This window comes from Devosia subaequoris (assembly GCF_014197055.1).
GTDB lineage: Bacteria > Pseudomonadota > Alphaproteobacteria > Rhizobiales > Devosiaceae > Devosia > Devosia subaequoris.
Genome location: NZ_JACIEW010000001.1, coordinates 685,086 through 740,920, shown reverse-complemented (window position 1 = coordinate 740,920; position 55,835 = coordinate 685,086). Strand labels below are relative to the sequence as shown.

At 62.2% G+C, this 55,835-nt stretch carries 61 protein-coding genes (2 of these 61 cut by a window edge); 51 read left to right on the top strand and 10 right to left on the bottom strand.

What is annotated here, in order from left to right:
* The 8 genes from GGR20_RS03525 to GGR20_RS03490 form a co-directional block, all read left to right on the top strand.
* A protein-coding gene (locus GGR20_RS03525; RefSeq protein ID WP_116589696.1) for a Na+/H+ antiporter subunit C crosses the window boundary here: on the top strand, nt 1-324 show its 3' portion. The gene continues 54 nt to the left of window position 1, outside the view; only the last 324 of its 378 coding nucleotides appear in the window; the start codon falls outside the window, past its left edge; the stop codon is at nt 322-324.
* A 4-nt stretch (nt 325-328) separates the two neighbouring features.
* A complete protein-coding gene (locus GGR20_RS03520; protein ID WP_183309814.1) occupies nt 329-1,936 on the top strand; it encodes a proton-conducting transporter transmembrane domain-containing protein in 1,608 nt (535 codons plus the stop codon).
* On the top strand, nt 1,933-2,412 hold the full coding sequence (locus GGR20_RS03515; RefSeq protein WP_183309813.1) for a Na+/H+ antiporter subunit E: 480 nt from the start codon (nt 1,933-1,935) through the stop codon (nt 2,410-2,412). The genes GGR20_RS03520 and GGR20_RS03515 overlap by 4 nt, the downstream gene beginning before the upstream one ends.
* A complete protein-coding gene (locus tag GGR20_RS03510) occupies nt 2,409-2,717 on the top strand; it encodes an MrpF/PhaF family protein (protein ID WP_183309812.1) in 309 nt (102 codons plus the stop codon). The genes GGR20_RS03515 and GGR20_RS03510 overlap by 4 nt, the downstream gene beginning before the upstream one ends.
* The gene (gene mnhG / locus GGR20_RS03505) at nt 2,717-3,055 is read left to right on the top strand and encodes a monovalent cation/H(+) antiporter subunit G (protein ID WP_183309811.1); all 339 of its coding nucleotides are present in this window, start codon (nt 2,717-2,719) and stop codon (nt 3,053-3,055) included. Before GGR20_RS03510 ends, mnhG begins: the two co-directional genes overlap by 1 nt.
* A 144-nt stretch (nt 3,056-3,199) precedes the next feature.
* Nucleotides 3,200-3,622 carry a Ros/MucR family transcriptional regulator gene (locus GGR20_RS03500; RefSeq protein WP_116589701.1) on the top strand — a complete coding sequence of 141 codons (423 nt, stop codon included), beginning with the start codon at nt 3,200-3,202 and terminating at the stop codon, nt 3,620-3,622.
* A 161-nt stretch (nt 3,623-3,783) separates the two neighbouring features.
* Entirely contained in the window at nt 3,784-4,143 is a 360-nt protein-coding gene (locus tag GGR20_RS03495; protein ID WP_183309810.1) for a helix-turn-helix domain-containing protein, read from the top strand.
* The gene (locus GGR20_RS03490) at nt 4,136-4,621 is read left to right on the top strand and encodes a DUF6456 domain-containing protein (RefSeq protein ID WP_183309809.1); all 486 of its coding nucleotides are present in this window, start codon (nt 4,136-4,138) and stop codon (nt 4,619-4,621) included. The genes GGR20_RS03495 and GGR20_RS03490 overlap by 8 nt, the downstream gene beginning before the upstream one ends.
* A gap of 79 nt (nt 4,622-4,700) precedes the next feature.
* Here the strand turns inward: GGR20_RS03490 and GGR20_RS03485 are convergent, their stop codons facing one another.
* Together GGR20_RS03485 and GGR20_RS03480 are read right to left on the bottom strand one after the other, a co-directional pair.
* Entirely contained in the window at nt 4,701-5,129 is a 429-nt protein-coding gene (locus tag GGR20_RS03485) for a SufE family protein (protein WP_183309808.1), read from the bottom strand.
* A gap of 174 nt (nt 5,130-5,303) precedes the next feature.
* On the bottom strand, nt 5,304-5,597 hold the full coding sequence (locus GGR20_RS03480) for a hypothetical protein (RefSeq protein WP_183309807.1): 294 nt from the start codon (nt 5,595-5,597) through the stop codon (nt 5,304-5,306).
* A gap of 339 nt (nt 5,598-5,936) precedes the next feature.
* On the opposite strand from GGR20_RS03480, the gene GGR20_RS03475 reads away from it, so the two are divergent.
* From GGR20_RS03475 to GGR20_RS03465, 3 genes are read left to right on the top strand one after another with little or no spacing between them, the layout of a single operon-like run.
* Complete coding sequence (locus GGR20_RS03475) at nt 5,937-7,748, top strand: PAS domain-containing sensor histidine kinase (protein WP_183309806.1); 1,812 nt, start codon at nt 5,937-5,939, stop codon at nt 7,746-7,748.
* On the top strand, nt 7,745-8,962 hold the full coding sequence (locus tag GGR20_RS03470; RefSeq protein ID WP_183309805.1) for a peptidoglycan-binding domain-containing protein: 1,218 nt from the start codon (nt 7,745-7,747) through the stop codon (nt 8,960-8,962). The genes GGR20_RS03475 and GGR20_RS03470 overlap by 4 nt, the downstream gene beginning before the upstream one ends.
* A gap of 1 nt (nt 8,963) precedes the next feature.
* Nucleotides 8,964-9,311, top strand: a complete 348-nt coding sequence (locus GGR20_RS03465; protein WP_183309804.1) for a DUF1491 family protein — start codon at nt 8,964-8,966, stop codon at nt 9,309-9,311.
* Nucleotides 9,312-9,416: 105 nt separating this feature from the next.
* On the opposite strand, the gene GGR20_RS03460 is transcribed toward GGR20_RS03465, so the two are convergent.
* On the bottom strand, nt 9,417-10,559 hold the full coding sequence (locus GGR20_RS03460; protein WP_183309803.1) for a DUF2336 domain-containing protein: 1,143 nt from the start codon (nt 10,557-10,559) through the stop codon (nt 9,417-9,419).
* Nucleotides 10,560-10,912: 353 nt separating this feature from the next.
* Between GGR20_RS03460 and GGR20_RS03455 the strand changes: the two genes are divergently transcribed.
* Entirely contained in the window at nt 10,913-11,740 is an 828-nt protein-coding gene (locus GGR20_RS03455; RefSeq protein WP_183309802.1) for a hypothetical protein, read from the top strand.
* 23 nt (nt 11,741-11,763) lie between these two features.
* Nucleotides 11,764-13,122 (top strand): chromate efflux transporter, encoded by a 1,359-nt coding sequence (gene chrA, locus GGR20_RS03450; RefSeq protein WP_183309801.1) that lies wholly within the window; start codon nt 11,764-11,766, stop codon nt 13,120-13,122.
* A gap of 33 nt (nt 13,123-13,155) precedes the next feature.
* On the opposite strand, the gene GGR20_RS03445 is transcribed toward chrA, so the two are convergent.
* The 4 genes from GGR20_RS03445 to GGR20_RS03430 all read right to left on the bottom strand — a co-directional run bounded on the left by GGR20_RS03445 (nt 13,156) and on the right by GGR20_RS03430 (nt 17,109).
* The gene (locus GGR20_RS03445; RefSeq protein ID WP_183309800.1) at nt 13,156-13,731 is read right to left on the bottom strand and encodes an NUDIX hydrolase; all 576 of its coding nucleotides are present in this window, start codon (nt 13,729-13,731) and stop codon (nt 13,156-13,158) included.
* Complete coding sequence (locus GGR20_RS03440; protein ID WP_183309799.1) at nt 13,728-14,273, bottom strand: DUF1254 domain-containing protein; 546 nt, start codon at nt 14,271-14,273, stop codon at nt 13,728-13,730. The genes GGR20_RS03445 and GGR20_RS03440 overlap by 4 nt, the downstream gene beginning before the upstream one ends.
* Nucleotides 14,270-14,845: a DUF1214 domain-containing protein gene (locus tag GGR20_RS19065; protein WP_183309798.1), complete on the bottom strand. Its 576-nt coding sequence runs from the start codon at nt 14,843-14,845 to the stop codon at nt 14,270-14,272. Before GGR20_RS19065 ends, GGR20_RS03440 begins: the two co-directional genes overlap by 4 nt.
* A 104-nt stretch (nt 14,846-14,949) precedes the next feature.
* Entirely contained in the window at nt 14,950-17,109 is a 2,160-nt protein-coding gene (locus tag GGR20_RS03430; RefSeq protein WP_183309797.1) for a PBP1A family penicillin-binding protein, read from the bottom strand.
* 134 nt (nt 17,110-17,243) lie between these two features.
* Between GGR20_RS03430 and GGR20_RS03425 the strand changes: the two genes are divergently transcribed.
* The 30 genes from GGR20_RS03425 to GGR20_RS03285 all read left to right on the top strand — a co-directional run bounded on the left by GGR20_RS03425 (nt 17,244) and on the right by GGR20_RS03285 (nt 41,119).
* Nucleotides 17,244-17,699: a YcgN family cysteine cluster protein gene (locus tag GGR20_RS03425; protein WP_183309796.1), complete on the top strand. Its 456-nt coding sequence runs from the start codon at nt 17,244-17,246 to the stop codon at nt 17,697-17,699.
* Between the two features lie 76 nt (nt 17,700-17,775).
* A complete protein-coding gene (locus GGR20_RS03420; RefSeq protein WP_183309795.1) occupies nt 17,776-18,414 on the top strand; it encodes a diguanylate cyclase domain-containing protein in 639 nt (212 codons plus the stop codon).
* Between the two features lie 92 nt (nt 18,415-18,506).
* Entirely contained in the window at nt 18,507-19,766 is a 1,260-nt protein-coding gene (locus tag GGR20_RS03415) for an Hsp70 family protein (RefSeq protein ID WP_183309794.1), read from the top strand.
* Between the two features lie 69 nt (nt 19,767-19,835).
* The gene (locus GGR20_RS03410; RefSeq protein WP_183309793.1) at nt 19,836-21,056 is read left to right on the top strand and encodes a DUF2254 domain-containing protein; all 1,221 of its coding nucleotides are present in this window, start codon (nt 19,836-19,838) and stop codon (nt 21,054-21,056) included.
* Nucleotides 21,057-21,188: 132 nt separating this feature from the next.
* Entirely contained in the window at nt 21,189-21,611 is a 423-nt protein-coding gene (locus tag GGR20_RS03405; protein WP_183309792.1) for a hypothetical protein, read from the top strand.
* Nucleotides 21,589-22,848 (top strand): DNA-packaging protein, encoded by a 1,260-nt coding sequence (locus GGR20_RS03400; protein WP_246349372.1) that lies wholly within the window; start codon nt 21,589-21,591, stop codon nt 22,846-22,848. The genes GGR20_RS03405 and GGR20_RS03400 overlap by 23 nt, the downstream gene beginning before the upstream one ends.
* Before the next feature lie 222 nt (nt 22,849-23,070).
* Nucleotides 23,071-24,237: a phage portal protein gene (locus tag GGR20_RS03395; RefSeq protein WP_183309791.1), complete on the top strand. Its 1,167-nt coding sequence runs from the start codon at nt 23,071-23,073 to the stop codon at nt 24,235-24,237.
* Nucleotides 24,238-24,261: 24 nt separating this feature from the next.
* Nucleotides 24,262-24,648 (top strand): hypothetical protein, encoded by a 387-nt coding sequence (locus tag GGR20_RS03390; RefSeq protein ID WP_183309790.1) that lies wholly within the window; start codon nt 24,262-24,264, stop codon nt 24,646-24,648.
* A complete protein-coding gene (locus GGR20_RS03385) occupies nt 24,645-25,295 on the top strand; it encodes a hypothetical protein (protein ID WP_183309789.1) in 651 nt (216 codons plus the stop codon). Before GGR20_RS03390 ends, GGR20_RS03385 begins: the two co-directional genes overlap by 4 nt.
* Nucleotides 25,296-25,377: 82 nt before the next feature.
* Nucleotides 25,378-25,566 carry a hypothetical protein gene (locus tag GGR20_RS03380; protein WP_104894706.1) on the top strand — a complete coding sequence of 63 codons (189 nt, stop codon included), beginning with the start codon at nt 25,378-25,380 and terminating at the stop codon, nt 25,564-25,566.
* 4 nt (nt 25,567-25,570) lie between these two features.
* Nucleotides 25,571-25,702: a hypothetical protein gene (locus GGR20_RS18925; RefSeq protein ID WP_276511863.1), complete on the top strand. Its 132-nt coding sequence runs from the start codon at nt 25,571-25,573 to the stop codon at nt 25,700-25,702.
* Nucleotides 25,699-26,172: an HK97 family phage prohead protease gene (locus GGR20_RS03375; protein WP_183309788.1), complete on the top strand. Its 474-nt coding sequence runs from the start codon at nt 25,699-25,701 to the stop codon at nt 26,170-26,172. Before GGR20_RS18925 ends, GGR20_RS03375 begins: the two co-directional genes overlap by 4 nt.
* A gap of 12 nt (nt 26,173-26,184) precedes the next feature.
* On the top strand, nt 26,185-27,408 hold the full coding sequence (locus GGR20_RS03370; protein ID WP_183309787.1) for a phage major capsid protein: 1,224 nt from the start codon (nt 26,185-26,187) through the stop codon (nt 27,406-27,408).
* Between the two features lie 141 nt (nt 27,409-27,549).
* Complete coding sequence (locus GGR20_RS03365) at nt 27,550-28,116, top strand: head-tail connector protein (protein ID WP_183309786.1); 567 nt, start codon at nt 27,550-27,552, stop codon at nt 28,114-28,116.
* Nucleotides 28,113-28,457, top strand: coding sequence for a phage head closure protein (locus tag GGR20_RS03360; protein ID WP_183309785.1), 345 nt, complete (start codon nt 28,113-28,115; stop codon nt 28,455-28,457). The genes GGR20_RS03365 and GGR20_RS03360 overlap by 4 nt, the downstream gene beginning before the upstream one ends.
* Before the next feature lie 4 nt (nt 28,458-28,461).
* Complete coding sequence (locus GGR20_RS03355; protein WP_183309784.1) at nt 28,462-28,857, top strand: DUF3168 domain-containing protein; 396 nt, start codon at nt 28,462-28,464, stop codon at nt 28,855-28,857.
* 11 nt (nt 28,858-28,868) lie between these two features.
* A complete protein-coding gene (locus tag GGR20_RS03350) occupies nt 28,869-29,282 on the top strand; it encodes a phage major tail protein, TP901-1 family (RefSeq protein WP_183309783.1) in 414 nt (137 codons plus the stop codon).
* Nucleotides 29,283-29,291: 9 nt separating this feature from the next.
* Nucleotides 29,292-29,606 (top strand): gene transfer agent family protein, encoded by a 315-nt coding sequence (locus GGR20_RS03345; protein ID WP_183309782.1) that lies wholly within the window; start codon nt 29,292-29,294, stop codon nt 29,604-29,606.
* A complete protein-coding gene (locus tag GGR20_RS03340) occupies nt 29,603-29,794 on the top strand; it encodes a rcc01693 family protein (protein WP_183309781.1) in 192 nt (63 codons plus the stop codon). The genes GGR20_RS03345 and GGR20_RS03340 overlap by 4 nt, the downstream gene beginning before the upstream one ends.
* Entirely contained in the window at nt 29,784-30,323 is a 540-nt protein-coding gene (locus tag GGR20_RS03335; RefSeq protein ID WP_183309780.1) for a phage tail tape measure protein, read from the top strand. The genes GGR20_RS03340 and GGR20_RS03335 overlap by 11 nt, the downstream gene beginning before the upstream one ends.
* A 20-nt stretch (nt 30,324-30,343) precedes the next feature.
* A complete protein-coding gene (locus GGR20_RS03330; protein WP_183309779.1) occupies nt 30,344-30,964 on the top strand; it encodes a DUF2460 domain-containing protein in 621 nt (206 codons plus the stop codon).
* Entirely contained in the window at nt 30,961-31,851 is an 891-nt protein-coding gene (locus GGR20_RS03325; protein ID WP_183309778.1) for a phage/gene transfer agent baseplate hub protein, read from the top strand. The genes GGR20_RS03330 and GGR20_RS03325 overlap by 4 nt, the downstream gene beginning before the upstream one ends.
* Nucleotides 31,848-32,273 (top strand): NlpC/P60 family protein, encoded by a 426-nt coding sequence (locus GGR20_RS03320; RefSeq protein WP_183309777.1) that lies wholly within the window; start codon nt 31,848-31,850, stop codon nt 32,271-32,273. The genes GGR20_RS03325 and GGR20_RS03320 overlap by 4 nt, the downstream gene beginning before the upstream one ends.
* 48 nt (nt 32,274-32,321) lie before the next feature.
* Complete coding sequence (locus tag GGR20_RS03315; RefSeq protein ID WP_183309776.1) at nt 32,322-36,062, top strand: baseplate multidomain protein megatron; 3,741 nt, start codon at nt 32,322-32,324, stop codon at nt 36,060-36,062.
* Nucleotides 36,055-36,795, top strand: a complete 741-nt coding sequence (locus GGR20_RS03310; protein ID WP_183309775.1) for a glycoside hydrolase family 108 protein — start codon at nt 36,055-36,057, stop codon at nt 36,793-36,795. The genes GGR20_RS03315 and GGR20_RS03310 overlap by 8 nt, the downstream gene beginning before the upstream one ends.
* Nucleotides 36,796-36,870: 75 nt before the next feature.
* Entirely contained in the window at nt 36,871-37,170 is a 300-nt protein-coding gene (locus GGR20_RS03305; protein ID WP_183309774.1) for a PepSY domain-containing protein, read from the top strand.
* Nucleotides 37,171-37,198: 28 nt separating this feature from the next.
* Entirely contained in the window at nt 37,199-37,858 is a 660-nt protein-coding gene (locus GGR20_RS03300; protein WP_104891532.1) for a response regulator transcription factor, read from the top strand.
* A 43-nt stretch (nt 37,859-37,901) separates the two neighbouring features.
* On the top strand, nt 37,902-39,281 hold the full coding sequence (locus tag GGR20_RS03295; protein WP_183309773.1) for a sensor histidine kinase: 1,380 nt from the start codon (nt 37,902-37,904) through the stop codon (nt 39,279-39,281).
* Between the two features lie 61 nt (nt 39,282-39,342).
* Entirely contained in the window at nt 39,343-39,819 is a 477-nt protein-coding gene (locus GGR20_RS03290) for an RT0821/Lpp0805 family surface protein (RefSeq protein WP_183309772.1), read from the top strand.
* Between the two features lie 82 nt (nt 39,820-39,901).
* Nucleotides 39,902-41,119, top strand: a complete 1,218-nt coding sequence (locus tag GGR20_RS03285) for a hypothetical protein (protein ID WP_183309771.1) — start codon at nt 39,902-39,904, stop codon at nt 41,117-41,119.
* Nucleotides 41,120-41,123: 4 nt separating this feature from the next.
* Here GGR20_RS03285 and GGR20_RS03280 read toward each other — a convergent pair whose 3' ends face one another.
* Together GGR20_RS03280 and GGR20_RS03275 are read right to left on the bottom strand one after the other, a co-directional pair.
* Nucleotides 41,124-43,103, bottom strand: a complete 1,980-nt coding sequence (locus GGR20_RS03280; protein ID WP_183309770.1) for an FAD-dependent oxidoreductase — start codon at nt 43,101-43,103, stop codon at nt 41,124-41,126.
* Nucleotides 43,100-44,176 carry a hypothetical protein gene (locus GGR20_RS03275; RefSeq protein ID WP_183309769.1) on the bottom strand — a complete coding sequence of 359 codons (1,077 nt, stop codon included), beginning with the start codon at nt 44,174-44,176 and terminating at the stop codon, nt 43,100-43,102. Before GGR20_RS03275 ends, GGR20_RS03280 begins: the two co-directional genes overlap by 4 nt.
* Before the next feature lie 105 nt (nt 44,177-44,281).
* Here GGR20_RS03275 and ccmI point away from each other — a divergent pair, with 105 nt between their 5' ends.
* The 8 genes from ccmI to GGR20_RS03235 all read left to right on the top strand — a co-directional run bounded on the left by ccmI (nt 44,282) and on the right by GGR20_RS03235 (nt 55,039).
* Nucleotides 44,282-45,394: a c-type cytochrome biogenesis protein CcmI gene (gene ccmI / locus GGR20_RS03270; protein WP_183309768.1), complete on the top strand. Its 1,113-nt coding sequence runs from the start codon at nt 44,282-44,284 to the stop codon at nt 45,392-45,394.
* Nucleotides 45,391-45,864, top strand: coding sequence for a cytochrome c maturation protein CcmE (ccmE, locus tag GGR20_RS03265; protein ID WP_246349371.1), 474 nt, complete (start codon nt 45,391-45,393; stop codon nt 45,862-45,864). Before ccmI ends, ccmE begins: the two co-directional genes overlap by 4 nt.
* Entirely contained in the window at nt 45,861-47,834 is a 1,974-nt protein-coding gene (locus GGR20_RS03260; protein ID WP_183309767.1) for a heme lyase CcmF/NrfE family subunit, read from the top strand. The genes ccmE and GGR20_RS03260 overlap by 4 nt, the downstream gene beginning before the upstream one ends.
* The gene (locus GGR20_RS03255; RefSeq protein ID WP_183309766.1) at nt 47,834-48,301 is read left to right on the top strand and encodes a cytochrome c-type biogenesis protein; all 468 of its coding nucleotides are present in this window, start codon (nt 47,834-47,836) and stop codon (nt 48,299-48,301) included. The genes GGR20_RS03260 and GGR20_RS03255 overlap by 1 nt, the downstream gene beginning before the upstream one ends.
* A gap of 118 nt (nt 48,302-48,419) precedes the next feature.
* The gene (locus GGR20_RS03250) at nt 48,420-49,961 is read left to right on the top strand and encodes a Do family serine endopeptidase (protein ID WP_183309765.1); all 1,542 of its coding nucleotides are present in this window, start codon (nt 48,420-48,422) and stop codon (nt 49,959-49,961) included.
* A gap of 63 nt (nt 49,962-50,024) precedes the next feature.
* The gene (locus GGR20_RS03245) at nt 50,025-50,696 is read left to right on the top strand and encodes a winged helix-turn-helix domain-containing protein (RefSeq protein ID WP_183309764.1); all 672 of its coding nucleotides are present in this window, start codon (nt 50,025-50,027) and stop codon (nt 50,694-50,696) included.
* A 3-nt stretch (nt 50,697-50,699) separates the two neighbouring features.
* On the top strand, nt 50,700-52,115 hold the full coding sequence (locus GGR20_RS19060) for an ATP-binding protein (protein ID WP_183309763.1): 1,416 nt from the start codon (nt 50,700-50,702) through the stop codon (nt 52,113-52,115).
* Between the two features lie 44 nt (nt 52,116-52,159).
* Nucleotides 52,160-55,039, top strand: a complete 2,880-nt coding sequence (locus GGR20_RS03235) for a bifunctional [glutamine synthetase] adenylyltransferase/[glutamine synthetase]-adenylyl-L-tyrosine phosphorylase (protein WP_183309762.1) — start codon at nt 52,160-52,162, stop codon at nt 55,037-55,039.
* Here the strand turns inward: GGR20_RS03235 and GGR20_RS03230 are convergent.
* A protein-coding gene (locus GGR20_RS03230; protein WP_183309761.1) for a sensor histidine kinase crosses the window boundary here: on the bottom strand, nt 55,036-55,835 show its end. Its footprint extends 826 nt past the window's final position; only the last 800 of its 1,626 coding nucleotides appear in the window; its start codon lies off the right edge, out of view; it ends in the stop codon at nt 55,036-55,038. The two genes, GGR20_RS03235 and GGR20_RS03230, sit on opposite strands and share 4 nt — an antisense overlap.

Below are 55,835 nucleotides of genomic sequence, written 5' to 3'. Positions count from 1 at the left end.
CTGCTGCTTTCGCGCTCGGTGATCCGCATGCTGATCGGCCTGACCATCTTCAGCAACGGGGTGCTGCTGCTGATTTTTACAGCGGGACGTCTGACCCAGGAAGTGGCCCCGATCGTGCCCCAGGGGCTTGATGTGCCCGAAGGCGCCATCGCCAATCCGCTGCCGCAGGCGCTGATTTTGACCGCCATCGTGATCGGCTTTTCGATGTTTGCCTTCCTGCTCGTCCTCGCGTTCCGCGCCTATCAGAGCCTGGATGCCGACAATACCGACACCATGCGCCTGGCCGAGCCCGACAATGCGCCCAACCCGCCGCTGAGCTACTGACCCCATGGCCACTCCCACTCCGACAACAAATCTGCCCCAGGCCATGATCGAGACGGTGGTCCCGGCCTCCGACTGGGTCATTGTCCTGCCTATCGCGCTTGCCCTGATGGGGGCCGCCGGGCTGATGATGTTCCGCCGCAGCAATGGCGCTCCGTTAATCGGTGCCGTGATTGTCGTTCTCGCCATTATTGCCTGCGAGATCGCGCTATTGCTCGAAGTGCTGGCCAATGGGCCGGTCAGTATGACCATGGGTCGCTGGCTGCCACCCTTCGGCATTAGCCTGACCGCTGACCTTTTCGGCGCGAGCTTTGCCCTGGCTGCCGCTGTGGTGACGCTGATTGTACTGTTCTATGCAGAATTGGACCGGGCCGATGCGGACGGCCGCGATGCCTTCCATCCCATGGTCCTGCTGCTGCTGGCCGGCGTCACCGGCGCGTTCCTCACCGGGGATCTGTTCAATCTCTATGTCTGGTTCGAGGTCATGCTGATCGCCTCCTTCGGGCTGATTGTGCAGGGCAACCGGCCACTGCAGCTCGATGGCGCAGTCAAATACGGGTTTCTCAATTTCCTGGCGACGACATTCTTCCTGATGTCCTTGGGCCTGCTCTACGGCCTGCTCGGCACACTGAATATGTCGGACATCATGCGTGTGTCGAACACGGCAGATCCCGCCGCCATGGCTGGTGTAGCGGCGCTGTTCCTGCTGGCCTTTGGCATGAAGGCGGCGGCATTCCCGGTCAATGCCTGGCTTCCGGCCTCCTATCACACCCCGCCCGCAGCCATATCGGCGCTGTTTGCGGGCCTGCTGACCAAGGTTGGCGCCTATGCCATGCTCCGCGCGCTTGTGGTGGTGCTGCCCGCCAGCCGTGACATGCTCGAACCGGTGCTGGCGTGCATCGCCATCGGGACACTTTTGATTGCGCCACTGGGCGCCATCGCCGAAACCAATCTGCGCCGCGCCATTGGATTTGTGGTGATCGGCGGTATCGGGGCGGTGATCGCTGGTCTGTCCATGCCCAGCCTGAATGGCGTTGCCGGGTCGGGACTCTATATCTTCCATGCCATCCTGACCATGACAGCGCTCTATATGGTCGCTGGTCTGGTTGAAAAGACCACCGGGCAAACCGATACGAGGCAGATGGGTGGTCTCTATGCCGCAAGTGCGCCGCTCTCCATTCTGTTCATCTTGCTGGTCCTGGCCTCTGCCGGCGTGCCGCCCTTCCTTGGCTTCTGGCCCAAGCTGTTGCTGCTCGAAGCCGGCCTCGACCAAGGCGTCACGGGCACCGCACCCGGTTGGGTGGGTACGACTATGGTCCTGGCATTATTGATAAATGCCGTCCTCACCCTCATCGCCGGCACTCGCCTTTGGGCCCACGTCTTCTGGCGTTCCGGTCCGGAAGGGCAGGGGTCCGAAAATGGTTCGGTGGCCCTCAAACCCTTCGATAAACGCGGCCAATTGGCCCTCGGCGCAACAACTTTCCTTGTGGTTGGCATCATGGTCGCCGGGCTCTGGCCGGGACCGTTGATGGAGGGCGTTAGCGCCGGCGCTGCCGATATCCTCGATCCGGCGCGCTATGTCGAGGCCACTGGTCTGGCAGGAGACGAGCTATGAGTACGGTCTTTCTGGTTGTCGTTCTCGCACTGGTCTGGGCCGGCATTTCGGGAAGCTTTTCCGGCGTCAATCTTCTTTTGGGCGGGTTGGTCGGCGGCGTGGCTGTTCTGGTGCTGCGCGAGGCTTTCTCCAGCCCCAAAGCCTTGCGGCGCATCCGACGTGTCATCTCACTGGCCGCGCTGTTCCTCTACGAACTGGTCGTCAGTGCGGTCCGTGTGGCCATCGTGGTGCTGCGTCCTGACTTGTCCAATGCGGTGCGCCCGGCCATCATTGCTGTGCCGCTTACAGTAAAATCCGACGCCGAAATCACACTTCTGGCGAACATGATCACGTTGACCCCTGGCACGCTCAGTGTCGACGTCGCGGCCGACAAGTCCGTGCTCTATGTGCACGCCCTGAGTATGACCACCAAGGACGCCATGATCGCCGACATTGCCAATGGCTTTGAGAAAAAGATCCACGAGGTGTTCGAATGACCGCCACACAGTTTATCGAGTGGGCGACATTGATTTCGCTCGTTCTGCTGGCCGTTGCGCTGCTGGTCTCGCTGGTGCGTATCGTTATTGGGCCGTCCTTGTCCGATCGTGTGCTGGCGCTTGACCTGCTGGCTGTTGTGGCCATGGGTTTCGTCGGAGCCATCGCCGTTAGAACCGGGCTTTGGCTTTACCTCGATATTGCGATCGCGCTGGCGCTGCTGGGTTTTCTCGCCACAGTGGCCCTCGCCCGCTACATCCTGCTGCGCGGTGTCCGGCAAAATCCGGCGCAGGGGGAGGGTCGCTAATGCTTGAGGGAGTTGAACTCTATCTCGGTGGTACGCTGCTGGTGCTGGGTGCAGCATTCACCCTGCTTGCCGCAATAGGGGTCGTGCGCCTGCCGGACCTTTATACTCGTATGCACGCGGCGTCGAAGGCCGGTGCGGTCGGTGGTGGCCTGATTCTTCTTGCAGTGGCGGTGTTGAGCCAAGATGCAGCGGTCTCGGTACGTGCCATTATTGGTGTCATGTTTGTCTTGCTGACTACACCTGTTGCGGCCCATCTATTGGCTCGTGCGAGTTATCTTACTGGTTATCGTCCATGTAATGATACTGTTATCGATGACATAGCCCAAAGCAACGAATAATATTCGTTGCCATAATTCCATTCCATATTACATGTTAAGCGTGCTTCTCGGGGCTTGCGCTTGCTAGTAAACGCTCATATTAAATCAGTAAGGCTAGTAACTGCCCTTGTTACGGCCCAATAAAAAAATATGGAAGGTTGAAAAATGAACGACGATACCGGCGCGTTCGCTGCAGTAGAGTCCGACCTGATCGAACTCAGTACAGAAATTGTTTCGGCATATGTCAGCCACAACGCGGTCAGCCCCGGCGACCTGCCCAAGTTGATTGCCGAGGTTCATGGTGCCCTGCGCGCACTGCAGGCCAATGAGAATCCGGCACCGGTTGAAGAACTCAAGCCCGCTGTGCCGATCCGCAAGTCCGTGGCCAATGACTTCATCATCTGTCTCGAGGATGGCAAGAAGTTCAAGTCGCTCAAGCGCCATTTGCGCACGCACTACAACCTGTCTCCGGAAGAATACCGCGAGAAGTGGGGCCTGCCGGCTGACTATCCGATGGTCGCGCCCAGCTACTCGGCGACGCGCTCCAAATTGGCCAAGGACAATGGCCTGGGCCGAAAGGCCGATTGATCAAGTCCACCACAGATCGACGCTGAATTGCTATGGCCGCCCCCCGGGGCGGCCATTTGCTTTTGGGCCCCCATCGACATTAGCGACTAACTTATCCCCGGGACGGGTGACTTTGGCTAAGAGATAGGAATATGATCCTATCTCGACCGGAGTCCCTTCCTATGGAACTAGTGAACCACAACGTTGCGCCGGCTTGTCTCGCGGTTCGTATTGACCAAACCGCGGTACGACAAGCGGCATTGTTGGTTGCTCAACATGCCGAGATTGACGTCGCAATGCTTTTTCACCGGCAACGCTGCCGCACGGATACCGCTCGCGCGCGCCAGTTGGCCATGTATCTCGCTCATGTCGTTCTTGGCGAAAGTCTAACCGATATAGGACTGGTCTTTGGTCGGGACAGGACAACCGTCTCCTATGCATGCAGTCTGATCGAAGACATGCGTGACGATTTGGATTTTGACCGCAAAGTCACCGATCTTGAACTGCGCCTGCAGACATTGGCGGGCCTCGATCATGTTTGAATTGCCCGACGCTGTTGCGCGCTTGTCGGGGGCGGGTGGTGATGACGGATTTCTGCACCAATACCACGTTGAGGCTGCGCGGCTGATCGCCAGGACCTTCGAGCGATCCATGCTGCGCCAACGGGTGACCATGGCTTATGATCCAACCCGTATTGGCAGTAAGGGAAGCGCGCATGGGCAATCCTGCCTCTCCGAAACGGTCGAAGATGCTCGGCAAAATTTGTCGCGGCTGGCGCAGCGCGTTCCTTCGGACTGCTGGGGCGTGCTTGCCGACGTCTTCGTTTATGACAAGGGCCTGCAACAGATCGAGCTGGAACGCCGCTGGCCGCGGCGGAGCGCCAAGCTGGTCTTGCGTATTGGGCTTGAGCAATTGGCGCATCTGATGGGGTTGAATGCTACGGCCAACGGTCGGGAGAGATCCAGAACGCAATCCTGGCTGCCCGAACGTCCCCCCATGTTTCCGGACCCGGAGAACTGACGATGCATGGGGCGGCGTCTGGCCGGTCTGGGAGCGCGACCCGCCAGGGCTACCGAGAAAGGCGGCTCCTACGCTTTGACTAAGCCAGGGCCGCCCGGGCTTCGCCGCGTATACGATTGACCATGGCCACTAGTCCATTGGAGCGTTGCGCGGTCAAATGTTCGCGCAGACCCAGTTCATCGAACAGGGCAATAGCGTCGGTTTCGGCAATTTCGCTCGCCGCCCGGTCGGAATAGAGTGCCAGCAGCACGGCGACCAGGCCCTGCACGATCATGGCGTCACTCTCGCCGCGAAAGCGCAAATGCGGCGCGCCATCGACACTGTCAGGCTCGGCAACCAACCAGACCTGCGAGACGCAGCCATTGACCCTGTTGTCCGCATTGCGCTCGGCCTCTTCGAGCTTGGGCAAGGCTTGTCCCAGTTCGATGAGGTAGCGGTAGCGATCTTCCCAATCATCAAGGAAGGAAAGGTTGTCGGCGATATCCTGAAAAGGCTGAGGCTGTGTCATGCGCCCTATCTAGGTGATGGATCGCCCCAATGCCAGAGCCATGCGCCGGTCAAGGAAAAAGCCGCAGATGCGGGGCAGCGCATCTGCGGCAGGAGCCGGGGGTCAATGGAGTAGCGTCGCTTGGGGAAGTGACACGACCCCCGGAGTAGATTCCAGCGCCGGGGCAGGCGCCTGTTATCCAGCGCGATCCGGCCGAGGTCGGGGCATCGGAACCGCGTTGAGTGCCGGCGTTGCATGCATGGGGGCGCCGGCAAGCTGGGTCGACCGAAGTGCCGCGGCGGCGACGGCCTTGCCGCCCAGACACTGAATTTCACTGCATTCTATGGCGTCGATCTGCGCAGCCACGAACTGGCTGCCGCGCGCCATTGCCTCACCGGAGAAATTTGTGGCGGCCTCACCCACATCCGCTCCAGGCCGGATGACCAGAAAGGCAAGGGTTAGCCAGAAGACTGAGCGAAGCAGAAACATGTTTTCCAAGTCCATCGAGGCCGGAGACCGGCCGGCTGATAGGACAAGGCTAGGGGCCGCAAATTAAGCGTGACTGGGGCAAGTCGATAAAATTTGAATCAAATGCCAACCGCTCCGGCAATCGGGCAAGACCTTGTTTACGCTAACTGGTGAAACACCCGCGCCACGAGCGTGAATCAGATCGATCGGGGGCAGGGCTTAAGCCTGTCTTAGCGGTTGCTGGCCGAGGCTCAAGTCAACAACGACCCGGCTTCAGTCGGGCGCAAATGGCTCGGGGAAGGGCCAGCGAACGGCCCCTGGGCGCAGGATTACAGGCGTCGGTTAGTGAGTTTTTTGTTGATGCGTAGCTTCATCCACTTCGGAGCCAGCAAACGAAGCGTCAGCGCTTCGTCTGGTACTGGTAACTGGCCCGAGCTGCTGCGCCGCGCAACCATTGCGAACAATGCAAAATTGCTTGCAGCTGCGGCGCTGCTGGGTATGGTCCCGGCAGTCTATGCCCTCGTTTTAGGTATTTCGGTCCCCTTCCTGTTGGCCTCGCTTGTGCTGGCTGGCGGGTTGATTAGCCTGGCGCTGCACCAGCGCGGCCAGCATGAAATCGCGGCCGCAGCGCAGGTGGCCACGCTGATGGCCACAGGCATGGTTTTGACGTTGGCTGACCCGCGATTGGGCGACGCTGGCATGGCCATGGCGGTTATGGGACCTGTGCTCGCAGGTTTGATCGCGCGCAGCCCGTTGCGCCGGCTGAGCTGGCTCGGTCTGGTGCCGGTAACGGCGCTAGGCATCGCTGCGGCCAGCCTGGGCTTGCCGGCGGTGCCCCTTACCGGCGCGGTCCTGACCTACTGCTCGGTTGCTGGATTTGCAGTGGCCTTCGCCGTCGTTGCCTTCAGCGCCCATAGGATCAACATGGCGTTCGAGGTAAATGATAAGGCCCAGGTCAGCGCCTATCGTCACCTGATCGAACATGTGCAGGACACCGTGCTGCGCCTGTCGACTGACGGCAACATTCTGGTGGCATCGCGGTCCTCGGAAACCCTGTTCGGCTGCCCGCGCTATCAGGTGGCTGGCTCCAGGCTTGCCGAGCGCCTGCACATCATGGATCGTCCCGCTTTCCTTACAGCTCTGGCCGATGCTGCGCAGGATGGTCGCAATCGCTTGATCGAGCTACGCCTGCGTCAGGACGATCCGCATGCGCGCAGCAATATTCCCTGCTTCCTGTGGGTCGAAATGCAGCTTTCACCGATCATCGATGATTCGACTGGCGACAATCATCGCGATGTCATTGCACTGTTGCGCGACATTACGGCCCGCAAGGACGCCGAAGCGGCCATGGCCGAAGCGCGCCGTGTCGCCGAAGACGCGTCGCAGGCCAAGTCGCGCTTCCTGGCGACCATCGGGCATGAGCTGCGCACGCCGCTCAATGCGGTGGTCGGCTTTTCGGAGATGATGTCGAGCGGTATCGGCGGGGATCTCTCGCCGACGCACAAGGAATATGCCGGCCTGATCCAGCAAAGCGGAAAGCATCTGCTTGAGGTGGTCAGCATGCTGCTCGACATGTCGCGCATTGAGGCTGGAAAGTTCGACATCCAAGCCGATTCCATGGATGCCGGCGCTATTATTCCGGCCTGTTTCGCCATGGTTGAAACGCTGGCCCAGGAGCGCAATGTCAGGCTGGTATCGGAGATCGAAGCGGGTCTGCCGCTGATCTCGGCGGATGAACGGGTCTGCAGGCAGATTGTGATCAATCTGCTCTCCAACGCCGTCAAGTTCAGCCATGAAGGAGGGCTGGTGACCGTTGCGGTCAAGCGGCAGGGGCAGTCGATCAACTTCTCTGTGAAAGATCGCGGCATCGGCATGGCTCCTGCAGACATGGCGCGAATCGGTGAACCCTTCTTCCAGGCTCAGGATGGCCTGAGCCGCAAATACGAGGGTACTGGCCTCGGACTGTCCATTGTCAAAGGCCTGGTTGAGCTGCATGGGGGCACATTGCGCGCCATGTCGGAGATCGGGGCAGGGACAACCATCACTGTTTTGCTCCCTATAAACGGTCCAGCAACCAAACCGGGCGAAACTGCCGACATTCTGCAACTTCATCGTGAGCCCGTGGCTGCGGCCCCCACTTCATGGCCAAACGAAAAAAGAAAAGCACAATGACGGCTTCGACCCTGACCCACCTGCCGCTTATGGCTGGCAGCGCCCTGCTTGGCACCGTAGGCCGCGCGGGGCTCTGGACCATTTCGCGCTATATGCGCGCGCCTCTGGCATCCACCGGCCTGCTGGCAATGGTGACCATGACCGCACTGGCGGGCAGCAATGCCCTGTTCTTCCAGACGGCACAGCATCCCTCGCCATTCTTTGCACCGTCGCGCCATGTTGTTGCGCCGCTGCCGACACCGATCGTTGAGCGTCCCGTTGCGCCGCAGGCCAGTTCAGTCGAGCCGGCCCCGCTGCTCCCCGAGCTGCCGCAAGCAAGCCCAGAGACTACCGGCAGCGTTGCGGCGCCGGTGCAGCGGATCGTGCCGGATGCGCCGGTGGGCAATGCGCAGATGTTCGCGGTGCAGAAAAAGCTCCTGGAGTTGCAGCTCTTCACCGGGGAAGTAGACGGCTATTACGGGCCCAAGACCGCCGAGGCCATTCGGGCGTTCGAACAGCGCAACGGCATGACCCCGACCGGCGCCAATGACCCGGTTGTTATCGAGGCCATCCTCGATGCGGACTCCACCGGGCGCGTGAGTGCCCCCGTCGCTACCCAGCCACAGGCTCTAAGCGCGCCGGCGCCGGTCGCCGCGCAACCGGTACCAGTGCAGCAGGTCGCGGTGGTGAGCGCTCCGGCTTCGACCGCAGCTCCAGTCGTACAGAAAGACCAGGATCGGGTGGTCGCCCGTTTGCAGACGTTGTCTCCGGCCGAGCAAGTGTTCGACGAGGTGGCCCAGTCGGCGGCCAGTACCATTGATTCGATCATCGCCGCTGTCGATGGATCGCGTGGTGGCGCCGGGACTGCCGGCAATCCGCCCATTCCAAGTGCGTCGCTACCGTCCCTGCGTCCGGATGCCCAGCCCGTTCAGCCGGTAGCTGCAGTCCAGACCCCACAGCCCGCCGCCCCGCAGGGCCAGGCCATCCAGCTTGCCAGCGCCGCTCCTGCTGCTGCTCCCGCAGCCATACCGCCCGCGACCGACGTCTCACTCGTCACCCAGATCCAGACCGGCCTGGCCAGCCTCGGCTTCTTCCGTGGGCCGATCGACGGCAAGCCGGGGCCGGAAACGGCACGCGCCATCCGCGAGTTCGAAAACTTCCACCGATACAGAATGACCGGGCAGGTGCAGCCAGACCTGGTAGAGCTCCTGCTTAAGGCAGGCGCGACGATCTGACGTGTCCAGCTTTCGCAGCGATTTGTGGTGCATGGCCTTCGTCCGGCGTCACAATGACATGGGCAATATGTGTGTCGTGGCGCGGCGCGGTGATCCCATAGCCGGACAGATCTTCATCGAGGTCGATCACCTTGATGGCACCTGCTCGCTGTTTACTCCGGCACCTACGATCTCTCGAGGCGACAGTGCGGGGCAGATGTTTCAACGTCGGTTCGCGCGGGTGGAGCCAGCCAAGGTGCGCGAACGCATCGACCAGGAAATCTCCTTCGATCCGGACCTCTGGGTGCTCAGCATCGATCTGCGCGGCGATGACCCGGGGATCGACATGGTCCGTGAGCCCAAGGCCTAGCCAGCATCCTTCGTCACCGGCATCGACTGAGGCGGCATAAAAGTTATTGCCGGGACAAGCCCGGCACTAACGATGCGATACGATGGTCAGTTTGTCGTTGCGAGCCTAGCTCGCACGGCGTACGCCGATCTTGGCCAGAGCCTCGATGGCCTGATCGATGACCGGGTTGTGAGCCGGGGTAACCGATGCCGTGCGCCGGCTGGCCTGGGTGAACGGCTGGTACTGCGGCTTGGATAGTTCGAGCAGGTTCACTTCGCCACGCCATGCACTCATCAGATAGGCCATGGATTCGGGCGAAACCGCGCCGAACAGCGTGGCAAAGTCCGCCAGGGCTCGTGAGCGTTCGCTGTCATGGCTGGTTGCGTGGATGAGCACTTTTAGCCCGTCATAGGCCGTGGAGCCGAAGGCCCGCAGGATGACGAACAGCGAGGCGCCGGTTACATCATGCGCAATCTGGCCGCAGCGCACTTCATCCAGCCCGGTGATCTGGGCCAAGAGGCGCGTGACCTCAGGACGGCGGTTTTCCGAGAACAGCTTCATCAGCGCCTTGGTCAGTTCACCGGTGGCCACCGAGAGTTGTTCGATAGTGCGGGAAATCGGAGCTGTCGGCGTCGTGCGGTTGGCAAAGGCCTGAATGACCTTGACGCGATGTTCGTCCGAGAGATCGAAAAAGGCGGGGGCTAACAGGGCTGCGTCGAAGTCGTCGCGTTTGCCCAGTGCTTCTGCAACCAGATGATCCATCTGTGCAGAGCGGGCGAGGGCGCTGAGATAGGCGCCGCGCGGCACGATATGGGTGTTGCCGGCGAGGGCACGATAGACCTTGCGCGAATTCATCTGGAACAGCTTGGCCAGGACCACATTGCTGAGGTTCGCGCGGGTCGCCAGCGTGGCGCAGGCGGGCACGTCATACCGGCTGATGGTGTCCAGCATGGTCTGGTCGGAAAGTTCGACCGCCCCTTCAAGGAACGGAATGAGGTCTTCGCCGATATTTTCCACAACCAGACGTTCGAGGGTCGGTGAAAGCATTTCGGCCCGTCCCAGGATTGCAGCTCCCTTGGCGCGGGCCTGTGGACCGGCGATGGGGAACAACCGCCCGGCCAGCGCCTCGAACTGTTCCATTTCGGGAGCAGTGGGCTTTCCGCGCCGCGCATAGGCGTCGCAGGCCGCGATCAGCAGCGTGTTGGTGCGATCGACACCACCGGTTTCGATCAGCAACTGAAAGGTCTCGTAGGGCTGAAATCCAAGCATATCCGGCGGAACCATCGACTCACTTCGCATCCGATTTGATGCAGGTCAGACTCTTGCCGCCAATTCGTTAGCAGACTGTTAACCTTGACGATCTCTTAATGCAGATCAGCGCGAGGGGCGTCGCGCTGGGACGAGACTACTCAACTCACTGCCCCCATTAGGGACGGGGGAGCGGCGTAGCATGGAGGCTAGCTTGGCTAAGCTGATTAAGTTCGAGAGGCGGAGAGCATCCGTCGGCGCTGAGAAACAAATTCCCGGCGACGCCCAGATCCTCATTTTCACCGGGGTGCGTTATGAACGCGGGACGCCGTCGCCACCAACCAATCACAGCGACAACAGGCGCAAGCGAAAGCGTGTCTGAACGCCGTCGCGGGTGGTTTTTCCGCACTTTCGCATTGATCGCCATGGCTGCTCTGGCGGCGGGCTGTGTGGCCCGGCCGGTCGGTGATTTCGGCCGCGCGCAACCCAGCGTGCTGCACGACCAGGTCATGCCCAATGCCGGCCAGCTGATTGCGACCAATCGCAAGGAGCCGGTTTCCAATTTCAACCAGACCGACCAGGAACGCGAGATGCACGATCGCACCTGGCGCTTCCTGATTGCAGCGCATAGTCGCGACTGGATGTTTGACGCCTCGGTGGAACTGCAGCGCACCCGGATCGGGCCGGCGCGCGATTACAGCTACGGGGTTGAGCGCTACTACACTTGGCTGCGCACGACGCAATACCGCTCCTCGCCGACGCGCTACAACACGGTCGGCCGGCACATTCTGGCCGATATCGATACGCTGCCCACGACGTTTCTGTCGATTTGCGCCGTCGAGGAGGTGGATCGGCAGCGGCGCGTGGCACTTGCAGAACTGAGTGGGATTGAAGACAGCGTTGCCGGCAATGTCGCGGCCCGGCACGCCGAAAACCAGTGGCATATCGAGTGGTTCGTGCGCGCGCTCAACTACCGCTATCAAAGCTATTCCTACGCGCTCGACCACCTGCTGGTGGAAACGCCCCATGAACAGTCGATGAGCGTGGACGAGAATCTGCGCCGCATGCGCCCCTGGGTCGACCGGGCCAATCGCGGCGATTTCTGTTCGTCCAATTCGGGAAGTGGCAGCGGCCATGGTGTCACCATACCGTCGCGCTTCCAGACCATGGTTTATGACAAAGAGGTTGTGGTACCCAAGTAGCGCTTCCTGTCTGAGCGGGTTCCATGAACGACATTTCCCCTCCAGCCCATCCCAGTTTCGCCCAGGCCCTGCATGTCTGGGCGAAAATTGGCTTGTTGTCATTCGGCGGGCCGGCTGGCCAGATTGCCCTGATGCACATGGAGTTGGTGGAGGACCGCCGCTGGATCTCGGAGGCGCGGTTCCTCCATGCGCTCAACTATTGCATGCTTTTGCCCGGACCGGAGGCCCAACAATTGGCAACCTATGTCGGCTGGTTGCTGCACGGATGGCGCGGCGGGGTGGCTGCCGGCGTGCTGTTCGTATTGCCGGGATTTGCGGTCATCCTGGCATTGGCGACTGGCTATGCGCTGTTTCAGCAACTCGACTGGGTCGCCAGCATCTTTTTCGGGCTCAAGGCTGCGGTTCTGGCCGTGGTGGTCGAAGCGCTGTTGCGCGTGGCGCGCCGGGCCCTCAAAAATGCCTTGTCCTATGGCCTGGCGGTGGGCGCCTTTGTCGCCTTGTTCTTCTTTGCCGTGCCGTTTCCAGCGGTGGTTTTCGTTGCAGGGCTCATTGGTTATGGCGTCGCGAAGAGGCGGCCGGACCTGCTCTCGGGCGGGGGGCATAAGCCTTCCGGCGCAGCCCTGGACGCCAGTGCGGTGATCGATGACACAACGATCCACGTTTCGCCGAGCTGGGGCAGGGCGTTTGCAGTAATCGGCATCTGGGGCGGTCTTTGGATCGCACCATTATCGGTGGTTGGCATCATCTGGGGGTGGGGCAACACGTTTTCCGACATTTTTCTGTTCTTTTCACAAATGGCGGTCGTGACGTTCGGCGGGGCCTACGCCGTGCTGGCCTATGTCGCGAGCGAGGCCGTTGGCACTTTCGGTTGGTTGCAGGCCGGTGAGATGCTCGATGGTCTGGCTCTGGCCGAAACGACCCCGGGCCCCCTGGTGCTTGTGCTCAGCTTCGTCGGCTACATTGCCGGATTTCGGCAATCGCTCGGCCTTGATCCACTTTGGGGCGGGGTGCTGGGAGCAAGCCTGGCCACCTGGGTGACCTTCGTGCCGTGCTTTCTCTGGATCTTCCTCGGGGCACCCTATATCGAGCGGCTTCGCTCAAATGTCGCGCTCGCCGGGGCGCTGGCGGCAATCACCGCGGCCGTGGTCGGCGTGATTTTCAACCTGGCCTTGTGGTTCGCACTGCATGTGATTTTCGACGAGGTAGGCCGGATCGAGGCGAGCATCATCTCCATGGCATGGCCCGTATGGGGCACGCTGAACTGGAGCGCACTGGTGCTGACCGTTCTGGCGGCGGTCTCGCTATTCGTTCTGCACTGGGGTGTACTGCGCACTTTGGCGCTTTCGGCGTGCGCCGGTTTGTTGCTGCAGTTGATTGTCTGATTGCCGGCTTGATGACTCGTCGTCCGACGGGCCCTAATCCAGGGCGGCCACCGTGCTGAGCCGATCGACCGCCTTGGGGGCGAACTCGGCCAGTCTGCTGGCGTCGCACCATTGGGCGGCGTTGACCTCTTCGAGCTGGGCGACCAGCGGCAGCGCCGGATCTGCAAGGAAGAGATATTGCAGATCGTGGTGGATATGCGGTGGCTCGTTGCGCGAAGCTTTGCCTGGCACATCATGGCTGTCGATGACGAAGGGCAAGTCACTTTCTTGATGCCAGGGGTGCAGGGTCAGGCGGGTGACGCCGGTCTCCTCCTCGGCCTCGCGCATGGCAGAGCGGTGAAAGGCCGGCGCCTGCTCGTAGTGTCCGCCCGGCTGTAGCCAGCGGCCGATCGTGATGTGGTCGATCAGCAATGTCTGGCGATGGTCGGGCGAGAGGATAATGGCGCTGGTCGTGACGTGGCCGGGATAGGTTGTGCGCAAATCAAGCCGGTGGCCCTGTTCGATCTGCCAGCGGAGCAGGGAAAGATGTTCGCCGGGCCCGGCCACTTCCGACAGATAGCGGCCAACCGTGTCGGCGAGGGTTTCGACAAATTCAGCGGCTGTTTTCATGCCCTGGGTCCACAGGTGATTTCGGACAATTCCTGCTCGAAGCGAGCGCGCATGGCCTCGTGTGGCGGCGATAGCCGTACCAGAACGAAGAGTTTGTTGGCCGGTGCTTCGACGATAAGCAGGCCTTCGGCGATCTCGATCTGTTGCTGGGCCAGCAGGCGCGTCTGCGCGGCGTTGAAAATGCCCATGTCGACAGTCTGGCCGATGCCGTCGCGATTGGTGGTGGAATAGATGACGACGCCATTCTGGTCATAGACGGCCACCGACCAGAAGGCGTCGGGCAGCACACCATTGAGATAGGCCGGGCCTTCGCCCAGATCGATCTGGCACAGCCCGTAGCTCAGTTCAGGATCCAGATGCAGTGGATTGGGATCGCCCTGTGCCACTCGGTCGAGCACCAGCATGCGATTGTTCGCGTCTAGGGCACTGACGCGGGACCAGGTGGTTTCTTCGGCCAGAAGCGGCAGGGTCAGAATGACGGTGATGTGGATGATGCCACCCAAAATCAGGCCGCCGACCAGCCAGAGCAGGGTCCGTATCACTGGCAATCCTCCAAGGTAATGGAGGGCATGGTGGTGTCGGACGAGGAAATGCTGGACAGGGCGCGGGTATCGTAGAGCGTCAGCACGAGTTGGAACGTGCCGTTGCCGGTCAGTTCAAGCCAATTGCCCGGTCGCAACCGCGTGCCGACATGAAGCTGCATGTCGCCATCCGGCTGGCGCACGATTTCACTGGAGCGCAGGGTTGCGTCCGTGCCGGCTGCTGCAAGGTTCACCCATTCGCTATCGACAGCCGAGAGCGTCCAGAAGGTGGAGACCGGTACATGGCCAGCGACCATATAGGAGCAGGCCAGATCGAGCGGCGCGCCATCGCTGTCAGTGGTGGCCAGGAATTCCAGGCCCTCGCTTTGCCCAAGCTGGAGCGCCGCCTCCCGGGTAATGTGGCCGCGCGTATAGGGATTGGGACTAGGGGATCCGACATCGGGCCAGGCCGTCCACGGCCCGAGGGACACCGCCCCGAATAGACGCCCATCGGTCAGGGCGTAATAGCTCAGTCCGAAGCCGACAGCCAGGGCAATACAGATGGCGGTGAGGAGGCGCAGGATGAAACGCACGGGTCAGCTCGTCTGCATTTTGGGCATGATTGGCTGGGCCGCTGCGTTGAGGATCGGCAAGGCTTGTAACAACGCAACGGCCGGCGCGGAAGGCGTTTGTAACGTCAAAGGCCAGTCGGTCCCGATCCGGAGGCTTGCGCCGTGTCGCGAACCGGCGCGACGGCAGCACTGGCGGCCTCCAGGCGATCGGCCAGGTCGAGCAGTTTGCGCGCGGCAGCCGGTTTGAGGCTGGGCGGCCGTTCGATGACATCTTCAACCTGTTCGAGGTCTGCGTCGGCCACGATTGGCTGCGGCGGTTCGAAATCGACGCCGAAGACCGGGAGGACTTCGATATTGGTGTGCGCAAACGCCATGAATTTTTGCCAAGCCGTGGCGGGCAGGGACCCGCCCGTGAGATTATTGGTCGGCCGATAGTCGTCATTGCCGAACCAGACGGCGGCCACGTAATTGCCAGTGAAGCCGCAGAACCAGGCGTCGCGATAGGACGTGGTGGTGCCCGTCTTGCCCAGTGCGGGAACGCCTTCGACCGCGGCGCGGCGGCCTGTGCCACCGGTGACCACGGTATGCATCATCTGGTTCATATAGGATACGGTCTGCTCCGAGAGCACGCGTTCGCGCGGCGCGTCGTTGTTGCGTTCCCAGACGAGCTGCTCACCCAGCGTTGTCATGCGGGTCAGGCCATAGGCCTGCGTCTTGTAGCCGCGATTGGCAAAGACGGCGTAGGAACTGGTCATGTCCAGCACCGAAACCGAAGCCACGCCGAGCGCCAGAGAGCGTGTGACGGGGTATTCCTGCCGCAAACCCATGCGATAGCTGAGCTGGGCGATGGCATCGCGTCCGGTCTTGATCGATAGCGTGACGGGCACGGTATTGATTGAAGATGCAAAGGCACTGAGCAGGGTCGTTTGGCCACGATAGGAGCGGCCATAATTCTGCGGGCACCAGTCGCCGATGCAGACCGGGCGATCTGAAATGGTGTCGCTGGGTGTCAGGCCGAGCTGCTCGAAGGCTTCCGCATAAACGAAAGGCTTGTAGGAGGAACCGGGCTGACGGGTGGAGACGATGGCGCGATTGAACTGGCTCTTGGCATAGTCCGTGCCGCCCACCATGGCACGGATGGCGCCCTGGGTATCAGTGACCACCATGGCGCCTTGTTCGACCCGATACTGCTCGCCCTGCTCGCGGATGACCGAGTTGATTGCCTCCTCGGCATAGGATTGCAAGGTGGTGTCGATCGTGGTGCGAACAATGAAATTATTGCCCGGCGCGTTGGTGGTCTCGATGATGGCCTTGGCTTCCTCGAACGCCCAATCGAGGAAGTAGTTCGGAGAGTTGATGTCGTCGCTGCGATCAATGGCGGCGGCGGGATTTCGGCGCGCTGCTGTCACCTGACCCTCGGTGAGGAAGCCCGAAGCCACCAGATTGGTCAGCACCAGATTGGCACGGCCGCGCGCGGCAGCCAGATCGACATGGGGCGCATAATTGCCAGGGGCCTTGAACATGCCGGCCAGCATGGCGGCCTCTGCCAGGCTGATATCCTGCACGCGCTTGTCGAAATAGAACTCTGCGGCGGCGGTCACGCCATAATTGCCGCCACCCATATAGGCGCGATCGAAATAGAGCTTGAGGATCTGGTCCTTGGAATAGTTCCATTCGAGCCAGATCGAGAGGAAGGCTTCGACGATCTTGCGCTCGAGCGTCCGCTCGGAGGAGAGAAACAGATTCTTGGCGAGCTGTTGGGTGATCGAGGAGCCACCCTGGGTGCCGCGATCGCCCTGCGCATTGCTCATCAGCGCGCGTAACGTGCCCACCACGTCGATGCCGAAATGCTCGTAAAAGCGCCGATCCTCGGTGGCCAGGGTAGCCTTGAGCAGATAGTCGGGCATCTGATCGAGGGCGACACTATCATCCGAGCGGATGCCGCGCCGGCCGATCTCATTGCCGTACCGGTCCATGAACACGACCGAATAATCTTCGGCCTTGTTGAAGGCACCGCGATCGATGATGTCGAAAGCCGGCAGAGCAAGGGCGGTCATCAAAACGGCGCCAATGGCACCGAAACTGAAGGCGTCAGACAGAATTTCGACGAAAAAGCGCTTTATGCCCGAGACATGAAAGCGGGACATGAAGTCCTGGTATCGCGTGTAGCCGCGGCCCAGGGTCTGCCAGAACTCATAGAGCGAGGAATCAAGCCAGGCGTCAGCGGCCATCATGCCGGCTTTCGGCTTGCGCTTCTTTTCCTTGGTGTAGAATGGATCCTGCACTTCGCACCCCAACGCCCCGCTATGGGGAGGTTTGCCCGCAATACGCGGACAAGGCAACGCAATCGCTGGAATATGATTGCATTGGCCCGCCCGCAAGCGCAAACCGGCAACAGCATGAATAGCAAACGGTAAATATGGCCTTCTGGGAAGAAAAGTCGCTCGAGCAGATGTCACCAACCGAATGGGAAGCCCTGTGCGATGGTTGCGGGCGGTGCTGCCTGATCAAGCTTGAGGACGAGGATAGCGGCACGCTCATCACCTCGGACGTGCGTTGCAAGCTGCTCGATGGAGACACTTGTGCCTGCACGAACTATCCCCGGCGCCAGGAAATCGTGCCAGACTGCATCAAGCTGACGCCAGAAAATGTCCGGGATATCCCCTGGATCCCCACGACCTGCGCATACCGTCGTCTGGCCGAGGGAAAGGGCCTGGCCTGGTGGCATCCACTGGTTTCGGGTGATCCCCAAACCGTGGTGGACGCAGGCGTTTCGGCCAAAGGGCGCACCTTTCTGGAAACCGAAGTCGATCCGGAGCAATGGGAAGAGCACGCCGTGGACTGGCCCGAATGGGAGCCGCCGGAAAGTCTTTGAGGTGATGTGCTTACCTGCTGTTAACCATAAGTGTGGCCTGATTGTCCCAGTTTGGTAGCGGCCCAGGACAGGCTAGATGAACAGAGTGACCATGAGCGGCAGTGAAGGGCTTTGGGCGCGTATTCGCGCAGCTCTGGCGCGCGGCAGCGACACGCACGAGCCGCCCTATGGCCATCCCGCCATCGCTCGCAATCCCAACAAGAAATCGCGCCTCGTGCAGCGCATCGACGAGGCTTTGCGGCGCGGCTGGAGCCAGTGCGCCGAGCGAAATGTGTCGCTTTGCGTCCTGGCCCTCGAAGTCGATGGCTACGCCGAATATTTCGCCGCCTATGGCCGCGAGGCGGTCGAGGAGAGCCTTGATTCCCTCGAATCGATCATTGCCGCGCAGTTGACTCGCGAAACTGATATCTGCCTGCGCAGCGGACAGGCCGGCTTTATGCTCGTGCTGCCGGACATGCCGGCGCTGATGGCCCGGGAACTGGCTAGCCGGATTGCCGCCGCACTGCGCCGCGAGGGGATCCCCAATCGCGAAAGCCATGCTGGTCAGGTGACGCTGAGCACTGGCGTTGCCGTGGTCAATCCACAGGGGAAACTGGATCGCTCGGTGCTCAATGCCGCCTCCCAGGCGGTCAAGAAGGCCCAGCGGCGCGGCTTGGCGCGGCTGGAAGTCATGGACCTGCGCGGGCGTGACGACAAACGGCGCAAGGCGGCCTGATATGCCAATGGTTGTCAGGGAGACTGGCAACCACTAAGAGACCCGTCCCCGCGCGGTAGGCGCGACCTCTCCATTTTTGCGGACGGCGCGCCATGACCCAATCCTGTGGCCTGGATTTCGGCACATCCAATTCGACGCTGGGGCAGATCGATAAGCACGGCCAGCCCACGCTGGTGCCGCTGGAGGGGGACGAGCGGACGCTGCCCAGTGTCCTGTTTTTCAACTTTGAGGATGACCAGCTCTATCTCGGGCGGGCCGCCCTGGCTGAATATGTCAGCGGCGCCGATGGCCGGTTGATGCGCTCGCTCAAAAGTGTGCTGGGCACGGCGCTTTATGCCGATACGACCCGGGTCAAGAAGCAGCGGCTCGGCTTTGGCGAGATCATTGGCACCTATGTCGGGGAACTCAAACGACGCGCCGAGTCCACGCTTGGGCAGGAACTGACCAGCGTCGTGATGGGGCGCCCCGTGCATTTCGTGGATGACGACCCTGCGGCGGATCGGGAAGCGCAGGGCCAGCTTGAGGCTGCGGTCCGGGCGCAGGGTTTTCAGGAAATCGCGTTTCAGTTCGAGCCCATCGCCGCAGCGCTTGACTATGAGCGACAGGTCAGCGGCGAGCGCATTGCCCTGATCGTTGACCTTGGCGGTGGTACCTCGGACTTTTCGCTGGTGCGCGTGGCGCCGGAACGGGCCGGTCGGTCAGACCGGAGTGACGACATTCTCGCGACCGCCGGCATGCATATCGGCGGTACGGATTTCGACCGGCTGCTGGCCATGAGCCGGGTGATGCCCGAGCTTGGTCTTGGTTCGCGAACGCTGGACGGCAAGCGGCATCTGCCGGTGGCGCCCTATGTCGATCTTTCCACCTGGCACCGGATCAACAGGTTATATGACGCCAAAGCGCAGCGCGATCTGCGCTCAACCATCCGGGAGGCCAGGGAGCCCGAGAAAGTCGAAACCTTCGTGGCGCTGGTGGAAGAACGATTGGGCCACCGCCTGATTGGCGCGGTGGAAGAGGCCAAGATTGCGCTCTCGGATCGCGGGGCCGTGTCCTTTTCCTTTGAAGTGCGGGATCACAGCATCAAGACGGAGATGACGAGCGCGCAATTGGCGGACGCGCTGGCACCTTCCATCGGAAGACTAGAGAGCACAATCGGTGAGACCTTGCGCGCGGCTGATCTTGCGGCGGCGCAGGTCGGCAGCCTGATACTGACGGGCGGCTCGACACTGGTCCCGGCCGTTGCCGGGAGACTGAGTGCATTATTCCCCGAAGCCGAAATTGTCCGCACCGACGTGCTGGGAAGCGTCGGGCTCGGCCTGGCTCTCGAAGCGCGGCGTATTTTCGGTTCCTAGAATCAGTTCCGACCGGGCTGGGCGCAACCAAACCCAGGGGGTAAGACTTACCTTCTGAGGGGAAAATCCATGAGTCAAATCGCGTTCAAGCTCCGGCAGATGGTCCAGAAGATGTGGTTTCTGCCGGCCGCATTCTCATTGGTCGCCATTCTGACCGTAGTGATCGCCTATGCGACGTCCGGCCTGGTTCCCGACAAATTGCCGTTCACCCTGTCATCCGAAGCCGTGGAATCCATCCTGACAGTGCTGGCTTCGAGCCTGCTGACAGTTGCGGTCTTCTCACTCTCCACCATAGTCAGCGCGCTTTCGAGCGCTTCCGCGTCCACCACGCCCAGAGCCGTACCCCTGATTGTGGGTGATCGCAGCGCGCAAACCTCAATCTCGGTGTTCATCGGGGCGTTTCTGTTTTCTATTGTCGGGATCATAGGGTTGTCCGCCAACATTTACAGCGAGGCGGGGCGTCTCCTGCTGTTTGCGGTAACCCTGGCCGTGGTGGTGCTGGTTGTCGCCGCGCTCATCCGCTGGATTGGCCAGATGTCTTCCATCGGCCGCGTCGGTGAAACAGTCAGCAAGGTCGGGTCTGCCACCGAGAAGGCTTTCAGGACGGTGCCGGGAGACGGTTTGCTGGGATGTCGGCGGCTCAGCGGAAAGCCATCAGGCGAGCCTGTCTTTTCCCGCAAGACCGGCTACGTACAACACGTAGACCTGTCGCGCCTGCAGGAGTTGGCTGAACAACACGAACTGCTGATCACCATCACCTCACGTCCGGGTGCCTATGCAGCCCCTGACCGTCCACTCATGCTCGTTGCCGGAACGCTGGAAGACGATATGGCGGACAGATTGGCCGGTGCTTTCACCGTGGGCACTGGTCGCACTTTTGATAGCGATCCGCGCTTCGGGCTGATCGTACTGGCCGAGATCGGAAGCAAGGCCCTGTCACCGGGAATCAACGATCCTGGCACCGCCATCGCTGTGGTGAGCACACTGGTGCGTGTGCTGGCGGAGCGGCCGGTCGAGGACAGTGATCTCAAATACGAGCGGTTGCTGGTGGCGCCGCTGGACCCCGACGACCTTATGGCCGATTCCTTCAGGCCGATCGCCAGGGACGGTGCAGGCAGCATTGAAGTGATGTTGCGGATGGTAGCGGGGCTGAAGACCCTGGCACGCTGCCGGCCTGAAATGGAGAAGGCCGCCAAGGGCATGATCGCCGACGCAGTGGAGCGTGGCCTGACGGCGATGAGCGCAAAGAGCGACAAGGCGGCCCTCAAGGCGGCGGGGACGCTAAAATAAGGTGCCTCTGTTTCTCCGAGGTTGTTGTAGAAGTTATCCCCGCGTGACGCCGGTCTGCTAGTGTTCAGGCATGGTCGACAAATTGGGTCGATGAGGGGGCCGTGAGCCCCGGCAATTTCAGGACATAGTGGCATGGAAAGCCCTGACGATATCGAGCGGCCGGCGCCGCCCGACTGGCAGACTATTCGCGGCGAATATGAAGGGCGGCTGTTTGAACCAAAGACCATCTGCAAGCGGCACGGCATCACCGTGTCGCAGCTGCGCTACCGCCGCCAATGCGAAGGTTGGCTCAGCCAGCGCGAGCGCAGGCCGAAAGAGGCGGTGCTGGTGTCGCGGATGCTCAAAGTGCTCGAACGACAGATAAGGGATTTGGAAATGGCCAGAAATGAACCGGTGGAGAAACGCACGAACACATTGGCCACGCAGGTCAAGACGCTGGACAAGCTGATCGAACTGGGCGCGGCGGAGCGCAATGTGGACCCAGCCGGCCGCAAGGACATGACCGATTTGCGGGCCAAACTCGTTAAGCGCCTTGACCAGTTTAAATCCCGCTAGCTCGCAGGCCGAGGTCGACTCCCTCGGCGACGACGAGGTCGAAGCCCAATACTATAACTGGCAGAAATGGGCCTTCGCCAAGCAATTGCCGCCCGATGGCGACTGGACGACCTGGCTGCTGATGGGGGGACGCGGTTCGGGCAAGACGCGGGCCGGTGCCGAATGGGTGCGGCAACTGGCGCGGCAGCGAATATCGCCGATCGCCCTGGTGGGTGAAACGATGACCGAAGCGCTCGACATCATGGTGCGCGGCGAAAGCGGTCTTATGGCCGTGCATAAGGATGATGAGCGGCCCACCTTGTGGGGCAAGAACCATTTGCGCTGGCCCAATGGAGCCGAGGCAACGATTCTGACGGCATCGGACCCCGAGCGCTTCCGTGGACCGCAATTCGCGGCAGCCTGGTGCGATGAAATCGGCAAATGGCCCCATGCGGAAGCCGCCTGGGACATGCTGCAATTCAGCTTGCGGCTGGGCGACAGACCGCGCCAATTGGCAACGACGACGCCGCGCCCGACGGCATTGATACGCCGTCTGCTCGGGGACGAGCGGACGGCCGTGGTGCATATCGCCACGCACGAGAACCAGGCGCATCTGGCGCCGACCTTTCTGGACGCGGTGGTGGCGCGCTATCGCGGCACCGTGCTTGGCCGCCAGGAACTCGATGGCGAACTGATCGAGGATCGTCCCGACGCGCTCTGGCAGCGGGCCATGTTTGGCCGGGCGACGAGCGCGCCCGACGGCCGGATCGTGGTGGCGGTCGACCCCCCGGTGACCGGACACGCCCGGTCTGATGCGTGCGGGATCATTGTTGCCGCTCGGCAGGGTGATGGCGCCTTGGTGCTCGAGGACGCCACGCTCAAGCAGGCTTCGCCGATCACGTGGGCGCGACGGGCTGTAGCGGCATTCCACGCCCATGCCGCCGATTGCATTGTTGTCGAGGTGAACCAGGGCGGTGATCTGGTGCGCCAGATGATCGCCCAGGTCGACGCCGTTGTGCCGGTGCGAACCGCTTACGCCAGCCGCGGCAAGTGGGTGCGGGCAGAACCCGTGGCAGCGCTCTATGCCCGCGGCCTGGTGCAGCATGTCGAGGGCCTCACCGCGCTGGAAGACGAGCTGTGCGCCTTCGGACCGGACGGCAAGGCGGATGGCCATTCGCCGGACCGCGTCGATGCACTGGTTTGGGCGCTGACGGAATTGGTGCTGAACGAACAAAGGCCGCGGGTGAGGGGCTTGTAGCCGGGCCGAAGGCAAAATCGCTCCAGTGGAACGATTTTAGGCGGCAAGGCCATGAGAGCTGCGCTCGAATGGCGGGGCAACAAGGTCTACCCCCACCTAACCTCCCCCTGAAGCAGGGGGAGGGACCTATCGAGATTGTTGCATTGCCGGTGGGCTACCGCGGCGCCCCTCCCCCTGGCAAGGGGGAGGTTGGGTGGGGGTCGAAAGAACGAGGAACAAGACATGCCCAATATCCTGAACCGCCTCTTTGGCGGTCGCACAAACACGCCTGAAGAAACCAAGTCGTTCGCCGGTCATACCATGCTGACTTTGAGCCAGTTGGGGCCTGCGCAGTGGAGCGGGCGAGGGTATGCGAGCCTGGTCAACCAGGGCTTCACGCGCAATCCCGTGGTTTATCGCTGCGTGCGACTGATCGCCGAGGCGGCCAATCGGGTGCCGCTGACGGTGAAGATTAACGGCCAGGCGGTGAGCGAACATCCGCTGCTCGATCTGCTGACCAGGCCAAATGGGCGCCAGTCCGGTGCGGAAATGCTGGAAGCTGTCTATGCCTATCTGCAAACGGCGGGAAATGCCTATCTTCAGGCGGGGATCGTCGATGGTGCTGTGCGCACGCTCTTCGTCTTGCGGCCGGACCGGATGAGCGTAGTGGCCGGGCGCGACGGCTGGCCCGTGGCCTATGACTATAAGGCCGGCGGCAGGGCCATACGGATTTCGCAGGACAGTGTTCCGGTGCCGGGCGTGCTGCATATGGCGCTGTTTCATCCGCTGGATGACCACTACGGCATGGGACCGCTCGAGGCCGCGCAGACCAGCCTCGATATCCACAATGCCAGCGCCCAATGGAACAAGGCGCTGCTCGACAATGCGGCGCGGCCGAGCGGGGCGCTGGTTTATTCGGCCGGGACGGGGAGCCTGACCGAAGAGCAGTTCAATCGCCTCAAGGAAGAGATGGAGGCCCATTTCGCCGGGTCGGCCAATGCCGGCCGACCCATGGTGCTCGATGGCGGGCTCGACTGGAAAACCATCGCCATGAGTCCGCGTGACATGGACTTCATCGAAGCGCGGCACGCCGCGGCGCGGGACATCGCCTTGGCGTTCGGTGTCCCGCCCATGCTGCTCGGGATACCGGGCGACAATACCTATGCGAACCTGGCCGAAGCCAACAAGGCGCTGTGGCGGCAGACCCTGGTGCCGCTGGTGGTGCGGGTGGCCCAGGAATTGAGCGGGTGGCTGGGGCCGGCCTTCGACGGGGCGGAGGTGGTGCCGGACTTCGAAAGCGTCGAGGCGCTGGCCGAGGACCGAGCGGCGCTTTGGGCTCGGGTCGGGGCGGCGGACTTCCTGAGCGATGCGGAGAAGCGGGAGCTGACCGGGGTCGGTACTGGTGCGTAAGCAATGGTGCGGATTGCGGGACGAGTGCTGAAGGCGCTCGGGTATGAAATCCGGCTGGCGACGCTGACGCTGAAGCTGGATGTGCTCCTTGCCCGGCTTGAGCGGCGCTACCGGCCGGATCTGCCACGTGCGCCGAAAGGGACACCGGAGGGCGGGCAGTGGATTGATGATCGGTCGGTCATCGGGCAGGTTCCGGTTGAGCCAGAGCCCGTTCAGGTTGCAGGGCCGCGCTGTGATTGGTTTTCTGGCGGGTGCAGCATGGGTGGCAGTTTTGGGACGACGGGGATGTACACCATTCAGGGAAAGCGCCTTTGCAGAAGCTGCGCCTTGAAGATTTTGGGAATTGAGGAATTGCCGCACATTGAACAGCAGGAAACCCTGGGCCATTTTGGTCCGAAAGGACAACAATGACGTCGAGGGTTCAGGCGCTCAATGCCGTCGTGACCGGCGATTTGATATACGGCCTGAGAAATGATGGTCGGACGGACTTGCTGTTGGTCTACGATGCGAATGCGTCCAATTTTTGGGCCCGCAATATTCCGAATGAGTCGACCTACAAGTTTGGCCGGGATGGCGAAGGCCGGAGGATAGAAGATGAACGGCAATGCACCATTGTCTCGACTGCCGCTCTGCCGCCCGAGCAGTATCAGGTTGCGATCGCTTTGGATCGCAGGATGGGATCAACGCCTGAATACCCAGACAGCCGGTTAACCGAGGACGAAATTCAATTAATCCTTACGCATGCTCGGTTTTTCGAAGAGCGATTGCTTCCAGGAACGGAGGCGCTGGTAAAGCGAGGTCAAAAACTTCGCGCAGTCGGAAGCATGCTGACACTGGAGTGGGATCCTTTCAATGCGACTGAGAATCCCTCGTCAGTGTTCGAGTACGATGACCATGTCTCGGATTTGCTGGCCTTGTTGGACACTCACGCTTCCAAGAACGAAGTTGCCCGCTTTCTGAGGATGATCGCGGGTTTGAGAAACAGACCACCCCATGTGCTTGAGCGAGCCGATGCTGCAGCGGCCAGCCTGGTGCAATTGCGGGAAAGTTGGTCCTGACCAATGCATGGCCAGAAGTTGCCGCAAATGTCGAACCACCCAAGCCCGCCCCCGGCGGGTTTTTTGTTGCCCGGAGGAACACATGGACGAGCTGACCAAAACCGTCATCGAGCGGGGCGATCTCGCTCATCTGGCGCTGTTCCTGTGGGCGAGCGGGGCGAGTGCGCTGCTGGTGTGGGCTTTGCGCGAGATGGCCAGGGTGAATCAACACTTCAACGACTTCGTGCAGGAGATCGCGCAGTTGAATCGGCTTTTCCGGAAGGAGGACTAAGCCCATGTCAGACAAGCACAATCGTGAGGCCGCACAGCAGACGTTCCGGCAATTTGCCTGGAATTTGGCGGGGACGCTGGCGGACAAGCAGCGCTCGCCACCCAAGCAGCGCGCGCGCGGGGCCAAGCGCGGATGAGCGCCATTCCGATAGATGGGGAAGGTCGGTTTGCCGGCTATGCCAGTGTGTTCAACAGGCTCGATAGCGGCGGCGATATCGTGCTGCCCGGAGCGTTCGCCAAGAGCCTCGTCAAAAGGCGCGGGCGCATTCGACTTCTGTTCCAGCACGATCCCAAGGAGCCGGTGGGCACCTGGGAAAGCATGGCCGAGGACGGTCACGGGCTGTTCGTGACCGGGCGGCTGGTGCCAGGCGTGCCGCGCTCGGATGCGCTGCGTCGGCTGATCGAGAACCAGGCGCTCGATGGACTTTCCATCGGGTTCCGTACCGTCAGGGCCAGTCGCCAGGCGGGCAAGCGCCTGTTGCATGAGATCGACCTTTATGAGGTCTCGATCGTCACCTTTCCGATGATGGAGGAGGCGCGCATCGTTTCCCCCCTCAGCGCCGGCGCGGCCATTGCCGCCGCCACAAAGACTATCCGTAACCGATAAAAGGACACCGAAATGGATCGGATCGACGACGGCCTTGAAACCAAGGCCGGCGCAGGGGGCGATATTGCCGCGCTCTTCGCTGAATTCTCCTCCGCATTCGAGGAATTCAAGGCCACCAATGACCAGCGTCTCCAGGAGATTGAGAAACGTGGTTCGGCCGACGGCCTGCTCGAGGGCAAGCTGGAGCGCTTGAACCGGGTCATCGACGGACACAAGGCGGCGCTGGATCGCGTCAGTGCCGAACGGGCGCGACCGGCGCTGGAAGGCAAGGGTGCAACGGTGCCGGACGGCGAATACAAGGAGGCCTTCTCGGCCTATATGAAGCGCGGCGAAGAAAAGGCGCTCCAGGTGGGCGTCGCTGGTGACGGCGGCTATGTGGTGCCGGGCGAGGTTGAGACCGAGATCACCCGGCTGATGACCCATATTTCGCCCATTCGCGCCATCGCCGGCGTGCGGCAGGTTTCGGGCTCGGTCTATAAGCGCCCGATCACGGTCACCGGGCCGCAGACCGGCTGGGTGGGCGAGACGGCGAGCCGCCCGACCACCGACAGCCAGACGCTGGCAGAACTGAGCTATCCGACGACCGAGCTCTATGCCATGCCGGCGGCGACTACGGCTTTTCTCGAAGACGCGGCAGTGGATGTGGGCCAGTGGATTGCCGATGAGGTCAATGCGGCCTTTGCGGCGCAGGAAACCACGGCTTTCGTGACCGGCGATGGCAATAACAAGCCGAGCGGGTTCCTCAACGGCACCAAGGTGGCGGAGACAAGCTGGAGCTGGGGCAATCTGGGCTATCTGGCAACCGGCGTATCGGGTGCCATGCCGGCGAGCAATGCCAGCGACGTGCTGATCGACCTGGTCTACGCGCTCAAGGCCGGGTATCGGCAGAACGCCAATTGGGTGATGAACCGCAAGACCCAAGGCGCGCTGCGCAAGCTCAAGGATGCCGACGGAAACTATCTCTGGCAGCCAGCGGCGGCGGCCGATGGGCGAGCCAGCTTCATGGGCTTTCCGCTGGTGGAAGCCGAAGACATGCCCAATATCGGTGCGGACAGCTTTTCGATTGCCTTTGGCGACTTCCGCCGCGGTTATCTCATCGTTGACCGCCAGGGCGTCTCGGTGCTGCGCGACCCGTTCAGCTCAAAGCCCTACATCCTGTTCTATACCACCAAGCGGGTCGGCGGCGGGATCGCGGACTATGACGCGATAAAGCTACTTAAATTCGGTGTGAGCTGAGGCCCACCCCCAGCTAGCCTCCCCCTGAATTAGGGGGAGGGACCTATCGAGCACGCCTCGATCTCAGCTGACCACCGGCCAACCCCTCCCCCATCTCCAGGGGGAGGCGGGGTGGGGGTCTCTCCAACAAGGAACAAGAACATGACTGCATATCTCCTGGCGGGGCCCGCCGAGGAGCCGGTTTCGCTCGTCGAGGCCAAGGCATTCCTCAAGGTCGATGACACGGCTGAGGACGGGCTGATCGGCACGTTGATTGGCGCGGCGCGTCTGCATGTTGAAGGCGTGACGGGCAAGGCGTTGCTGGCACAAAGCTGGCGGCTGGTGCTTGATGCCTGGCCCGAGGGGGGCGTGGTGAAACTGCCGGTGTCGCCCCTCTTGTCGGTGACGGGCATCGCGGCCATCGACGAGAATGGTGGCAGCCGCGAAATCGCGATGGCCCAATTTCTCAGCGAGCCGGATCGGCTGATCGTGCCGCCTGTCGTTGTCGGCATGCCGGCATTGCGCACCCGCCAGGGGCTGGAGATCGACTATGTCGCCGGCTATGGCGCCGAACCCGCCGACGTGCCGGCCGATTTGCGCCAGGCGCTGCTGGGCCTGGTGGCGCATTGGTATGAGCACCGCGACGCAGTGATCGTGGCTGGATCAGGTGCCATCGTGCCCTCGGGATTTGATCGTGCCGTGTCGGGCTACAAGCGGGTGCGGTTGTGAGCGGGGAGAAGATTCCGCCTGTCGGAACCCTGACGGACCGGGTCCAGCTCAAGCGCCGCGATAGCCAGGACGACGGTGGCGGTGGCCATGTGAGGATCTACATGCCGGTCGCCCATCTCTGGGCGAGGGTGCGCAGTCTGACCGGGCGGCAGGGGACCAATGCCGATGGGCGCGCCGTGGCGATCTCGCACAGCGTGGTGCTGCGCTTTCGCAATGACATCTCGCCGGGGGACCGGATTGTCTATCGCGGGCGCGATCTCGATGTGGTGAGCGCTGCCGATCTGAATGGACGACGGGCCTATCTGAGCTGCGCCTGCAGCGAAACCAGTTTCACGGGGTGAGAACATGCACCCAATAGCAAGTTTGCAGGCGGCGCTGGTGGAGGCCCTCTCGAGCGATGCGGCGCTGGTGGCGCTGATCGGATCCGATGGCGTGTTCGATGCGCCGCCGCGCGACCGGCCGGCGCCTTACGTGGTGATCGACCGGCACGACGTTCGGCAACGCGATGGTGATGCAACACCAGGCCAGGAGCATCGGGTGTTGCTGCATTGCTGGAGCAGTCAGCCGAGCCGCAAGGCCGCACTGGAAATTGCCGAGCGCGTAGTGGCGGCGGGGAGTTCGGCGCTGGCACCCGCTGGGCTGACAGTGACGCATGCCGAACACATGCGCACTGAAACCAGCATCGATACGGCGACCGGGCAGGCGCGGGCGGCGGTTACGCTGCGATTTTTCAGCGAGTAGCGGAGACAAAAATGGCAGCCCAGAGCGGCAAGGATATGCTTTTGAAACTCGATCAGAACGGGTCGGGCAGTTTCATCACCGTGGCGGGGCTGCGCACGCGCAGTCTCAATTTCAATGCGGCAAGCGTCGACACCACCGATCAGGAAAGCGCCGGGCGGTGGCGGGAGTTGCTGGCCGGCGGCGGCGTCAAGCGGGCCTCGGTATCCGGCAGTGGCGTGTTCAAAGATCAGGCTTCGGACGCAGCGATCCGTAGTCTGTTCTTTGCCGGCACCATCTGCAACTGGCAGCTCATTCTGCCGCACTTTGGCACCGTGGAAGGCCCGTTTCAAATCGTGGCGCTGGAATTTTCCGCCGATCATGCGGGGGAAGTGACGTTCGACCTGGCGCTGGAGAGTGCGGGTGAAGTGAGCTTCGCGGCTGCGTAGGAAACAAGCATGACCAATATTCATCGTGGTGAAATCGCTGCCGAGATCGGTGGCGAAACGAGAACTCTTTGCCTGACGCTGGGGGCGTTGGCGGAACTGGAGGCACGGCTGGGGGCGGGGGATCTGGCCGGACTGGCCGAGCGGTTTGGCGAAGGCCGGGTTTCGGCGCGTGACCTGACCGCCATTCTGGGCGCTGGACTGCGCGGCGGCGGCAATGCCCTCAGCGATGATGACCTGGCCCGTATGAGCGTCGAGGGTGGACTGCGGGGCGCGGCCGAGATCGCCGTGCGGCTTCTGGAAGCAACCTTTGGAGAACGCGGATGAGGCCGTTTCCGTGGACGGATGCGATGAGTTTCGGGCTGGGGGTGCTGCGGCTGCCGCCGCGCGATTTCTGGGCCATGACACCAAGAGAACTGGCGTCGGCCTGGGGGGCGATCATGGGGGATAGGACCGGGCCGCTCGAGCGGCGCGATTTACAGAACTTGATGGAGCGCTTTCCCGATGGCCAGTGATCTGTTTGGCGAGGAGTTTCGCGACGAGCTGAGCGATGTGCAGGTCGAGCTGGGGCGCATCAGCGATCTGGCCGATGGCGTGGCGAGTTCGGTCAGCCGTGCGTTTCGTGGCGCGGTGATGGACGGCAAGTCGTTTCGCTCGGTACTGAGCGATATTGCCGGTGCCTTTGCCGATATCGCACTGAAAGCTGCGTTCAAGCCGCTTGGAACACTGGTCGGCGGGCTGGTGGATAACATCTTCACCGCGACCAACCCGGCATTGACGAAATTTGCCAAGGGCGGGGTGATCGCGAGCCCGAGCTACTTCCCGCTTGGGCAGGGCCTGGGTCTGGCCGGTGAGGCGGGGCCGGAAGCGATCATGCCGTTGCAGCGCGGGCCGGACGGACGGCTTGGTGTCGCCGGGGGCGGCAGCGCGATCAATGTGACTTTCAATGTGACTGCGAGCGACGCGCGCAGCTTTGCGACGAGCGAGGCCGAGGTGAGCGCGATGCTGCTGCGGGCGGTTCGGCGCGGCACGCGGGGAAGCTAAAGGGTGGCAGCGAGGAAAACATGAGCTTTCATCACATACGCTTTCCGCTCGATATCGCGCTGGGGGCGCGGGGCGGGCCGGAGCGCAGGACCGATGTCGTGACCTTGGCGGGCGGCGGCGAGAAGCGGAATGGGCGCTGGGCGCATTCGCGGCGGCGCTACAATGCCGGTTATGGCATTAAATCGCGGGCTGACATGCAGGCGGTGTTGGCGTTTTTTGAAGAGCGACGCGGGCGATTGCACGGGTTTTTGTGGCGCGACGGGCTGGATCACTCTTCCGGTGGTGCGGCGCCGTTGCCGACCGACCAGGATATTGGAAACGGCGACGGGGTGCAGACCCAGTTTCAGCTGACCAAACGCTATGGCGCTGCGTTCGACCCCTATTTGCGGCCCATTGCAAAACCGGTCTCGGGCAGTGTGCGCGTGGCGGTGGATGGGGTGGAGCAAGCGGGTGGCTGGAGCGTGGATGCGACCAGCGGCATCGTGGGCTTTGCCAGTGCGCCGGCAGACGGGGCAAGCGTAACCGCCGGGTTTCTCTTCGATGTGCCGGTGCGGTTCGACACCGACCGGCTCGACATCGAACTCAACAGCTTTGATGCGGCCGAGGCGCCGAGCATTCCACTGCTGGAGATCTTGCCATGAGGGAACTGCCACGCGACCTGGCGACGCATCTGGCGCAGGACGAGACGACGACGGCAAAATGCTGGCGCCTGATCCGCAAGGACGGGGTGACGCTAGGCTTCACCGATCACGACCGGCCTTTGGTGATTGCGGGCACCGATTGCACGCCGACTTTTGGCCTCGATGGCGGCGAAGTGCCGTCGCGGCTGGGCCAGCAGGTGGAAACCGGCGAGGTTCTGGGCGTGCTCGACAACGCCGCCATTGCCGAGGCCGATATTCTGCAGGGCCGCTATGATGGCGCGCGTGTCGAAACCTGGCTGGTGAACTGGTCCGAACCGAGCCAGTGCTTGATGCTCAGGGTCGATACCATCGGCGAGATTGTCCGGGAAGACGGGGTGTTCCGGGCTGAATTGCGGTCGCCCCAGCAGGCACTCAACATAACCAGGGGGCGTATGTTCCAGGGGCTGTGTGACGCCAATGTCGGCGACGAGCGCTGTGGCGTCGATATCGACAATGCCGCCTATCGCGGGGAGGCCGTTGTTGTCGGGGTGATCGACGATTTTCAGCTTCGCGTCAGTGGGTTGGCCGGATTTGACGAGAACTGGTTCGCCTTCGGGGTGGCGCAATGGACCGATGGCGAGCGTCATGGACTGCGCGACCCGATCATGACACATCGCCGTGACGCCGATGGCGACACACTGGGGTTTTCAAGCCGGGTTGGCGAGTGGTGCGCGCTGGGCGATGCGCTGATCGTGACGGTTGGCTGCGACCAGCGATTCACGACCTGTCGGGCGAAGTTTGCCAATACGGCCAATTTCCGTGGCTTTCCGCATATCCCCGGCAGCGACTATGTCCTGCGCCACCCGCGCAGCGGCTACGCCATGGATGGCAGGCCGGTGGTGCCATGAACGCCGAACTGGTGGTGAGGGCCGCGCAGGCCTGGCTCGGCACACCCTATCGGCATCAGGCCTCGGCCCTGGGCGCCGGATGCGACTGCCTGGGATTGCTGCGAGGGGTGTGGCGAACGCTTTACGGCGACGAGCCGGTGTTGGTGCCGCCCTATCGAATGGACCGGCGCGGCCAGGAACGCGATCCTGCACTGCGCTTGGCGGCGGAACGGTTTCTCATCGCGGTTGAGGGGCCGGCACAGGCGGGGCAGGCGGTTCTGTTTCGACTGGGCGGCACTGCTGAGCCGCGCCATTGCGGCATTCTGATTGCACCGGGCCGTTTCATCCATGCCCAGGAGCATCTGGGGGTGATCGAGGCGAACCTGACTTCAGGCTGGGCCAAACGGGTCAGCGGCCGGTACCGGTTTCCGGCCCAGAGCTGAGGCCGACCTGCGTCGACGACGGCAGACTAAACTCCAAGGAACAATAAGATGGCGACACTGGCACTATCAGTTGCCGGGCAGTTTGCCGGTGGGCTGCTGGGCGGTCCTATCGGCGCGACAGTTGGGCGGGCGTTGGGGGCACTGGCCGGCAGTGCGGTAGACGGCTGGCTGTTCGGCGACAACAAGGCCGAAGCCCCGCTATTCGATGTACGGCTGGGGGCGTCGAGCGAGGGGCTGAGTATCCCCCGGCTCTATGGCTGGGGGCGATTGTCGGGCAACATCATCTGGGCGCGAGAACTGGTGCGCCATGTCAGTGATACCGCCGGTTCCAAAGGCATGCCGTCGGCTGCCGAGGAAACTGAAGAGATCCTCGCCAGTTTCGCTGTCGCTTTTTGCGAGGGCCCGGTGGCCAGGCTTGGACGCATCTGGGCCGACGGGCAGTTGCTCGACACGGCTGGTCTCAATCTGCGCTTCTACCACGGCGACGAAGAGCAGACCGCCGACAGCCTGATCGAGGCAACACAGGGGAACGGCAACGCGCCCGCTTATCGGGGCGTCTGCTACCTCGTGGTCGAGAACCTGCCGCTGAGCCGCTTCGGCAATCGCATCCCGCAGCTTTCCGCCGAGTTATGCCGTGTGGTTGGCGATCTGGAGCCAGCCATCCGCGCCATGACGATCATCCCGGGTGCAACGGAATTTGGTTATGACCCTGAACCCCGGATCAGGGTGTTGGGGCCGGGCGCGGGCGTGAGCGAGAATGCGCATCTGCTGTCCGGTACCAGCAACTGGACCGGCTCGCTCGACGAATTACAGGCGCTTTGCCCCAATCTTGAACATGTCGCGCTGGTCGTGAGCTGGTTCGGCGACGATCTGCGCTGCGCGAGTTGCACGGTGGAGCCGCGCGTTGAGGACGCGACGCGCAATATTGAGGGAACCAGCTGGAGTGTCGCGGGTGTGACACGGACAGCGGCGCAGGTTGTCTCAAGTCATGCCGGGGGACCGGCCTATGGCGGCACGCCGTCGGACGCTTCGGTGCTCGCCGCAATCGCCGACCTCAAGGCGCGTGGGCTCAAGGTGACGATCTATCCTTTTGTGCTGATGGATATTCCGCAGGGTAATGGCCTGGTCGATCCCTATGGTGGCAGCGAGCAGGCGGCCTATCCCTGGCGCGGGCGTATCGCTTGCTCGCCGGCCCCAGGATTGCCCGGATCGCCCGAGGGCAGCGCCGCCGCCGCGGCCCAGGTGGCAGCCTTCGTGCCCGGCTATCGCGCCATGATACTGCACTATGCCCAACTTGCCGTGGAGGCAGGTGGGGTGGATGCCATGCTGATCGGCTCGGAAATGGTCGGGCTGACCAGCGTACGCGGGGCGGGCAACAGCTTCCCCTTTGTCGATGCGCTGGTGGCACTGGCCGCCGATGTGCGGGCCATTGTGGGGCCAACTACAAGACTGACTTATGCGGCGGACTGGAGCGAATATTCGGGGTGCCAGAAGGATGGTGCCAAATTCTTTCACCTCGACCCGCTCTGGGCCTCGGCCGATATCGATGCGATTGGGATCGACTGCTACATGCCGCTGGCCGATTGGCGGGACGGAGAAGACCATGCCGATCTGGCGCTGGCGCGGACGGGATATGAGCTCGACTACCTGGCGGGCAATATTGCCGGGGGCGAGGGCTATGACTGGTTCTACGCCAGCGAAGCGGATCGCCGGGCGCAGCTCCGCACGCCGATTACCGACGGGGCGCATGGCGAGCCATGGATCTGGCGCTACAAGGATATCGAAGCGTTCTGGGGGCAGCAGCATTTCGATCGCCCTGGCGGCGTGCGAAATGCGTCACCGACCCCCTGGGTACCCGGCTCGAAGCCAGTCTGGCTGACCGAGATCGGGTGTGGCGCTGTCGACAAGGGCGCCAATCAGCCGAATGTTTTCGGTGATAGCAAGAGTGCCGAGAATGGGCGGCCCTACTTTTCCGCTGGCACTCCCGACGCGCTGATCCAGCGGCAGGTGCTGCGGGCGCATCATCTGCGCTGGAACGACCCAGCCTACAATCCGACCGGCATGGTTGATCCAGAACGGCTCTATTGCTGGACCTGGGATGCACGGCCATTTCCGGTGTTTCCGGCGCTGACGGAAGTGTGGTCCGATGGCACCAATCATGCCACCGGTCACTGGCTGACCGGCCGCCTGGGTGGGCTGGCCAGCGATGAGTTGGCCCATGCCGTGGTTTCAGAGCATGACAGCATCGTCTTGGCCGCTCCCTCGGCCCCGCTGATTGGCGGACTGACTGTGTCAGGTGCCGGAACGGCCCGCGATGTGCTCGAAACCGTGTTTGACCTGACAGGGCAAAAACTTGCAGCGCGTGGCGATGCAATGGTCGGCATTGCCCAGGGCGGGGGACCGGCGCTTGAGCTGGAATACGAGACCCTGGCCAGTACTGACGCGCCGGTGCTGTCGCGTCGGCGCGATGACGGCGCCGAGAAGCCGGCGCGGCTGACGCTCGGACATTTTGACCGGGAGCGGGACTATCTGGCAGCGACATCGGCAGCGATCCGACCGGATCGGGGACCGCTGGTGACCCACAACAAGCCGGTCGTGCTTGATAGCGGCGCTGCCCGGCAAGCGGCCGAACGGCTGCTCGACCAACATGCGGCGGGTGGCGACAGTATCGAGTTCGCTCTGCCGCCTGGCCAGGTTGCGCTTGAGCCGGGCGACCGGGTGACATTGCCTGATCTTGCCGAGGGGCCTTTCGAGATCACCGAAATTCGCGATGGTGCCGTGCGTCAGATCTCGGCTAGCGCAGTGCGCCGAGGTGATGCGCTGGCCACCGGCATAGATCGACCGCGTGGCAACCAGCCGGCCATAATGCCTGTGATGACGCCCTTGGTGGTTGCAGCGCATCTGCCTCCATTGCCATCCGATCCGCTGCGCAGCCGATTGGTTCTCGGCGCCTACGCCGATCCCTGGTCCGGGCCGGTGAAGATTGCCGACGATGCTACGGGCACCGAATTGACGAGGCTGAACCGCCAGTCGGCGATCGGTGAACTGCTCACGCCATTGCACCCGGGGCCTGAAGCGCTGTGGGACTTGAAGAATACCCTCGGCATCCAGTTGAACGCGGGACACCTCGCCGATGTGGAGCCATTGGCCGCACTGGCGGGTGCGAACCGGGTCGCAATCGAGACGGATGCCGGCGACTGGGAGATTATCGGGTTTGCCGCCGCAGAACTGGTGGCACCGGGGCAATATCGGCTGACCGCATTGTTGCGGGGGCTAGAAGGGTCCGTGCAAGCTATCGGCACCGTGTCGGCTGGCCGGCGGGCGATGGTTCTGAACCAGACCCTGATGACTCTTGCGGTGGGGATGGACTGGATTGGCGAAAGCCGCGACCTGCGGGCAACCGTTGCGGGCGGTGGCGCCGGTGAGATCGTGACGGTCGCCCCCCGAGTTCGGCCGGTGCTGCCTCTCTCTCCCGTTCACCTCAAGGGGACCAGGCTGGCGGATGGATCGATCACGCTGGAATGGACCCGCCGCAGCCGGGCCGATGGCGACGGCTGGGGCGTGGCCGAACCACCGCTCGAGTTTTCGCCGGAAAGCTGGCAGGTCGAGATCGTGACCGGCGGCGCGCCGGTGAGAACACTGCATACGGCGCATTCATACGTCCAATATCCGCTGGCCGACCAAATCGCCGATTTGGGCGGGCCAGCCAGTGATTTCACCTTCAAAGTTCGACAAGTCAGCGCAACGCTCGGTGCGGGCCATGGCGCGATTGGAATGTTCCATGACTGATGCACGGTTTGACACCTGCCTCGCCGAGATATTCAGGCATGAGGGCGGATATGTGGATCATCCGTCCGATCCTGGCGGGGCCACAAATATGGGGATCACCCGCAAGACCCTGGCGCGCTGGCGCAATATTTCGCCCTGGTGGGATCTGCCAAAAGCGGAGGTGCAAAACCTGGACCGGGACGAGGCCGCCAAGATCTATCGCGCTGGCTATTGGGATGCCTGCCGGGCAGGGGACATGCCATCGGGCGTCGATCTGGCAGTGTTCGACTTCGCGGTCAATTCCGGCCCAGGCAAGGCAATCCGCTGCCTGCAGCAGGTGCTCGGCGTTGTCGCCGACGGTCTGGTTGGTCCCATCACGCTGGCAGCCGCTCATCAATCCAGCGCCGCAAGAACGGTAGATGCGCTGTGCGACCGAAGGCTCGATTTTCTCAGGGCCCTTTCCACTTTTCCGGTGTTCGGGCGCGGCTGGACCCGTCGCGTCGAGACAATTCGCGCTGCAGCGCTCGCTGTGGCTCCGACCAGAGATTCAACTCAAGGAGATGAGACCATGGATATCCTTTCGGGCTACAAGACCTATATCGTGGCAGCATTCATGCTGCTGGCCGGCCTTGCGCAGATGCTGGGCATCAACCTGCCGGCGCTGGATAGCGGTTCGGCAGGGAGCCTCGTGCTGGAATCGCTGGCCATATTGTTCCTGCGCAAGGGATTGAAGGGAGATACCCGGAAAGCCTGAGGTCAATTGTGTGGAAATCGGGGGAGGCGTGCCGCATTCATGTCCCATTCAGTTTGCAGACGCTATTGATTGGCCATGAAAACGAACGCCCCAAAACCCACCGCCTCCATCGCCCTGGCTCTCGCCCTGGCGCTTGCGCTTGCAAGTACCGGTTCGAGCCAGGCCCAGGCTTGTCTCGACAAGCGCCAGATTCAGGAAGCCGTCTCTTCCGGACAGATCATGTCGCTTGACGCCGTGCTGGCGCAGGCCGGCGTGGATCCAAGCTCGGACATCCTCAATGTGGATGTGTGTGACGAGGACGGCAGGCTGGTGTATGTTATCGGTGTGCTCAGCTCTGACGGTCAGGCGCAAAACCTGACAATGGACGCACAATAGCAGCCTAGTCTTGTGGGGGGGGCGGATCATGCGTATTCTGGTTGTTGAAGACGACACCAATCTCAATCGACAGATCAAGGACGCCTTGACCGAGGCGGGTTATGCAGTCGACGTGGCGTTCGATGGCGAGGAAGGACACTTTCTCGGCGATACCGAACCGTATGACACCATCATCCTTGATATCGGCCTGCCGCAGATGGATGGTCTGTCCGTGCTTGAGGAGTGGCGGCGAGCCGGCAAGACCACGCCGGTATTGCTGCTGACCGCTCGCGACCGCTGGAGTGACAAGGTCCAGGGCATTGACGCCGGGGCGGACGACTACGTCGCCAAGCCGTTCCACATGGAAGAGGTGTTGGCACGTGTGCGTGCCCTGGTACGGCGTGCCGCCGGACATGCCAGCAACGAAATTGTCTGTGGCGCGGTGCGCCTTGACGCGCGCAGCGGCAAGGTGACGGTCGAAGGTCAGTCGGTGAAACTGACAAGCCACGAACTGCGCCTCTTGAGCTATCTCATGCACCACAAGGGCAAGGTGATATCGCGGACGGAGCTGACAGAGCACCTGTACGATCAGGATTTTGACCGCGACAGCAACACGATCGAGGTTTTCGTCGGGCGTCTGCGCAAAAAGCTGCCGGAGGATTGTATTCAGACCGTCCGCGGACTGGGCTATCAGATCCTTGGCGACTGAGCCGGTTCCAAGATCGGCGTGGCCGGCAAGATGAGACGCTGAGATGTTGCGCAAGGGGTCGATCGCGGCAGCATTGTTCTGGCTATCGGCTGGCTGGCTGGTGCTGGCGCTGGTGACAACCGGCGTCCTCCTTACCGATCTCTACTCGCGAACCCTCGATTCCACGCTGACCGATACTCTGGACTTTCACGTCGAGAGCCTCGCCGGCGCGTTGCTCGAGACGGGTGACCCCCAGGACAATGACATCGCACTGGCTGACCCGCGCTTCGAGCGGCCGCGTTCGGGCTGGTACTGGATCATTCGCGGCGAAGAGGGGGGGCTGATCAACCTGTCGACATCCGTGGTCGGGATCGATCTGCCTGGCGTCGGCACGGCAGCCGATGACATGGGACGCAGCACTGAGGTGATCAACGACCCGTTCGGCACGCAATTGCGCATGGTCGAGCGCAGCGTCACCCTGGATGAGACGACCTATCGCATCACCGTTGCGGGCAATCTGACCGAGGTGCTCGAACTGGTCGCCGAATTTCGCGGTCAGACCTTTATCGTGCTGGGTGCCGTCGGCATCATGCTTGCAATCATGAGCGCGATCGTCGCCCGTATTGCCTTGCGCCCAATCGCGCGGCTGAGCAAGGCGGTGGAAGCCGTACGGGAGGGCGAAAGTGCCGAGGTTTCCGGCACCTATCCGACGGAAATTGCGCCGCTGGCCGAAGAGGTCAATGAACTGCTGCGCTCCAACGTGCAGATCATCGAACGCGCGCGCAATCAGGTTGGCAATCTCGCTCATGGGCTCAAGACCCCCATTGCCGTGCTGCGCAACGAAGCCCATGCGCGCAAAGGCGCGCTGGCCGATATTGTTGCCTCCGAGACCGAGAAGATGAGCAATATGGTCTCGACCTATCTCGAACGGGCGCGCCTTGCCGCCCGGACCTCCGTAGTGGGCAAGAAGGCCGACGCCACGATGATCATGCTGCGTCTCACGCGGGTGATGCGCAAGATACACCCGGATGTGACTATTGCCTTCCAGCGACCCGATGCATCACTGCCCTGGTTCAGGGGCGATGAGGCCGATTTCGAGGAGATGGCCGGCAATCTGCTCGACAATGCCTGCAAATGGTCCAAGGGGCAGGTTGGCGTGCGGCTGAGCAGCGTTCGCGGCGAAAAGGGCGCGCAGCTTCTGATGCGGATCGATGACAATGGCCCGGGGCTTTCCGAAGCTGATGCGCAAAAAGTGTTGCGTCGAGGCGTCAGGCTGGACGAGAAAACACCAGGAACCGGGCTGGGACTGGATATCGTCAAGGAACTGGTCGATGTCTATGGCGGAGAGCTTGCACTCAAACGCTCACAACTGGGCGGATTGCTGGTCGAGCTGCGACTGCCGACAGCGCGCCTGGGCGGTTTGGTCAGGCCGCCCGAGAACTGACGCACTTTCGCCGCATTGCGACAACAAGAACCAACTAACTGCACCAGAGGCCAATCATTCCATGAATCGCATCTCGCTCCTCGCCCTCCCGATCCTTGCCTTGGCCCTTGCCGCTTGTTCGAGCACCGGTAGCACGACGCGCGTGACCCAAGTGCCGGTTACGCCTCAGCCGGTGGCGACGCAGCCCCTGGTGCCGACCTCGGCCCAGACCGTTCAGACCGCCAAGCTGACCACCAGCATTGCCAACGGATTTGTCGATCCGGCCGCGTTGGCGCTGATGACGGCAAAGGACTCCAACGAGGCCAATAGCGCCCAGTTCTATGCCTTGCAGTTCGGCCGTCCCGGTGCACCACGTCAGTGGGCTGGTGATCAGGGGACGACAGGGTCGGTGGCTGTTGGGCCTTATGTGCGTGTGAATAATCTCGATTGCCGCGACTTCACCCACACCGTCAAAGTCGGCGGCAAGGACTACGTCAGGAAGGGCACCGCCTGCCGCGAGCAGAACGGCAATTGGAACGTGGTTCAAGGCGCGGCCTGATCGCAAGAGGTCCTTTGGGAAAGGATTGTTTACCACGGCCCTGTAGGGTCGATGGTGGTACCTTCCTTGACCCAAAGACCTTATGAGCCAGCCTGCCAGGAGCATTTCAGTAGCAACGCCGACACCCGCAAGATCCGAGGCGGGGGCGAACGCCAGTGCGCGCCGTCCATTCTGTGGCCTGATCGATCCGGTGCTGGTGGATGAACCCGTATTGTTCCCGCTCGGCAGTTCGGTCAGCGTCGAAGCGGCCAGAGGCGCCTGGGTATGGGTTGTGCGCGACCTGTGTGCTGACTTGATTTCTGCCGATGGCGTGGCAAACGGCAATTTTGCTGCGGCCGATCTTGAACCTCTGATGCCTGAAGTGCTGGCGCGCACGAAGGCTGCGCTGGACAGGATCGATGGCGACACCGAGGCCATGCGCCGCCAGCGCGCCCAATCGGGCCGCGACAATTTCCGGGACGAAGCGGCCGTGGTTATGGCGGCGCTCAGGGCGCGGGCCCTGCTGCCGAAGGCTCAGGGTTTCGGCCGGGCCGTCAATACCATGACCGATGACGCCGCACTCGGCGTCGCCTTGCAGTCCATGCCGGTGCAGGATCCCAAGCTGGCCGGGCTGTTGTTCCACGCCGCCATCGGGCAGGTGGCCAATCCAACGCGCCTGGTCACCGCAGTGATCAAATTGAGCGGCAATGCCAGCGAACAGGTGATCTCGCGAAACGGCTTTGGGCCTCTGATCGAAGCCATTCTGGGACAGGCTCAGAACCAGCTCAAGAACCTGCAATTGAGCGGACCCTTTGCGGATGTGGACATGGCGTGCCGGAGCCTAGACCGCTTTCATCGCCTCGTGCGCTCGCTTACCGGATATGTCGAGTTTGCGCGTGGCAGCCGCTCCACGCAAATGCTTGCCACCATCACCAAATTGGTCTCGGACCGCGTTGAGCCACGCCTGACGGAGGTCGTTACCGATCTCAACCAGGCCATGCGCCGCCCGCGCGAAGGGACGGATAGAATCGACAATGACCGTCTGCTGGGGGCCATAAACGGCGTCTATCTGCTTTCGGCCGTTCGGGACTGCCGCGATTCACTGGCGCTCAACGCGGTGTTCGACCAGGCCTGGAGCCAGACGGGGCAGGCGCTGGAACTGCATATCCAGCGCAATCTCGATTTGTTGCGTCAGAATCCCGACGATGCGGTAACGGGGGAACGGTTGAACGCGGCCATCAAAATGGCCGAGATCCGGTTCAATCCTGAATATGCCGACACGCTGAAGCGCGCCCGGGCCGCGGCGCTGCGGCGCGGCTGATCGATCAGGTGTCCTGCTCCGCGATTTGCGCGCGCACGATCTGCCCTTTTTCCCGAACCGTTACTGGATTGTCAGTTGTTGCGGCTCTGGCTGCCACCAGCCCGACGGCTCCGGCCGGATCGTGGCGCAAGACCACGCCAATTGCCTCGTCTGGATGCCGGGCGTCGGAATTGGGGAAGATCAGCGCTCCCGGTTCCAATATGCGCGCCTCATTGGGAACGATGCGAACGATCCTGGCCTCTGGACCATAGCGTCCAATGAGGTAAGCGGGAATTTCGGTCGGTTTGATGGGGACCCAATTGCCGGGATCGGGCAACTCCTGCTGGACGGACAGAGGCACAGAAGCGACCCGTTCCTGCGCGACGATGCCCGCAGCTTCCGCCGGAATAAGCCCGAGATTTACGCCGGCCGCAACCTCGTTGACCGCAAGCGGCTGGGGTGCTTCTGAGAGGAGAGTCAGCCCGCCTCGCGCTGGTCGCCAGAAGGCGAACCTGCGTTTGCGTGCCGCCTCTGCCGGACGCTGCAACAGTCCAATGCCGGCATCGAGATAGGTTGGCGCACCCTCGGAAACCGGAGAGGCGATCGCGAGCGGGCCATCCGGTGTTTCATGCACCGGATCAACGATTGGATCATCCACGGCTCGACGCGCCCGACCAAGCAGTTGGTCGATGGCGTCGGCGCCACTCTGGATGCAGCCGCGCCGCGTGAAATAGCCTGCCGCGCTGCCGGCCAAGGCAATCGAGTCCAGACGTCCCTGCGCCTCGAGCCGGCAGCGGTCTGCATTCCAGGCGCTGGAGCCGCCAGCAATATGCCACAATGTGAGGTCGGGCTGCCAACCGCCGCAGACCAGCAGGCGGTCGGTGACCAGGGTGTGCCCGTGCCGGCTTTCCGTGTGGACAGACAGCAAGCCACCAGAACGGGCAGTGCCCGCTGAAGCCACCACGGTGCCGGGCGATTGCACAATCCCGTAGGCGCGGGAAAAGGCGATAAAGCGCGATGTGGATTCTGGGCGCGCGTCCAGAATGCGGCCAATTTCGATCCCTGCATCGCTGGCAAGCATGGCCAATCGGTAGGCCGGATTGCTGCCGGTTGCCACGATGGCGCGCTGGCCCGGCCATACGCCAAACCGTGTCGCCATTTCATAGGCATCCAGGCATCCGGCGATGCCGGGTAGCCGGTTGCCCGCAAATATTGGCAGGCGTTCGAGAGCGCCCGCGGCGATAACGATGCGCTCAGCGGCAATATCGATGACGCGGCCGCGGCTGGTGCCTGGTGAGGTTTCGATCCGGTGCGCCCGTGCAAGGCCCGGTCTAATGGAAAACACCTGTGTCGCGGCCAGGACGGTGATCGCTTCGGCTGCTTCGACCTCAGCGCTCAGGCGCGCCATGCTCTCCTCGGGAGCGTCCTCACCTTCCTGGGTGCCAAAAAGTCCAGAATGCCCACCGAGAAACCCCCTTGCCTCGACAAGAGTGACGGTTAGTCCGACACGCGCCCCGGCGAGTGCTGCCGACAGGCCAGCGACACCGCCGCCGATAACCAGCAAATCAGTTGAGGTGTCGGCCGCGCCTGGAATTGTCCGCCATGGCCGGGTCAGCGGACGAGCCGCATCGAGCTTCAGCCCAAGCGTGCGACCAGGTTGAAACAGGCGCGTCATGCCGCGCGAACGTTCGGCCCCAAGCGTCACGAACTCGGCGCCGTCCTGGGCCGGGGTTCTGGCCATGGGGAGCGCGAACTGCGGGTCACTGGCGAGGCTGGCATGGCTGATAGCTGGGTGGGCCCACGATGTGAGGCCAATGGGACTATTCTGATGCTGGCCAACAGTATCGATGCCCGCAGCCAACGCGGCGCTCAGCACCGTATCGCCAGCATATCCCGAGACGATCCGCCCATCGAGCCGGAACCGCAACGGCCTGGTGCGGTCAATTGCAGTGCCGGCAAAACCCTTGGGCGCATTCTCCGGTAGTCGATTGATCTGCGGCCTCATGCAACGTGTCCTTCCAGCGGCCACTGGAATTCGTCGACGCGCGTCTGACGGCTGGTTCGATTGACCAAATGTTGCTCAAACCAGCGGGCCTCCTCCGCAGATGGCTCACCAGCCAGCCAGCGGGCGAGGGCCGGCGCAATGAAGGCTCCATAGCACCCGATATTCGCGACGACGTCCGCGCCCTGACCAGCAGCGCGACCAAAGGCCGGCGCACCATCTCTAGTGCCAAGCGCGACGTAGTTGGTCTGCCCGGCCTGTTCCACTTTTCGGTTCTGGCCCAGAAGGTTTAGCACGTGCTCGGAAAATGCGGCCCTCTCGCCTGGACCGAACGCCGCAACACCGCCTTCGGTTTGCTGCGTGAGGAAAAGGCCTTTGTCCAGTTCGAGCATGATGGGGGCAGCCAGCGGCCGTGTCGGCGTGGTCAGGATGCTTGTATGACGCACACGCTGGAACAGCGTTGGCCACTGGCGCAGCGGAAGCCATGCCACAATCGCCTCGTCGTCGGCCAGGACGGCCTGTCGGGCCCAGTGGATCCCCGTATCGGTTTCAATCTTTGCCGCACCGTCATTCTCGATCGCTACCGAGCGGGGGACCGGTCGCTCCACGGTGCAGTCCTTCAACCAGCGCTCCAACCCCGCTTCCAGGTGGGCGCGATTTAGCCGCAACGTGTCGCGAAGGACCATGCCCAACCGATTGCCACCCAGCATGGATTGCCCAACCGGTTCGGCTGCAATGCCAAATCCGCCGGCCATGTGACGCATGTGGGAGAGAGCTTCAACGGCGCGCGGGGCTTCGGCAAAGAACACAGGGTCGACACGCGACAAGGCATTCCGGCCTGCAATTCGGACGACGAGGCGCGCCGTCTCCGGGGCCGTGCCAATCAGCCTGGTCCAGCTTTGAGGTCGTGTGATGGGTGCAACGGAAATGTCCAGGCCGCGAGGCAGGCGATAACCTGCTCGATTCTGCCCGACCAACAAGACCTTCCGGCCATGCTCACGGCCCAGCAGCCCCGCCAAAAGCTGCGCCATGGGGGTAGAGCCAAAGATCGCAAAGTCGAATTCGGCCTCGTTCATGCGGCAAATAAGCCTGCGACCGCCGGCCCCTGTGGCAATGCGTCCTTGCTTTCACGCGCTGTTTTGATGGTTTTTTGCCGCATTCGGCTTATAGAGGGCCATGCCTTGCCGCGTCTGGCAGACAAGCGTTTGGGGCCCATGATATTCTGGTCGATTGCCATTGCCATTACCGCCATTGCCTGCGCTGCCCTGTTCTATGCGGCGGCGGGACGCACGGTCAACGCGACGACCAGCGAAATGGCTGATCAGAACAGACATTTTCGCTTGGCGCTCGACGCCATTGAAGCCGATGAGCGCAATGGTAGGCTCGATGCCAGCCAGGCAGTGGCTGCAAAGGGCGAACTGGCCCGCGAAATTCTGCGCAGCAAGGCGTCGCCTGAAGTGGCGGCGACCAAGTCGCTCGGTCGCGCGCCCCTCCTGTTCGGGCTTGCCATTACCGCCGCGCTGAGCCTTGGTCTGTATGCGTTTTTGGGGCGACCCGACCTGCCCACCCAACCTCTGACTGAACGCCCGGAACTGCTTGCGCAATCTCTTGATCTTGATGAGGCAGTGGCGCGCATCGAAGCGCAATTGGCCAGAGCGCCCCAGGACCTGCGCGGCTGGCAGGTCATCGCGCCGGCCTATGTTGAAATGCGCCGCTTTGCCGACGCAGCAGAGGCCTATCGCCGGGTGATTGCATTGGCTGGCCCGAGTGCCGACCTGCGCACCGATCTTGCCGAGGCGCTGTTGCTCGATGCCAATGGGGCCGGGTCCGATGAAGCGATGGACCAGCTTGAGCTGGCAGCTGCAGCGGACCCCGCACATGTGCGCTCGCGTCTCTATCTTGCCTCCGAATCCATGCGTCTGGCCCGTTATGACGAGGCTCAGGTCTATTGGCAGCAGGCAATCGACCTGGCACAGGGCACTGAAGTCTGGCTGCCTGCTGCGCGGCAAGGACTGGCGGTTGCGCAAAATGATGGTGTCGACACCACGGCTGCGGAACAGTTGGAAATGATCGAGGGCATGGTTGGTGGCCTGGCCGAGCGGCTGTACGCTGAGGGTGGTACTGTCGAAGAATGGGCCCAGCTTGTCCGATCCTACCTGGTGCTGAATGATCGCGAGAGTGCGCAGCGCGCATACGATAGCGCGGTTGACGCCTATCCCGCCGCGTTTGACCGTGGCGAACTCGATACGCTTGCCCTCGATGGTGGCCTGACGCTGAACGGAGATGATCGATGACCATGCCGGCAAATTCCCGTCGCGGCATGACCCGCAAGCAGAAGCGCCTGGCCGTCATAGCCGGATTGGCCGTTGTGCTGGCGATCGCAACGGCGCTGGTGCTCACTGCGTTGCGCGACCAGATTGTGTTCTTCTACGCGCCGAGCGATGTGGTTTCGCGCGATGTTGCGCCAGGACAGGCCATCCGTCTCGGCGGTCTGGTCAAGGACGGCAGTTGGACCCGCAACGGCCAGGACAATGTGTTCACCATCACCGATGGCGGACATGACATTGTGGCGCAATACGTTGGTATCCTGCCCGACTTGTTCCGCGAGGGGCAGGGGGTGGTCGCCGAAGGCAGCCTTGGCCCCGATGGACGTTTTCGGGCGAGCAATGTGCTGGCCAAGCATGACGAGAACTATATTCCAAAGGAAGTGGTCGAGGCGCTTAAGGCGCAAGGTGAATGGCGGCCGGAGGACACCGTCCCGTGAGCATCGAGCTTGGACATTTTGCGCTCGTACTTGCCTTCGCCATAGCCGTCGTTTCGGCTCTGGGCGGGCTTCTGCTCTGGCGGCGCGGGGAACGGCTGGCGGCGGTACTCAGCCAGGCCGCCATCCTGCAATTCGTGCTGGTCGCGGTAGCCTTCCTGGCCGTGGTGCAAGCCTTTGTGGTGTCCGATTTCAGCCTTGCATTGGCGGCCAATCATTCGCATTCGCTCAAGCCCCTGATCTTCAAGATATCCGGCGTTTGGGGCAATCACGAAGGCTCCATGCTGCTTTGGGTATTGATCCTGGTGCTGTTCGGCGCATTGGCGGCCGCGTTCAGCCGCAGCCTCCCCTCCGATCTGACCAATCTGGTTCTGGGTACGCAGAGCCTGCTCACCGCTGCCTTCGCCGGCTTCACTCTGTTTACCTCCAATCCCTTCGCCCGGCTCTCGCCTGCGCCGCTGGAGGGGGGCGACCTCAATCCCGTGCTGCAGGATGTGGGCCTGGCCATTCATCCTCCGCTGCTCTATGCGGGCTATGTTGGCTTCTCGATCTGCTTTTCCTTTGCAGTTGCAGCCTTGATTTCGGGTCGCATCGATCAGGCCTGGGCGCGTTGGGTGCGCCCCTGGACCATGTTGAGCTGGACATTCCTGACCCTGGGCATCGCCATGGGCTCGTACTGGGCCTATTACGAACTCGGCTGGGGCGGCTGGTGGTTCTGGGACCCGGTGGAGAATGCCAGCTTCATGCCCTGGCTGGCCGGCACGGCGCTGTTGCACTCGGCTCTGGTCATGGAAAAGCGCAATGCGCTCAAGATCTGGACGATCTTCCTGGCCATCATCACCTTCTCGCTGTCGCTGCTGGGCACTTTCCTGGTGCGCTCAGGCATTTTGACGTCGGTGCACACCTTTGCCAGCGATCCAACTCGCGGACTGGTCATCCTTGCCATGTTGGCCGTGCTAATCGGCGGGGCTTTCATGCTCTTTGCGATACGGTCGCCGGCGTTGCGCCAGGGCGGACTGTTCGCGCCGATCAGCCGTGAAGGCGCGCTCATTCTCAACAATCTGTTCCTGGCGACGGCAGTTGGCGCCGTGCTGGTCGGTACGCTCTATCCATTGCTGCTCGACGCGCTGACTGGAACCACCATTTCGGTGGGTGCACCATTTTTCAACTTCACCTTCGGTGCACTGATGGCGCCGCTCCTGCTGGTGCTGCCCTTCGGCCCGCTTCTGGCATGGAAACGGGCTGACCTGGTCGCCGCCGGGCAGCGCCTGATGGGCTTTGCGGCCCTGGCGGTTTTCCTGGCCATTCTCATTTCGGCCCTGGCCGGCAATTCGATTTCGCTGGTACCGATCGGGCTGCTGCTTGGTTTCTGGGTGACCTTTGGCGCCATTGCCGAACTGATCGAGCGTAGTCGGCTTGGGCGGATTCCCCTGGCTGAAAGCATGAGGCGCCTGGCAGGATTGCCGCGCAGCATCTGGTCGACGGCAATTGGCCATATGGGACTTGGTTTGACGGTGCTGGGGATCGTTTCAGTCTCAGCCTGGGAGACTGAACTGGTCACCACGCTCAACCCCGGCGAAACCGCCGAACTGTCAGGCTATGTGATTGCTTTTGACAGCTTCGAGCAAGTCGAGGGGCCCAACTATCTCGCCGATACTGGCGCGTTCACCGTGACCGGCCCGAATGGCGGCACAGAAGATCTGATGCCGGAACGCCGGACCTATGTGGCCAGTGGCACGCCCACCACTGAAGCAGCAATTCAGACTTACGGCCTGTCCCAGCTTTACCTGCAACTGGGTGAGCCCCTGGATGATACCCACGTCATTCGGGTCTGGCACAAACCCTATATTCTGCTGATCTGGATAGGAGCGCTGATCATGTCCGGTGCCGGCATCCTGTCACTGAGCGACCGTCGCGTCCGCTTTGGCGTGCCGCAAACGGCGCGCAAGGCGAAGCCGGAGGCGTCCCTCTAATGCTGCGTGTCACGCTGTTGTGTCTGATGCTGTGTCTGACGCCATCCTCCTTGGCGCTGGGGCCGGATGAGATTTTGCCTGACCCGGCCCTTGAGCAGCGGGCGCGTGACATTTCCGCCGGATTGCGGTGCCTCGTTTGCCAAAACCAGTCCATCGACGACAGTGATGCCGACCTGGCGCGCGACCTGCGCATACTGGTGCGCGAACGCCTGGTTGCCGGCGACACCAATACGGAGGTCGAGCAGTATGTCGTTGACCGCTATGGCGAATATGTTCTGCTCAATCCGCGCCTAGGGCCCCATACACTACTGCTATGGGTAGCGGCTCCTTTGCTGCTGCTGATTGGTCTGGGTGCCTTGATCATCGCGCGCAAGCGGCACGGTGCATTACCCGCCGATGGGCTGACTGCCGAAGAAACTGCGGCGCTCGATGCCCTGAAACATGGCGGCGACAAGGCCGGGTCCTGACACAATCCCGCCTGCTACATTGCCAAAGCTTAATCTTGGCGCAACTTCATAGAAAGGCGCGTCGTTGCATATGTATCACCACAAGCTGTTGAGAGCTTAACGAAGGAGATACGTTCCCATGCGTTCGACTATTCTTTCGCGTACCCGCCATTGGCTGGGCGCATCGGCACTGGCCCTCCTGGTCGGCGTCGGCGGCGTTTCCACCGCTTTTGTCTTCACTGGCCAGGCCGCTAACGCGCAGATGCAGAATGCCGCGCAGATCGTTGTGCCGCAGGCACAGGTGCAGCAGGGATTTGCCGATCTTGTCGAGGCGGTCAAGCCCGCCGTCGTTTCGATCCTGGTCGAGGCTGAGGCTCCAGGCCGTACCGTCCAGCGCGGTGGCCGCGACTTCAATTTCGAATTCAATTTCCCCGACCTGCCCGAAGACCATCCCTTCCGCGACTTCTTCGACCAGTTCGGTGGTCCCAACGGCCAGGGTGCGCCCGGCGGCCAGGGTGCACCGCGCCGCTTCATGGCTGCCGGTTCCGGCTTCATCATTTCCGATGATGGCTATGTCGTCACCAATAACCACGTGGTCGAAGATGCCACCAAGGTGACGGTCGTGTTCGAGGACGGTTCCGAACAGGTCGCCGAAATCGTCGGCACCGACGAGCGGACCGACCTGGCAGTCCTCAAGATCGAAGGCGAAGACCTGCCATTTGTGAGCTTTGAAGGTGACGAGCAACCAAGCCGCGTCGGCGACTGGGTCGTGGCCGTGGGCAACCCCTTTGGTCTCGGTGGCACGGTTACCGTTGGTGTCATCTCGGGTGCCGGCCGTGACATCGGCGGTTCGAACTATGGCGACTTCCTGCAGATCGACGCGGCTGTGAACACCGGCAACTCGGGCGGGCCGGCCTTCAACGCCAAGGGCGAAGTGGTTGGCGTGAACACGGCCATCTATTCACCCACCGGCGGCAATGTCGGCATTGCCTTTGCGATTCCCGCCCGCACGGTGCAGCAGATCGTCGGACAGCTCATCGAAGACGGCACGGTAACTCGTGGTTATCTCGGTGTTTCAATCCAGGACGTCAGCCGCGATATTGCCGATAGCGTCGGTTTGGACAACGCGCGTGGTGCCATCGTTCGCGAACCGACCGAAGATGGTCCGGCTGGTGCCGCTGGCGTTGAATCGGGCGACATCATCATCAAGGTCGATGGTGAACAGATCGATGATGCGCTCGATCTCAGCCGCACCATTGCCAGCAAGGCTCCTGACAGCTCGGTTGAATTGACGATCTGGCGGGACGGCGCCGAGACCACCATCTCGGTTCAGCTCCAGCAACTCGATGAGAGCGCAGCGGCCGAAACCCCTGAGCAGCCGACCCCACCCGAGGCCTTGCCGGAAGCCGCCACGGCTCTGGGTATGACCCTGGTGCCCAATGGTGACGGTTCCGGTGGCCTGTTGATCCAGAATGTTGATGGCGACAGCGCCGCAGCACAGCGCGGCTTTGCCACCGGCGACGTCATTCTTGAAGTGGACAACAAGCCCGTGGCCGAGCCCGCCGATTTCGATGCTGCCGTCCAGGCCGTACAGGATCGGGGTCTCAACACCGTGCTGATCAAGGTCGCCCGCGATGGCGAGGCCCGCTTTGTCGGCCTGCCGATCGGCGATAACGAATAACAAGCTTTTGGCCTCCGGGTTTGCCCCGGGGGCCATCCCCCCAGAACTATCGGAGCGTCAGTCGTGAAGATCCTGCTCATCGAAGATGATCGCGAAGCGGCGAGCTATCTCGTTCAGGCCCTCGATGAGGCCGGCCATGTCACCCATCATGCTGCAGACGGCGAGACTGGTTACGCCATGGCATCCGGTATGGACTATGACGTGCTGATCGTGGACCGCATGTTGCCGCGACGGGACGGTCTCAGCATCGTTGAAAGCCTGCGGGCCGAGGACGACAAGACCCCCGTACTCATTCTGTCGGCATTGGGTGAAGTGGACGATCGCGTTACTGGCCTGCGCGCCGGCGGCGATGACTATTTGACCAAGCCATACGCATTCACCGAATTGTTGGCCCGCATTGAAGTGCTGGCACGCCGTTCAAGCCCGGCAGAAGCGGCAACCAGCTACTCCGTGGGTGGCCTTTCGCTGGATCGTCTCAGCCGCAAGGTTGAGCGCGCAGGAGAGAATATTCTGCTGCAACCGCGCGAGTTCCGCCTGCTTGAGTACCTCATGAAGAATGCCGGCAAGGTGGTGACGCGCACCATGCTGCTCGAGAACGTCTGGGACTATCACTTCGATCCTCAGACCAATGTCATCGACGTGCACATGTCCCGCCTGCGCTCCAAGATCGACAAAGGTCACGTCAATCCGCTGCTGCACACCGTGCGCGGCGCCGGCTACATGATCCGGGAGTAGCCCGTGCGCCAATTCGCCCAGGTCTGGCGCACTTCCACTGTCCGGCTGACGGCCACCTTCATTGCCATCTTCATTGTATTTGCCATCCTTTTGATGGCGTTTATCGGCTGGCAGTCGAGCGTACAGATCCAGCGCCAGCAGACCAATGACATAGATCGCGAAATTCGCCAGTTCCAGCGCATCGAAACCAACCAGGGTATTCGTGCGCTGGCCTTCGCGGTCAACCGGCTCTCCGCGCAGCCGGGACCGGGCATCTACTTCCTCGGAGATGCCGCGGGTCTGTACCTGCTCGGCAATGTCACCGACGTGCCGGCCGAGGTGGTGATCAATCCCGGCATCTACAGCTTCGACTATGAACGGCCCAATCCTCTCGGAGACGACGCAGTCGCCGAAGATCGGCCGTCGCGCCAGCGCGAAGGTATAGCCGTGGTTCGATCCATAGAGTTGGGCAATGGCATGCGCCTGGTTGTCGGACGCGATATTGTGGAGCGGCGAGGCTACTCAGCCATCATCCTCCAGAGCTTCATGGTTGGCGTTGTCGGAATTGTGCTGTTTTCGCTTATTGCCGGCGGCATTACGGCCCGCCGGGTGCTGCGGCGTATCGATACAATCCAGCAGACCTCGACCAAGATCATGTCGGGCAATCTTTCCGAGCGCGTGCCGGTCACCAAGCGCAATGATGAATTCGATGCCCTGGCGACCAATCTTAACGCCATGCTTGACCGCATCGAGCAACTTCTGCAGGGCCTGAAGGAAGTCACTGACAATGTCGCCCATGACCTCAAGACCCCGCTGACCCGCTTGCGCAACCAGGCAGAAGCAGCCCTGCGCGACACGGCAAGCCTGGAATCGCGCGAACAGGCGCTCGAAACAGTCATCGCCGAAAGTGACCGTCTGATCCAGACCTTCAATGCCTTGCTGATGATTGCGCGTGTCGAGGCTGGTGCCCCCTCAGGTGCCCTTTCAGAAATCAATATCAGCGAGATCGTAGCGGACGTTGCTGAACTTTACGGCCCCGTCGCCGAGGATGAGGGCATTGCGATCAAGACCCGCATTGCCGAGCGCGTGACGATAAAGGCCAATCGGGAGCTGATCGGCCAGGCCATGGTCAATCTGCTGGAGAACGCCATGAAGTATGCGCGCCCCGAAGACGGCAAGTCAGGCAGAATAGATGTTTCGTTGGACACCGAAGCGGGCCGGGTGCGCATCTCTGTGGCCGATAATGGCCCGGGTATACCAGAGACAGAGCGCAAGCGCGTGCTGGAACGCTTTGTGCGGCTCGAAAAGAGCCGGTCCGAAACCGGTTCGGGGCTCGGCCTGTCGCTCGTCAACGCCGTAGCCAGACTGCATGGCGGCACATTGAATATCGAGGACAACGCGCCCGGCGTGCGCGCCGTGCTGGAGTTTCCCGGGAGATAGCGCCACGCCTTGCCGGAGTAGCGGGGGCGGGGTATGCCTCCAGAATGAGCACAATCCTTGCCCCCCTGCCGGCCGCTGATACCCCTCAGTTTCAGGCGTTGCTGACCGAACTGCCCGACAATGTTTCCGGCCCACTTGGCGCGGAAGCATCCACGCTGGGGCCGCTGCTTGAGGCAGCACCCTATCTGCTCGATCTGGCCCGTGTGCATGGCGAGTGGCTTGCACAGGCCCTGGCCGATGGTCCTGACCGCGCCTTCGATGATCTCTTGGGAGAGATGGGCCGCGCGGGACGCGAGGATGACGAAGCACCCGTTGCCCATGCGTTACGCATAGCCAAGGGTCGCACGGCGCTGCTGGCCGCAGTGGCGGAAACTGGCGGCGCCTGGACCACCGCTCGCGCGACGGAGGCATTGTCCGATCTCGCCGACATTGCCCTTGAGGCTGCGCTGGACCTGTTGATGCGTCAGGCTTTTGAAAAAGGGCATCTGGCAATTCCAATCGAGGAGGCACGCGCCGCCAATTCCGGCCTCGCCATCTTTGCCCTGGGCAAGCATGGCGGGCGCGAACTCAACTACTCCTCTGACATCGACATTGTCGCCTTCTTCGACCCGCAAAAACCGGTGCTTGCCGATCCACTCGAAGCCACCAAGATCTATTCGCGCATGGTGCAAAAGCTGGTTGGGCTAATGGAGGACCGGCAGGCGGGCGGTTACGTATTCCGCACCGATTTGCGCCTGCGTCCGGATCCCGGCTCCACCCCGGTGGCCATCTCGTTCGACGCCGCCTTGGCTTATTACGAAGTGCGCGGCCAGAACTGGGAGCGTGCAGCATGGATCAAGGCGCGTCCCTGCGCGGGGGACAAGTCGGTCGGCGAAGCATTCCTTAAGGAACTGGCGCCCTATGTCTGGCGCAAGCATCTCGACTTCGCCACCATTGCTGACATTCAGGCGATGAAGCGCCAGATCAACGTGTCCAAAAAGGTCGGCGACATTCGCGTCGAGGGGCACAATGTGAAGCTCGGGCGCGGTGGCATTCGCGAGATCGAATTTTTTGCCCAAACCCAACAGTTGATCGCGGGTGGCCGCGACAAGGCGCTGCGCGTGCGCCCCACCGCCCAGGCACTGGCGGCGCTGGCCGAAGCCGATTGGATCAGCCCGGAGACCGCCACGGAACTCACCGAAACCTATTGGTATCTGCGCGCCGTCGAGAACCGCCTGCAAATGCTGCGTGACGAGCAGACCCATACCATGCCGGACAACCCAGAGGCTGTCGCCGTGATCGGGCGACTGATGGGCGAGGCCGACCTGCCGGCCTTCGAAAAGGCCTATCGTGCCGCCCTGGAATGCGTCGCCCGCTACTATGCAGAGCTGTTCACCCAGGGTGAGACCCTTGGCTCCGGCGAGGGCAATCTGGTCTTTACCGGCAGCGACGACGATCCGGAAACGCTAGAAACCCTGACGGCCATGGGTTTTGCCGATGCCTCAAAGGCGATTCAGACAGTTCGCAAATGGCACTATGGCAGCTATGCCGCCACGCGCACATCGGCCGCCCGCGCACACCTTACCGAGCTTCTTCCTGCCCTGCTGCTGACCCTTGGCCGTGCTGGAAATGCCGACGAGGCGCTCGCGCATTTCGACGACTTCCTGTCGCGCCTGCCGGCCGGCGTGCAGCTCTTTGCGTTGTTGCGTAATCATTCTCAGCTTCGGACGCTCCTGGTTCAGTTCATGGCCTCGGCACCACGCATGGCCGAAGCGGTTATCCACCGTGCCCACGTCATGGACGGATTGATCGACCCGGCCTTCGCCAATGACGTTACCCACCGCGACGTGCTGGTGGGCAAGGTCGATGCGTTTCTGGCCGACGCGCGCTCCTATGAGGATTTGATCGATCGTGCCCGCATCATCGGGCAGGAGCAGAAATTCCTGATTGCGGCTGGTCTTCTGTCTGGCACGGTCAGTGCGCTGGGGGCAGGGGAGCAGTTCACGGCGTTGGCCGAAACCCTGCTCAATCGGCTCTTCACCAAGGTGCAGGACGAGTTCGCCATCCGCCACGGTCGCATTGCCGGTGCCGAAGTCGCACTGCTGGCGTTCGGCAAGATGGCGAGTGGGGAGATGACCTTCACCTCGGACCTCGATTTCATCCTGCTCTACGATGCGCCGGACACCGAATCCGATGGCGAGCGCCAACTCTCGACCTCACACTATTTCGCCCGCCTGACCCAGCGACTGGTGGCGGCGGTCTCCGCGCCGACAGCCGAAGGTGTACTTTACGAGGCCGATATGCGGCTCCGCCCCTCGGGTAACTCAGGGCCTCTGGCAACCAGCCTTGCCGGCTTCAGGGCATATCACAAGGACAATGCCTGGACCTGGGAACATTTGGCATTGAGCCGGGCGCGCGTCATCGCTGCAACTGGCGCATTGGGCGACAAGGTCGACAGCGAAATCGCCGAGGTGATGTCGCGCCCCCGCGACATCGCCAAGACAATCGATGATGTGGTTTCAATGCGCGCCCTCATGGCCCGCGAGCGCAAACCACGACATGCTTTCGATCTCAAGCTGGTCAGCGGTGGTCTCGTCGACCTCGAATTCATCGCCCAATCGGCTCAGCTTGTCGCCGGAGCGCAACTTGCTCTGCCGCAGGAAACCACGGCGCGAGTATTGACCGGTTTGGGCGAGACCGGTCTGTTACCGCAGGGCCAGCGTCTCGCCGAGATCCACGGGGTCTATTCAACCGCCTTGCAGGTGATGAGCTCGGCTCTGGTCAGCCCCTTTAAGGAAGCGGCCTGGACGCCCACGTTCAAGGAATTGCTGGCCCATCTGTCCAATTACCCCGATTTCGGGAGGCTCGAACTCGATATTGCCCGGATGCGCGGCGAGGTCGAGGCAGCAGCGTCTGAATGGTACGGGAAGGCCAGAGGACTTTAGGCAGCCAGGTTGGCCGCCGCAGACTCTGTGGGGAGGGAAATCGCGACCGTCGTCCCGATCATCGGGCTGGAGTCGATGACAAGGTTGCCACCGCTCAATTCGGCAATCGCCCGAGAAATGGAAATGCCCAGCCCGGGACCAACGCCCTCGCGGGTAAAACTGGCGTCCCCCAACGCAAAAGGCTGGCTGAGACTGGCGAGACGGTCTTCGTCCATCCCGATGCCGGTGTCGCTGACTTCAATCACCACGCCGTCATCGGCGGCAAAGCTTGCCAGTGTCACCTGCCCGCCGGCCTGGGTGAAGCGCAGCGCATTGTCCATGATATTGCCGATCATCCGCATCAGTCCCAGCCGATCGCCGCGCAGGACAGCCCCGGTCTCCCGGCCAATCAACAATGTGATGCCGGCCTGCTGCGCCTGCCCCTGAAAGCGCTGGGCAACGCTCTGGAGCACTTCATCCAATAGCACCGGCTCCTGCCGCAGGGCCTTGCGGCCGCCCTCGAGTTCGGCCAGGTCAAGAATGGCGCCGAACGAGCTCAGCAAATGCTCACCCGAATTCTTGATCGTGGCGACATAGTCCATATAGCGCTCGTCCCCCAGCGGACCATAGGTCTGGTGCTGCATCAGTTCGGCAAAGCCGATGATGTGGTTGAGCGGGGTGCGGATATCGTGGCTGAGATGGGCGAGGAAATTGGTCTTGGCCCGGCTGGCCGCCTCAGCTTTGAGCTTTTCTTCGTGGTAGCGGCGGGCCAGCAGGCGCTGTTCTTCGCGAATCGTCTGCAGCATGGCGTCGGTTC

Bases quoted from the DNA above. Each gene is read 5' to 3' on its own strand.
- GGR20_RS03520 (WP_183309814.1), top strand. From the start codon at position 329: ATGGCCACTCCCACTCCGACAACAAATCTGCCCCAGGCCATGATCGAG.
- GGR20_RS03515 (WP_183309813.1), top strand. From the start codon at position 1,933: ATGAGTACGGTCTTTCTGGTTGTCGTTCTCGCACTGGTCTGGGCCGGC.
- GGR20_RS03510 (WP_183309812.1), top strand. From the start codon at position 2,409: ATGACCGCCACACAGTTTATCGAGTGGGCGACATTGATTTCGCTCGTT.
- mnhG (WP_183309811.1), top strand. From the start codon at position 2,717: ATGCTTGAGGGAGTTGAACTCTATCTCGGTGGTACGCTGCTGGTGCTG.
- GGR20_RS03500 (WP_116589701.1), top strand. From the start codon at position 3,200: ATGAACGACGATACCGGCGCGTTCGCTGCAGTAGAGTCCGACCTGATC.
- GGR20_RS03495 (WP_183309810.1), top strand. From the start codon at position 3,784: ATGGAACTAGTGAACCACAACGTTGCGCCGGCTTGTCTCGCGGTTCGT.
- GGR20_RS03490 (WP_183309809.1), top strand. From the start codon at position 4,136: ATGTTTGAATTGCCCGACGCTGTTGCGCGCTTGTCGGGGGCGGGTGGT.
- GGR20_RS03485 (WP_183309808.1), bottom strand. From the start codon at position 5,129: ATGACACAGCCTCAGCCTTTTCAGGATATCGCCGACAACCTTTCCTTC.
- GGR20_RS03480 (WP_183309807.1), bottom strand. From the start codon at position 5,597: ATGTTTCTGCTTCGCTCAGTCTTCTGGCTAACCCTTGCCTTTCTGGTC.
- GGR20_RS03475 (WP_183309806.1), top strand. From the start codon at position 5,937: ATGCGTAGCTTCATCCACTTCGGAGCCAGCAAACGAAGCGTCAGCGCT.
- GGR20_RS03470 (WP_183309805.1), top strand. From the start codon at position 7,745: ATGACGGCTTCGACCCTGACCCACCTGCCGCTTATGGCTGGCAGCGCC.
- GGR20_RS03460 (WP_183309803.1), bottom strand. From the start codon at position 10,559: ATGCTTGGATTTCAGCCCTACGAGACCTTTCAGTTGCTGATCGAAACC.
- chrA (WP_183309801.1), top strand. From the start codon at position 11,764: ATGAACGACATTTCCCCTCCAGCCCATCCCAGTTTCGCCCAGGCCCTG.
- GGR20_RS03445 (WP_183309800.1), bottom strand. From the start codon at position 13,731: ATGAAAACAGCCGCTGAATTTGTCGAAACCCTCGCCGACACGGTTGGC.
- GGR20_RS03425 (WP_183309796.1), top strand. From the start codon at position 17,244: ATGGCCTTCTGGGAAGAAAAGTCGCTCGAGCAGATGTCACCAACCGAA.
- GGR20_RS03420 (WP_183309795.1), top strand. From the start codon at position 17,776: ATGAACAGAGTGACCATGAGCGGCAGTGAAGGGCTTTGGGCGCGTATT.
- GGR20_RS03415 (WP_183309794.1), top strand. From the start codon at position 18,507: ATGACCCAATCCTGTGGCCTGGATTTCGGCACATCCAATTCGACGCTG.
- GGR20_RS03410 (WP_183309793.1), top strand. From the start codon at position 19,836: ATGAGTCAAATCGCGTTCAAGCTCCGGCAGATGGTCCAGAAGATGTGG.
- GGR20_RS03405 (WP_183309792.1), top strand. From the start codon at position 21,189: ATGGAAAGCCCTGACGATATCGAGCGGCCGGCGCCGCCCGACTGGCAG.
- GGR20_RS03395 (WP_183309791.1), top strand. From the start codon at position 23,071: ATGCCCAATATCCTGAACCGCCTCTTTGGCGGTCGCACAAACACGCCT.
- GGR20_RS03385 (WP_183309789.1), top strand. From the start codon at position 24,645: ATGACGTCGAGGGTTCAGGCGCTCAATGCCGTCGTGACCGGCGATTTG.
- GGR20_RS03380 (WP_104894706.1), top strand. From the start codon at position 25,378: ATGGACGAGCTGACCAAAACCGTCATCGAGCGGGGCGATCTCGCTCAT.
- GGR20_RS18925 (WP_276511863.1), top strand. From the start codon at position 25,571: ATGTCAGACAAGCACAATCGTGAGGCCGCACAGCAGACGTTCCGGCAA.
- GGR20_RS03375 (WP_183309788.1), top strand. From the start codon at position 25,699: ATGAGCGCCATTCCGATAGATGGGGAAGGTCGGTTTGCCGGCTATGCC.
- GGR20_RS03370 (WP_183309787.1), top strand. From the start codon at position 26,185: ATGGATCGGATCGACGACGGCCTTGAAACCAAGGCCGGCGCAGGGGGC.
- GGR20_RS03365 (WP_183309786.1), top strand. From the start codon at position 27,550: ATGACTGCATATCTCCTGGCGGGGCCCGCCGAGGAGCCGGTTTCGCTC.
- GGR20_RS03355 (WP_183309784.1), top strand. From the start codon at position 28,462: ATGCACCCAATAGCAAGTTTGCAGGCGGCGCTGGTGGAGGCCCTCTCG.
- GGR20_RS03350 (WP_183309783.1), top strand. From the start codon at position 28,869: ATGGCAGCCCAGAGCGGCAAGGATATGCTTTTGAAACTCGATCAGAAC.
- GGR20_RS03345 (WP_183309782.1), top strand. From the start codon at position 29,292: ATGACCAATATTCATCGTGGTGAAATCGCTGCCGAGATCGGTGGCGAA.
- GGR20_RS03340 (WP_183309781.1), top strand. From the start codon at position 29,603: ATGAGGCCGTTTCCGTGGACGGATGCGATGAGTTTCGGGCTGGGGGTG.
- GGR20_RS03335 (WP_183309780.1), top strand. From the start codon at position 29,784: ATGGCCAGTGATCTGTTTGGCGAGGAGTTTCGCGACGAGCTGAGCGAT.
- GGR20_RS03330 (WP_183309779.1), top strand. From the start codon at position 30,344: ATGAGCTTTCATCACATACGCTTTCCGCTCGATATCGCGCTGGGGGCG.
- GGR20_RS03325 (WP_183309778.1), top strand. From the start codon at position 30,961: ATGAGGGAACTGCCACGCGACCTGGCGACGCATCTGGCGCAGGACGAG.
- GGR20_RS03320 (WP_183309777.1), top strand. From the start codon at position 31,848: ATGAACGCCGAACTGGTGGTGAGGGCCGCGCAGGCCTGGCTCGGCACA.
- GGR20_RS03315 (WP_183309776.1), top strand. From the start codon at position 32,322: ATGGCGACACTGGCACTATCAGTTGCCGGGCAGTTTGCCGGTGGGCTG.
- GGR20_RS03310 (WP_183309775.1), top strand. From the start codon at position 36,055: ATGACTGATGCACGGTTTGACACCTGCCTCGCCGAGATATTCAGGCAT.
- GGR20_RS03305 (WP_183309774.1), top strand. From the start codon at position 36,871: ATGAAAACGAACGCCCCAAAACCCACCGCCTCCATCGCCCTGGCTCTC.
- GGR20_RS03300 (WP_104891532.1), top strand. From the start codon at position 37,199: ATGCGTATTCTGGTTGTTGAAGACGACACCAATCTCAATCGACAGATC.
- GGR20_RS03295 (WP_183309773.1), top strand. From the start codon at position 37,902: ATGTTGCGCAAGGGGTCGATCGCGGCAGCATTGTTCTGGCTATCGGCT.
- GGR20_RS03290 (WP_183309772.1), top strand. From the start codon at position 39,343: ATGAATCGCATCTCGCTCCTCGCCCTCCCGATCCTTGCCTTGGCCCTT.
- GGR20_RS03285 (WP_183309771.1), top strand. From the start codon at position 39,902: ATGAGCCAGCCTGCCAGGAGCATTTCAGTAGCAACGCCGACACCCGCA.
- GGR20_RS03280 (WP_183309770.1), bottom strand. From the start codon at position 43,103: ATGAGGCCGCAGATCAATCGACTACCGGAGAATGCGCCCAAGGGTTTT.
- GGR20_RS03275 (WP_183309769.1), bottom strand. From the start codon at position 44,176: ATGAACGAGGCCGAATTCGACTTTGCGATCTTTGGCTCTACCCCCATG.
- ccmE (WP_246349371.1), top strand. From the start codon at position 45,391: ATGACCATGCCGGCAAATTCCCGTCGCGGCATGACCCGCAAGCAGAAG.
- GGR20_RS03255 (WP_183309766.1), top strand. From the start codon at position 47,834: ATGCTGCGTGTCACGCTGTTGTGTCTGATGCTGTGTCTGACGCCATCC.
- GGR20_RS03250 (WP_183309765.1), top strand. From the start codon at position 48,420: ATGCGTTCGACTATTCTTTCGCGTACCCGCCATTGGCTGGGCGCATCG.
- GGR20_RS03235 (WP_183309762.1), top strand. From the start codon at position 52,160: ATGAGCACAATCCTTGCCCCCCTGCCGGCCGCTGATACCCCTCAGTTT.